Raw genomic sequence first — 54,721 nt, forward strand, 5'->3', positions numbered from 1 at the left:
CGCCCGACCTGATCCTGCTCGACGTGATGATGCCGGACATGGACGGCCACACCATGGCGCGCCTGCTGAAGTCCAGGCCCGCCACCTCCAGCATCCCGATCATCATGGTGACGGCGCTGGTCGATCGCGATTCGCGCCTGCGCAGCCTCGAGGCCGGGGCCGAGGACGTGCTGAGCCTGCCGGTGGACCGGGCCGAGCTGTGGCTGCGGGTGCGCAACCTGCTGCGCCTGAAGGCCCTGAGCGATTTCCAGCGCAACCACGGCGTCATCCTCGAGCAGGAGGTGCGCACGCGCACCGCCGACCTGCAGCGTTTTCGCACCGCGATGGACGCCACCGCCGACGGCATCTTCCTGATCGACCGCGCCACCCTGCGTTTCGTGGAGCTCAATGCCACCGCCTGCAGCCTGACCGGCTACAGCCGCGAGGAGCTGCTGCAGCGCGGACCGGCCGATCTCGGCGACGGCGAGGTCGACGCCGTGCGAACCATCGTGGAAGACGTCGTCGCCGGCCATGCGACGCACCGGCTGGCCGACATCCTGCTGCGCCGCAAGGACGGCGTGATGGTGCCGGTGGAGGTGACGCGGACCGCGCACCGCTTCGGCGACAGCTGGGCGGTCGTGGTGGTGGTGCGCGACATCACCGCGCGCAAGAAGGCCGAGCGCCGGCTGCACCAGATGGCGCACTACGACTCGCTCACCGGGCTGCCCAACCGGGCCCTGTTCTACGAGGTGCTGCGCCAGTCGATCGCGCAGGCCTCCGACGGCCGCGGGCAGGTGGCCGTGCTGTTCATCGACCTGGACCACTTCAAGAAGGTGAACGACACGCTGGGCCACCCCGTCGGCGACCAGCTGCTGGTGCAGTTCAGCGACCGGCTCTGGAACTGCCTGCAGCTGCGCGACGCGGTCGGGCGCCTGGGCGGCGACGAGTTCGCGGTGATCCTGGTGCGCGACGATCCGCAGGCCGGCGCGGTGGCCGTGGCGCATGCGCTGCATGAAGCCTTGCGCGAGCCCTTCGTGCTGGGCGGGCGCAGCGTGGTGTCGAGCGCCAGCGTCGGCATCAGCATCTATCCGGACGACGCGCCCAATGCCGAGCAGCTGATGCAGTACGCCGACACCGCGATGTACCAGGCCAAGCAGAGCGGGCGCAACACCAGCCGCTTCTTCACGCCGCAGATGAACGCCGATGCGCTGACGCGGCTGGAGCTCGAGATGGCGCTGCGCCATGCGCTCGATCACGACGAGTTCGAGTTGCACTACCAGCCCAAGGTGGAGGTCGCCAGCGGGCGCGTGGTCGGCGTCGAGGCGCTGCTGCGCTGGAACCGGCCCGGCCACGGCGTGGTCTCGCCGGCGGAATTCATCCCGGTGCTCGAGGACTGCGGCCTGATCGTGCGCGCCGGCGCCTGGGTCATCGCGGCGGTGTGCCGCCAGATCCGCCTGTGGCGCGCGTCCGCGGTGGGCGACCTGCAGGTGGCGGTGAACATCGCGCAGCGCCAGTTCGTCGAGGGCGACCTGGAGGCGACGATCGCCGGCCTGCTCGAGGTCAACGGCGTGCCGGCCCGGCTGCTGGAACTCGAACTCACCGAGAGCTCGCTGATGGCCAACACCGCGCACACGGTGGCGGTGCTGCAGGGGCTGCGCCGTCGCGGCCTGCAGATCTCGGTCGACGACTTCGGCACCGGCTATTCCAGCCTGGCCTACCTGCGGCGCTTTCCGATCGACAAGCTCAAGATCGACATCGACTTCATCCGCGACATCACGACCCGGCCCGACGACGCGGCCATCACGCTGGCCATCATCGGCCTGGCCCACAGCCTGAAACTCGAGGTGATCGCCGAGGGCGTGGAGACGGCGGCGCAGCTGGCCTTCCTGCGCCAGCACGGCTGCGACCAGGTGCAGGGCTACTATTTCAGCCGGCCGCTGCCGCTGGCGGCGCTCGAGGCCCTGCTGCACGACGGCCGGGGCCTGGAGCGGCTGGCCGTGGCCTGAGCCCCGCCTGTGCCATGCACGCCACAGGCTGGTGCCGTGCCCGCCGCGACGGCCCAAAACGTTTCTCGCATGGTAACGTTCGGGTGTCGGTCGCCGGTCCCCGGCGTCCCGCTACCCCTTCTCCCGTATTTCTTTGTCTGCCTCTCCAGGGAGGCGGCGGAACATCCTTTTGGCCCTCGTCCTGATCATCGAAGACAACCCGGCGACCATGAAGCTGGCCTCGTTGCTTCTGCACAACGCAGGCCATGCCACCTTGCGGGCCTCGGACGTCGAGCGGGGCCTGAGCCTGGCCTGCGCCGAGCAGCCCGACCTGATCCTCATGGACGTGCAGATGCCGGGCCTCGACGGGCTGACCGCGACCGCGCTGCTCAAGCGGACACCGGCCGCGGCCGGCATCCCGGTGATCGCGCTGGCACCGGTGAGCGAGCAGGAAGACACCGAGGCGGCCGGCTGCGATGCCTGCATCGTCAAGCCGATGCGCTATCCCGACCTCTACGCGACCATCGACGCGCTGCTGGCCCGCAAGCGCGCTGCCTTGCTGAGCGAAGCCTGAGCCGGCGGCCCGGCCGCGGCGGGGCCGGTTCCAGGCACGTCGATGCGATGGAAAAACTGTCTTTGAACAGCGAATCTATCGAAATATTCCCCGGATCTCCCGTGCTCAGCGGAAGCGCTTGGTGACTTCGCGCACCACGCCGATGATGCGGGCCGAGCCGAGCGGCCGGATCGGGTAGCGCGGGTTGAGCGGCTTGAGAAAGAGCTCGCCGCCGTCCTTGATCAGCTGCTTGAAGGTGGTCTCGTTGGCCTTGTTGAGCGCGATCACGTAGTCGCCGGGCAGGGCGGCCATCTCGGGCTCCACGATGATGATCGCGCCCTCGGGAAAGGAGTCGCGTGTCTCGCTGACCATGCTGTCGCCGTGCACGCGCAGCGCGTAGGTGTGGCGCTGCACCGGCACGCTCACCAGCACCATCTCGAAGTTGCTTCGGGGCTTGAAGTTGTCGATGACGGTGTAGTTGCCGGCCTCGACCTCCGACACCAGCGGGACCTCGATGCGCAGGTCCATGCCCTGGCGGATGTTGGAGCCGCCGGACATCAGTTCGGCCACGGAAATGCCCAGCAACGCGGCCACCCGCGGCTGGTTGCTGCGCTTGGGCGCGGTACCGCCCGGCTTCTCCCATTGCTGCACGGCACCGCGGCTGACGCCCACGGCTTCTGCGAATTGTTTCTCGCTCATGCCTAGACGCCGACGTCCTTCGCGGATCAGTCGATGGATTGTCATGGCTGGAGGCTAGGGCCTCGGAGAGATAGAAATTAACTCCAGGCGAGCCCTTCTATCAAGGGGGCAACACCTCCCCTCGCCGCGCTCAGGCGTCGAGCGCGACGCAGTAGGAGAGCAGGGCCTCGATCTCGGTCGATTTGTCGAACACCTCGTCGGCGCCCGCGGCTTGGCAGCGCTTGCGCATCTCGGGGGTGGCGTAGTTGCTCACGACGATCAGGCGCTGCGAGGGCTTGCGTTGCCGCAGCGCGCCCAGCACGCTGAGCCCGCTGCCCTCGCGCAGGAAGAGGTCGATCACGCCCAGGTTCCAGTCGTCCGGGTGGGCGAGCAGCCATTGCACGGCCTGCTGCGCGGTGTCGGCGTGGCCGACCACCTGAACGCCGGCCAGCTCCTGCAGCGTCTCCGTGAGGTTGGCCCGAATGACATCGCTGTCTTCGACCAGATAGGTTTTCACTGACACACGGGGTTCCCTGAACGGATGGCGGCTGCAAGGGCGTCGCCTGATGCGACGCGCCGGACCCAGTATTCCCTTCCGCTGCGGAATGACAGTCGGACAAGCGCCCGAACAGCGTTCGATAGGCAACTCTATCGTGTGATAGCTGGGCCGGTGCGACACGACGGCACGCCCTCGATGCCCAGCCGCCGCGCGCGCCAGGCGAAGAAGGCCTCGAGCGCCGGGCCCAGCACCGCCGTCTGGCTGCGCGCGCTGAAGGCCTCGAAGCCTTCCTGCGCGAGCCGCCGGCGCAACTGTGGCGCGCCCATGAGCAGCATGGCCATGTCGGCCAGGTCTTCGCAGCCCGCGCCCGCGATCGCCTGGCGCAGTTCCGGGTAGCAGAGTTCGCTGTCCGGATAGAGCTCGCACAGCACCGCCTTGCGCTGCCGGAAGAGCAGGGCGAGCCGCGCGATCTCGACGATGCGGGAGTCGTGGAAGAAGTGCATGTTGAGCACCAGCTTCGCGCGTCGGATCATCTCGTCGCGGTGTGCGCTTTCCCAGGGCGCATTGCCGTTGCAGACCACGTGCAGGCCTTTTTGCCGCATGGCGTCGACGACGCGCGCACGCCGGGAATTCAGCGAACCGACGAACAGCACATCGATGTCCTGCTTGGCCTCGGGCAGGACGTCTTCAGGGCGCAGGTCGTGCCCGGCCTCGGCTTCGTAGCCGAGCGGGACGTAGTCGCTGTGGGTGATGCCCAACTCGGCATGGCGGGCCAAATTGCGCTGGCTGTAGTCCCAGACGTAATGCGTTCGCAGCAGCGCGAGGTAGGACTCCCTCCAGGCCAGCGAACCGTCGACCAGGGGTTCGAAATTCAGCAGGATGCACTGGCCTTCCATGCCCTGCAGCGCTTCAGGCTTCACGCTGTGCCCGAAACAGACCACGTTGATGGCGTCGGGGCGCAGGGCCGCATGCGCGTGGCTGACCTCGTAGCCCAGCTTGCAGGCGGCGACGACGAAGGCATCGACGACGTTGCCGACCATGCGCGGGTCGGCCAGTGAGGTGAAATGCAGCGGCGGCGAAGGCGCCATGGCGGCGTGCTTCATCGACGGGTGTCGGCCTATTGCAGGCCCAGCACGTTGCGCTTGTGGTAGTAGTCGGCGAGCGCGGAGCGGAGTTCGGTGGCCTTCTGGACCGCCTCCGGGGCAGCCTCCTTGCCCAGGCCGAAGAAGTACAGGTCGTGGCTGCTGTGGTCCTGGCAGAAGAGCCAGACCGAGAACCAGGCGTCGCAGGGAAGGATCGCCTTGAAGTCGTCCTCGGTCAGGTTGCGGTAGTGGTTCTGCTGCTTCTGCATCGTCAGCGGCGAATCGGCTGGCGTGTACTCGGCCGTTCCGTGCTGCCGCCGCCCCGAGGAGGCGCAGGTCATCACGACCAGGCCCGAGGCCTTGGCCAGCCGGACCATGTTGAGCCAGGTCTTGCGCCAGCCGGGGTTGTGCTCCATGGCTTCGCAGGAGATCACCACGTCGAATGCGTCGGCCTCGCCGCCGAAGTCTTCGCCATAGCCGACGAGGTCCACCCCCTTGCCTTCGCCCACGTCCAGTCCGATGTACTCGCAGCCTTCGAACAGGCCGCGCACGGAGCCGTTGATGTCCAGGCTGCCGATCTCCAGCACCTTTTTCTGCTGGAAGAAATCGCCGAGGAACTGCTTGACGCCGCCGACGAAGAACAACTGCTGGGGATGTGACACGGGGGGCCTCCTGAGTGGAAAACTCTGTGGCGCCGCGACACCGACCGAGTCGGTCATCGGGCACTTTTTTTGGGAGGGATCTTACGATTCTTTACAAGCTTGTCCAGGCCCCGCGGACCGCGTCGGCGCTAGCGCGCGGCGAGGAAGGCGGTCTGCGCGCCGCGCCCGCCGAGGTGCAGCGTGGCCACCGCCGGCGCGGTCTCGGCCAGCAGCACGCCCTTGCGGTAGACCTTGAGCCGCGTCGCGCGCAGCCGGATGGCCTCGACCGGATCGCGCGCCTGCAGCAGCACGAAGCTCGCGTCGCAGCCGGCTTCGAGGCCGTAGCCCGGCAGGTGGAAGACCTTGGCGGCGTTGGTCGTCACGGCGTCGAAGCAGCGCCGGATGCCGGCCTGGCTGGTCATCTGCGCCACGTGCAGGCCCATGTGCGCCACCTCGAGCATGTCGCCCGAGCCCATGCCGTACCAGGGGTCCATCACGCAGTCGTGGCCGAAGGCGACGTTCACGCCCGCGGCCATGAGTTCGGGCACGCGCGTCATGCCGCGGCGCTTGGGGTAGGTGTCGTGGCGGCCCTGCAGCGTGATGTTGATCAGCGGGTTGGCGATCACGCTCACGCCGCTCTCGGCGATCAGCGGGATCAGCTTGCTCACGTAGTAGTTGTCCATGCTGTGCATGGAGGTGCAGTGCGAGCCGTTGACGCGGCCCTGCAGGCCCAAGCGCTGGGCTTCGAAGGCCAGCGTTTCGATGTGGCGCGACAGCGGGTCGTCGGACTCGTCGCAGTGCATGTCGACCAGCTTGCCGCGCTCGGCCGCGATCTCGCACAGCAGCTTCACGCTGGCCGCGCCGTCGGCCATGGTGCGCTCGAAATGCGGAATGCCGCCGACCACGTCGACGCCCTTGTCGAGTGCGCGCGCGAGGTTGTCGAGCCCGCCCGGGCTGCGCAGCACGCCGTCCTGCGGGAAGGCCACGAGCTGCAGGTCGATGTAGGGCGCGACGCGGCGCTTGACCTCGAGCAGCGCGTCGACGGCCAGCAGGCTCGGGTCGCTGGTGTCGACGTGCGTGCGGATCGCGAGCAGGCCCTTGGCCACCGCCCAGTCGCAGTAGGCCAGCGCGCGCTCGATCAGCGCTTCCTGCGTGAGCAGCGGCTTGAGCTCGCCCCACAGCGCGATGCCTTCGAGCAGCGTGCCGCTCTCGTTGACGCGCGGCAGGCCGTAGCTCAGCGTGGCGTCCATGTGGAAGTGCGGGTCGATGAAGTGCGGCGTGAGCAGCTGGCCTTCGGCGTCGAGCGTCTCGTGCGCCGGGGCTTCGAGCGCTGCCGTGACCTCGGCGATGCGGCCGTCCTGCACGGCGATCGACATGCCGGTGCGGCCGTCGGGAAGGGTGGCGTTGCGTACGAGCAGGTCGAGCATGGGCGGGGGTCTTTTGTGGGATTCGAGGGGAGGGCTCGATTATCGGACGGCCCCGCTCAGCGCAGCGCCAGCGACCCCAGCCGCGCCACGATCAGGTCGTGCAGGGTCTGCGCCGCCACCGACAGGCTGCCCTCGCGCCGCTGCACGATGTAGAGCGTGCGCTTCAAACCCGGCAGCGGCAGCGGCCGCGTGACCAGCGTGTCGCGCTGGAAGTGGAACAGCGTGAGCGCGGGCACCACGCTGATGCCCAGGCCGGCCTCGACCAGGCCCATGACCGTGGCCAGGTGCTCGACCTCGAAGGCGGTGTGCAGGCGCAGCGGATGCAGGGCCGCATCGAGCGACTGCCGCACGCTGCTGTGGCGCGCCATCTGGATGAAGGGCCAGGGCGCGAGCTTGCGGGCGCCCAGCTTGGGCTCGGTGGCCAGCGGATGGTCGGCGCGGCACACCAGGTGGAAGCCGTCGCTGCAGAGCTTGCGGCTGCGCAGGTCGCTGGCCGCCGCGCTGCCGGCGCCCGAGGCGGCCAGCGCGAAGTCGGCCTCGCCGCTGCGCACGCGCGCGATGCAGGCGTCGGACAGCGCGTCGTCCAGGCCCACCGTGATGCCGGGCCAGGCCGCCATGAACTCGGCGAACACCGCGGGCAGCCAGCCGGCCGCGAGCGAGGGGAGGGCGGCCACGCGCACCCGGCCGGTGCGGCGCTCCACGTGGTCGGCCAGGTCGGTGACCGCGTCGCGCATGTCGTCGAGCAGGCGCTGCGCCGCGGGCTCGAACAGCCGGCCCTCGGGCGTGAGCTGCACGCTGCGCGTGTCGCGGTCGAACAGGCGCGCGCCCAGCGCCTCCTCCAGCGTGCGGATCAGCGCGCTGAAGGCCGGCTGCGACAGGTGGCACAGCTGGGCCGCGCGCGTGAAGTTGCGCTGCGCCGCCAGCGCGGTGAAGGCGCGCAGCTGGCGCGAGGAGAGCTCGGGTGTCTTCATTTGAGTGATCCGGATTCCAGATGAATCGATCTGAATTTTCTATTTTACGGATGGCTGCCGCGGCCCTACATTGAACCCCAAGACGAGACAAGAGAAAGCGCCATGACGGTCCAGGCCACCTGCCCCCCACCTTTGCTGATCGGCTGCGCCGCCGGCTTCTCCGGCGACCGCACCGACGCGGCCGGCCCGGTGGTCGACACGCTGATCGCGCGGCTCGCCGAGGGCCCCGCGGGCCAGCGCGCCTTCCTGATCTTCGAGACCCTGGCCGAGCGCACGCTGGCGCTGGCCCAGCTGCGGCGCCGCGCCGACCCCGAGGCCGGCTACGAACCGCTGCTCGACGCGATGCTGCGCCCGGTGCTGGCGCGCTGCCTCGCGCACGGCATCCGGATTGTGAGCAACTTCGGCGCGGCGAATCCGCGCGCCGCCGCGCGCCACATCGCGCGCATGGCGCGCGAGCTGGGCCAGCCCGCGCCGCGCATCGCGGTGGTGGAGGGCGACGACCTCTCCTCGCCCGCGCACCAGGCGCTGCTGCGGGCCGAACTGGGCGCGGCGCTGGACGGGCTGCGCATCGTCAGCGCCAACGCCTACATCGGCGCCGAACCCATCGCCGCCGCGCTGGACGCCGGCGCGCAGATCGTGGTCTGTGGCCGCGTGGCCGACCCCTCGCTGACCGTGGGCCCGGCGATGTCGCACTTCGGCTGGGCCGCCGACGACTGGGAGGTGCTGGGCCGCGCCACCATGGCCGGCCACCTGCTGGAATGCGGCGCGCAGGTCTGCGGCGGCTACTTCGCCGACCCGGGCTTCAAGGACGTGCCGGGCCTGGCCGAGGTGGGCTTTCCGATCGCCGAGATCGCGGCCGACGGGCAGTGCACCGTCGGCAAGTCGGCCGGCACCGGCGGCTGCGTGAGCGAGGCCACGGTCAAGGAGCAGCTGCTCTACGAGGTGCACGACCCGGCGGCCTACCTCACGCCCGACGTGGTGGCCGACATCACCGAGGCCGAGGTGCAGGCCGTCGGCACCGACCGCGTGCGGCTCAGCGGCGTGCGCGGCCATGCGCGGCCCGGCCGCTACAAGGTCAACGTCTGCCACGAGGGCGGCTGGCTGGCCGAGGGCGAGATCTCCTATGCGGGCCCGCGGGCCGAGGCGCGGGCCCGGCTCGCGGCCGAGGTGCTGCGCCAGCGCCTGCAGGGGCTCGCGCTGCGGGTCGACCTGATCGGCGCGATCAGCATCCTGGCCGACGACGCCGGCCGCGCGCTCGCGGCCACGCCCGACGGCGGGGCGCGCGACGTGCGCCTGCGCGTGGCGGCCACGCACGCCGAGCGCGACCAGGCCGAGCGCCTGGGCCGCGAGGTGATGGCGCTCTACACCTGCGGTCCGGCCGGCGGTGGCGGCGTGCGCAGCACGCTCACGCCGCGGCTCAACACCCTGTCCTGCCTGCTGCCGCGCGACGCGGTGCCGGTGCGTTTCGAACTGCTGGAGTCCGCGGCATGAGCGCGATCACCGTCCCCCTCTACCGCGCCGCCCACGGCCGCACCGGCGACAAGGGCGACCGCTCGAACATCAGCGTGATCGCCTGGCATGCCGCGCTGTGGCCGCTGCTGGTCGAGCAGGTCACGCCCGAGGCCGTGGCCGCGCAGTTCCGCCACCGCGCGCCCAGCCATGTGCAGCGCTTCGTGCTGCCGAAGCTGCAGGCCATGAACTTCGTGCTCGACGCGGTGCTCGACGGCGGCGTGAACGACGCGCTGAACCTCGACACGCACGGCAAATCGCTTTCCTTCCTGCTGCTCGACCTGCCGATCGTGGTGCCGGCCGAACTGCAGCATCGACTCATCGGCCCGACCGAAGGCTGATCCCCTTTCCAAAAACCTCAGGAGACAACACGCATGAACCGCCGCATCCATTCGATCGCCTTCGCCATCGCCGCGCTGGCCCTGGCACCCGTCGCGAGCCAGGCCCAGGGCGCCTTCCCCGACAAGCCGATCACCTTCGTCGTGCCCTTCGCGGCCGGCACCGCCACCGACCAGATCGCGCGCGCGCTGGGCAACGGCATCACGGCCGAATCGAAGCAGGCCGTGGTGATCGACAACAAGGCCGGCGCCAGCGGCTTCATCGCTTCGCAGTTCGTGGCCAAGGCCGCGCCCGACGGCTACACCGTGCTGATCACCACCAACACCACGCACGCGGCCAACGAGCACCTGTACAAGAAGCTGCCCTACGACCCGGTGAAGGATTTCTCGCCCGTCGCCGCGCTGGGCAAGGGCGGCCAGATCATGGTCGTGAACCCGTCCTTCCCCGCCAAGACCGTGGCCGAGTTCGTCGCGCTGGCGAAGAAGGAGCCGGGCAAGTACAGCTTCGGCAGCGGCAGCTCGTCCAGCCGCATGGCCGGCGAACTGCTGCAGCAGATGGCCGACATCCAGCTGCTGCACGTGCCCTACAAGAGCAACACGCTGGCCGTGACCGACCTGCTGGGCGGACAGATCCACATGATGATCACCGACACCGCCACCGGCCTGCCGCAGATCAAGGCCGGCAAGCTGCGCGCGCTGGGCGCCTCGGGCGCCGCGCGCTCGCCGCTGGCACCGGACGTTCCCACCATCGCCGAGGCCGGCGTGAAGGGCTACGAGATGGGCTACTGGTTCGCGGCCTATGCGCCGGCGAAGACGCCGCCGGCGGTGGTCAAGCGCTTGAACGAGCTGCTGGTCAAGGCCGCGAAGAGCGAGGCCGCGAAGGCTGCGTTCTACGAGCCGACTGGCACCGAGGTGTTCACGAGCTCGCCGGAGGAACTGGCGAAATTCCAGGCCGGTGAATCGCAGAAGTGGGGTCGGATCGTGAAGGCCGCCGGAATCACTGCGGAGTAGTGGACCCACCCCCGATGCGCCTTCGGCGCTTCCCCCTCGAGGGGGCGATACCGGCGGCCCGGCAAAGCCGGTTCCGCGGTATCTCTGGAACGTGGGGAAGGGACGAGGGCGGGGCGGGGGAGAGAGCGGTAGGCGCGCGGCTGGCGCGCCCTGGCGCTCAATCGCGCTGCTGCTCGATCGCGCGGTTCAGGCCCAGCGCGCCCAGGGTGCAGGCGGCGCCGGACAGCAGGTAGACGCTGACGTAGCCCAGGCCGAAGTGGGCCGAGAGGCCGAGGGCCACCAGGGGGGCGAAGGCCGCGCCGACCAGCCAGGCCACGTCGGCCGTCAGGGCGGCGCCGGTGTAGCGGTACTTGGCCGGGAAGTTCGAAGTCACGGTGCCCTGGGCCTGGCCGTAGGACAGGCCCAGCAGCACGAAGCCGACCAGGATGAAGGTGTCCTGGCCGAAGGCGCCGCCGTCGAGCAGCGTGGGCGCGAAGCCGCTGAACACCGCGATCATCACGGCCAGCGAGCCCAGGGTCATGCGGCGGCCGATGCGGTCGGCGATCTTGCCGGAGGCCACCATCGAGGCTGCGGCCAGGCCCGCGCCGATGATCTGCACCACCAGGAACTGGCTGACCGACTGGTCTGAATACAGCGTGATCCACGACAGCGGGAAAATCGTGACGATGTGGAACAGCGCGTAGCTGGCCAGCGCGGCGAAGGCGCCGATCACGATGTTCACGCCCTGCGAGCGGCCCAGTTCGATCACGCCGGTGGGCGCCAGTTCGCGCTCGTCGAGCAGGCGCGAGTACTCGGTGGTCGCCACCAGCCGCAGCCGGGCGAACAGCGCCACCACGTTGATGGCGAAGGCCACGTAGAAGGGATAGCGCCAGCCCCAGGTGAGGAAGTCGTCCGAGGGCAGGCTGGACACCAGGTAGGCGAACAGCGCGCCGGCCACGATGAAGCCCACCGGAGCGCCCAATTGGCCCAGCATCGCGTACCAGCCACGGCGGTTGGCCGGGGCATTGAGCGCCAGCAGCGAGGGCAGGCCGTCCCAGGAGCCGCCCAATGCGATGCCCTGGGCGATGCGGAACAGCGACAGCAGCACGATCGCGGCCGGGCCGATGCTCGCGTAGCTCGGCAGGAAGGCGATGCCGGCGGTGGCGGTGCCCAGCAGGAAAAGGGCCGAGGTCAGCTTGGCCTCGCGGCCGTAACGGCGCTGGATGGCCATCGACAGCGCGGTGCCGAAGGGGCGCGCGATGAAGGCCAGCGCGAACACCGCAAAGGCGTAAAGTGTGCCCGTCAGGCGGTCCGCGAAGGGGAAGAAGATGGCCGGGAACACCAGCGCCGACGCGATGCCGTAGACGAAGAAGTCGAAATACTCGGACGCGCGCCCGATCACCACGCCGACGGCGATCTCGCCGGGGTGGACATGCGTATCGGCGCCAACCGCGCGGGCGATCTCGCCGTCGGGCGGTGATTCGCTGTTGTGTGTACCGATGGAGGTCGTCATCATGGGCTGTTCGCGGTTCTGTTCCGGGTGTCGTTGCGGCAACGCAGAGCGTCTCACTCTCCGGCGTTTGATGCCATAGGACAAAACGTCCAATGCCCATTTGCCGCCGATAGCCGTAGATTCGCAGGCTCCACGCGCAAGCACAAGCTCCAATTTCACGGCATGCCCTTTCTCAAGAACCCCCGAGCCTGGCTTTTGCTGCCCGCCTTCCTGTTGGCAGGCTGCAACACGGTGCTGCTCAGCCCGTCCGGCGACATCGCCGCCCAGCAAGGGCAACTGATCGTCATCTCCACCGTCCTGATGCTGCTGATCATCGTGCCGGTGATCGCACTGACCTTCTTCTTCGCCTGGAAATACCGCCAGTCGAACAAGGCGGCCGAGGCCGAATACGCGCCCGACTGGGACCATTCGACCCAGCTCGAGCTCGCCATCTGGGCCGCGCCGCTGCTGATCATCATCGCGCTGGGCGCGCTGACCTGGATCAGCACCCACACGCTGGACCCCTACCGCGCGTTGACCCGCATCGACGCCCACCGCCCGGTGCCCGAGGGCACCCAGCCGCTGGTGGTGGAGGTGGTGGCGCTCGACTGGAAGTGGCTGTTCCTCTATCCCGAGCAGGGCATCGCGACCGTGAATGAACTGGCAGCGCCGGTCGACCGGCCGATCCAGTTCAAGATCACCTCGTCGACGGTGATGAACTCCTTCTTCATCCCGGCGCTGGCCGGCCAGATCTACGCCATGGCGGGCATGGAAACCAAGCTGCACGCCGTGATCAACAAGCCCGGCGAGTACGAGGGCTTCTCGGCCAACTACAGCGGCGCGGGCTTCTCGGGCATGCGCTTCAAGTTCCACGGCCTGAGCGACGGCGATTTCGACAGCTGGGTGCAGAAGACCAAGGCCGACGGCAAGGAACTCAGCCGCGCCGCCTACCTGCAGCTCGAGCACCCGAGCGAGCGCGAGCCGGTGCGCCACTACGCGAGCGTGGCGCCGGGCCTCTACGACGCCATCCTCAACCGCTGCGTCGAGGCCAACCGCATGTGCATGAAGGACATGATGGCCATCGACGCCAGCGGCGGCCTCGGCATGCCGGGCGCCTTCAACGTGGCCTCGCTCGACAAGCCGACGCGTGCGCGCCTCGGCCTGGACGCCGGCGCCACGCTGGGCCCCGCGCGCAATTACGTCGGCGCGATGTGCTCGGTCAACGAAGCGCCCGACCTGTTCACCCCCGCGCCCACACCGTCGCTGTAACCCGTTTTCCGGATGTCCATGTTCGACTCACTCGACCTCACGAAGCTCGTCTTCGGCCGCCTGACCTGGGAGGCGATCCCGCTGCACGAGCCCATCCTGCTCGCCACCTTCCTGGGCGTGGTGCTCGGCGGCATCGGCCTGCTGGCCCTCATCACCTACCACAAGGCCTGGGGCTACCTCTGGCGCGAATGGTTCACCAGCATCGACCACAAGAAGATCGGGATCATGTACGTGATCCTGGGCCTGGTGATGTTGCTGCGCGGCTTTGCCGACGCGATCATGATGCGCCTGCACCAGGCCATCTCCTTCGGCGGCAACGAAGGCTTCCTGCCGCCGCACCACTACGACCAGATCTTCACCGCCCACGGCGTGATCATGATCTTCTTCGTGGCGATGCCGCTGGTCACGGGCCTGATGAACTACGTGGTGCCGCTGCAGATCGGCGCGCGCGACGTGGCCTTCCCCTTCCTCAACAACTTCAGCTTCTGGATGACCGCCAGCGGCGCCGTGCTGGTCATGGCCTCGCTGTTCGTGGGCGAGTTCGCGCGCACCGGCTGGCTGGCCTATCCGCCGCTGTCGGGCATCCTGCACAGCCCTGACGTGGGGGTCGACTACTACATCTGGTCGCTGCAGATCGCGGGGGTGGGCACGCTGCTCTCGGGCATCAACCTGCTGGCGACCATCGTGAAGATGCGCGCGCCGGGCATGGCCATGATGAAGATGCCGATCTTCACCTGGACCTCGCTGTGCACCAACGTGCTGATCGTGGCCGCGTTCCCGGTGCTGACCGCGGTGCTCGCGCTGCTGTCGCTGGACCGTTACGTCGGCACCAACTTCTTCACCAACGACTTCGGCGGCAACGCCATGATGTACGTGAACCTGATCTGGATCTGGGGCCACCCCGAGGTCTACATCCTGATCCTGCCGGCCTTCGGCATCTTCTCCGAGGTGGTGTCCACCTTCTCGGGCAAGCGCCTGTTCGGCTACGCCTCGATGGTCTACGCCACGGTGGTGATCACCATCCTGTCGTACCTGGTGTGGCTGCACCACTTCTTCACCATGGGCTCGGGCGCGAGCGTGAACTCCTTCTTCGGGATCACGACGATGATCATCTCGATCCCGACGGGCGCGAAGATCTTCAACTGGCTCTTCACCATGTACCGCGGCCGCATCCGCTTCGACGTGCCGATGCTCTGGACCATGGGCTTCATGGTCACCTTCGTGATCGGCGGCATGACGGGCGTGCTGCTGGCGGTGCCGCCGGCCGACTTCGTGCTGCACAACAGCCTGTTCCTGGTGGCGCACTTCCACAACGTGATCATCGGCGGCGTGCTGTTCGGCCTCATGGCCGGCATCACCTACTGGTTCCCCAAGGCCTTCGGCTACAAGCTCGACCCGTTCTGGGGCAAGTGCTCGTTCTGGTTCTGGCTGGTCGGCTTCTGGCTCGCCTTCATGCCGCTGTACGTGCTGGGCCTGATGGGCGTGACCCGCCGCATGAGCCACTTCCAGGACATGTCGCTGCAGATCTGGTTCCAGGTCGCCGCCTTCGGCGCCTGCCTGATCGCGCTGGGCATCCTGTCCTTCATCATCCAGCTGGTGGTGAGCTTCCGCCGCCGCGAGTCGCTGCGCGACGTGACCGGCGACCCCTGGGACGGCCGCACGCTGGAGTGGTCGACCTCGTCGCCGCCGCCGGCCTACAACTTCGCGTTCACGCCGATCATCCATGACAACGACGCCTGGTCGGACATGAAGCGCCGCGGCTACCAGCGCCCGACGACCGGCTTCCGCGCCATCCACATGCCCAAGAACACCTGGGCCGGCATCGTGATCGCCGGGCTCAGCACCGTGGTCGGCTTCGCGATGATCTGGCACATGTGGCCGCTGGCCGTGCTGTCGATGCTGACGCTGGTCGGCACCACGATCTTCCATACCTTCAACTACAAGCGCGACTATCACATCGGCGCGGACGAAGTCGTCCGCACCGAGGGATTGCGCACCCGTCTCCTGGCCAGCCATGTCTGATACCGCCATCCTGAACGCCGGCCACGCGAACGTGCCGGACAACCAGCGCTTCTACGTCGCGGGTGACCATCACCCGCAGAACGCCACCGGTCTGGGCTTCTGGCTCTACCTGATGAGCGACTGCCTGATCTTCGCCTGCCTGTTCGCGGTGCATGCGGTGGTGGGGCGCAGCTACGCGGCCGGCCCTTCGGGCGCCGACCTGTTCGACCTGCCGCTGGTGGCGCTCAACACCTCGATGCTGCTGCTGTCCTCGATCACCTACGGCTTCGCCATGATCGAGATGCAGAAGAAGCGCGTGAAGCCGGTGCTGGCCTGGCTGGCCGTGACCGGCCTGCTGGGCGCGGCCTTCATCGGGCTCGAGCTCTACGAATTCGCACACCTGATCCACGAAGGCGCGGTGCCGCAGCGCAGCGCCTTCCTGTCCTCCTTCTTCACGCTGGTCGGCACCCACGGCCTGCACGTCACCTTCGGCCTGATCTGGCTGGTCACGCTGATGGTGCAGGTCTCGCGCCACGGCCTGCTGCCGGAAAACCGCCGCCGCCTGATGTGCCTGTCGATGTTCTGGCACTTCCTGGACGTGATCTGGATCGGCGTCTTCACCTTCGTCTATCTGATGGGAGTCCTTCCATGAGCGCACATGACCTGGACCCCCACGGTCACGATTCCCACCACGGCCACGACGACCACCACGACGAGGGCGGTGCGGCGCACAGCACCGTCGGCGGCTACGTCACCGGCTTCATCCTGTCGGTCATCCTGACGGTCATCCCGTTCTGGCTGGTGATGGGCAAGGTGTTCGACAGCTCCAGCGTCACGGCCTTCGTGATCCTGGGCTTCGCCGCGGTGCAGATGGTGGTGCACATGGTGTACTTCCTGCACATGAACACCAAGGCCGAGGGCGGCTGGTCGATGCTGGCGCTGATCTTCACGCTGGTGCTGGTGGTCATCACGCTGGCCGGCTCGCTGTGGGTGATGTACCACCTCAACCACAACATGATGCCGTCGATGCACGACATGCAGAACATGCCTTGAACCCGGGGCAGCGCGAGCATGGCGAGGCGGCGCCCGAGCGGGGCCCGCGCTCCGCGGCCGTGCGGGCCGTGCTGGCGCTGTGCGCGCTGGGCCTGTTCATCGGCTTCATGGCGCTGGGCGTCTGGCAGGTCGAGCGCCGGGCCTGGAAGCTCGCGCTGATCCAGAGCGTCGACGAGCGCGTGCACGCGCCGCCCGTCGACGCGCCCGGCCCGGCCGACTGGCCCGGCTTCGATGCCACGGCCCAGGCCTACCGCCATGTGCGGCTCACCGGCCGCTTCGACCACGCGCACGAGACCCTGGTCCAGGCCAGCACCGAGCGCGGCACCGGTTTCTGGGTGCTCACGCCGCTGCGCCTGGCCGGCGGCGGCACCGTGCTGGTCAACCGCGGCTTCGTGCCGCCCGAACGGCGCGAGCCCGCGCGGCGCGACGCGGGGCCGAAGGACGAGGTCACGGTGGCCGGCCTGCTGCGCGCCAGCGAGCCGGGCGGCATGTTCCCGCGCCGCAACGACCCGGCCATCGACCGCTGGTTCTCGCGCGATGTGCCGGCCATCGCGGCCGCGCGCGGCCTGGGCGAGGTGGCGCCGTACTTCGTCGATGCCGATGCCGCGCCGGGCGGCGAGGGCGCGCCGGTCGGCGGCCTCACGGTGATCGCCTTCCCTAACAGCCACCTGGTCTATGCGCTGACCTGGTTCGGCCTGGCGCTGATGGTGGCGCTGGGCGCGGGCTACGTGGCGCGCGAGGAGCTGCGCCTGGGCCGCCGGCGCCGGCATGGCGACAATGGGTCTTCCCGCCCAGGAGACGACCCGGATGCCGACCCCCACCGCTGACACCCCGCCCCTGCGCGCGCCCGAGGCGCCGCGCATCCAGGATGCGAGCGGCCTGCAGAACCTGGAGCAGCTGATCCAGCTGCGCTGGATCGCGGTGGTCGGCCAGATCGTGACCATCGAGGTCGCGCACTACGGGCTGCAGATCCGGCTGCCGCTGGGCACCATGCTGGCCATCCTGGGCTGCCTGATCGTCTTCAACATCGCGAGCCTGCTGCGCTGGCGCACCGGCCGCGCCGTGACCAACGGCGAGCTGTTCGTCGCGCTGCTGGTCGACGTGGCGATGCTGAGCGCGCAGCTCTACCTGAGCGGCGGCACCACCAATCCCTTCGTCTTTCTCTACCTGCTGCAGGTGATCCTGGGCGCGGTGCTGCTCGAGGCCTGGTCGAGCCTGACCATGGTGGTGATCACCACGCTGTGCTTCGCCGGCCTCGCGCTGTTCTCGCGCCCGCTCGAACTGCCGCTGGACCACGACCGCGGCCTGGCCAGCCCCTATGTGCAGGGCATGCTGGTGTCCTTCGCGCTCAATGCCGCTCTGCTGCTGATCTTCGTCACCCGCATCAACCGCAACCTGCGCGAGCGCGATGCGCGGCTGGCCGCCCTGCGCCAGCGCGCGGCCGAGGAGGAGCACATCGTGCGCATGGGCCTGCTGGCCTCGGGCGCGGCCCATGAACTGGGCACGCCGCTGGCGACGCTGGCCGTGATCCTGGGCGACTGGCGGCGCATGCCCGAGTTCGCGGCCAATCCCGAACTGCAGCAGGAGATCGGCGAGATGCAGACCCAGCTGCAGCGCTGCAAGTCGATCGTGAGCGGCGTGCTGATGTCGGCCGGCGAGGCGCGCGGCGAGTCCTCGGTCGAGACCACGGTCGGCACCTTCCTCGACGACCTGGTGCAGGCCTGGCGCGAGACCCGGCCCGTGACCTCCTTCGTCTACGACAACCGCTTCGGGCAGGACCTGCCCATGGTCTCGGATTCGGCGCTGCAACAGATGATCTGCAACGTGCTCGACAATGCGCTCGAGGCCTCGCCCTACTGGGTGCGGCTCGAAGTCGACCGCGAGGGCGACAGGCTGCTGCTGACCGTGACCGACAACGGCCCGGGCTTCGCGCCCGCGATGCTGGCCGAGCTGGGCAAGCCCTACCGCTCGAGCAAGGGCCGCCCCGGCGGTGGCCTGGGATTGTTCCTGGTGGTCAACGTGGCGCGCACGCTGGGCGGCAGCGTGAGCGCCAAGAACCGCGAGGAGGGCGGCGCGGTGGTGGAACTGACGCTGCCGCTCTCGGCCATCGTCCTGGAAGAGGAGCCCGAAGGTGGAAACTGAACAAGAAGACCGCCTGCTGCTGGTGGTCGAGGACGACGCCGCCTTCGCGCGCACGCTGGGCCGCTCCTTCGAGCGCCGCGGCTACCGCGTGATCCTGGCCACCAACCTCGACGACGTGAGCCTGCTGCTGCAGCAGCATTCGCCCGGCTACGCGGTGGTCGACCTCAAGCTCAGCGGCGAGGCCTCGGGCCTGGCCTGCGTCCAGACGCTGCACGCGCACGACCCCGGCATGCTGATCGTGGTGCTCACCGGTTTCGCCAGCATCGCGACCGCGGTCGAGGCGATCAAGCTGGGCGCCTGCCACTACCTGGCCAAGCCATCGAACACCGACGACATCGAGGCCGCCTTCGGCCGCGCCGAGGGCACGACCGAAGTCGAGCTCACCAACCGCTCGACCTCGATCAAGACCCTCGAATGGGAGCGCATCCACGAGGTGCTGGCCGAGACCGGCTTCAACATCTCCGAGACAGCGCGCCGCCTGGGCATGCACCGCCGCACGCTGGCGCGCAAGCTGGGCAAGCAGCAGGTCAAGTGAGGCTGTCGTCGGTCCAGGCGGGGAAGGGGTCGGGCCAGGCCTGCCACTGCGCCGGGCCGGCCGCCATTTCGGCATCGCTCAGCAGGCAGGCATCGAGCCGGGCGCGCAGCGCGGCCTGGTCCATGCCGATGCCGATCAGCACCAGTTCCTGGCGCGCGTCGCCCACCGTGTCGCTCCATTTGGCCTCGATCGCGGCCAGCGATTCGGCGTCGGTCGGCCAGTGCTCGCGCGGCACCGCGGCCCACCAGTAGCCGGCCGCGCCGTAACGGCAGGCGCCGCCGGCCTGCGACCAGTTGCCCGCGAAACCGGGCCGGCTCGCGAGCCAGAAGAAACCCTTGGAGCGCACCACGCCGGGCCATTCGCTCTGCACCCATTGCCAGAAACGCTCGGGATGGAAGGGCCGGCGCGCGCGGTAGACGAAGCTGTCGATGCCGTATTCGAGCGTCTCGGGCTTGTGCTCGCCGCGCATCTCGCGCAGCCAGCCGGGCGCGTCGGCCGCCTGCTCGAAGTCGAACAGGCCGGTGTCGAGCACGCGGTCGAGCGGCACGCGGCCGAAGTGCGCGTATTCGATGCGCGCGCGCGGGTTCAGGTGGGCCAGGATGCCGGCCAGGCGCAGCCGGTCGGCCTCGCTCACCAGGTCGGCCTTGTTGACCACCAGCACGTCGCAGAACTCGACCTGTTCGATCAGCAGGTCGACCACGGTGCGGGTGTCGGCGTCGCCCAGCGACTGGCCGCGCGCGCCCAGGCTGTCGGCCGAGCCGTAGTCGCGCAGGAAGTTGAAGGCATCGACCACCGTCACCATGGTGTCGAGCCGCGCCACGCGCGACAGGCTCTTGCCGTCCTCGCCCTCGAAGGTGAAGGTCTCGGCCACGGGCAGCGGCTCGGAGATGCCGGTGGATTCGATCACCAGCTGGTCGAAACGCCCGGCCTTGGCCAGGCGCTCGACCTCGATCAGGAGGTCTTCGCGCAAGGTGCAGCAGATGCAGCCGTTGCTCATCTCGACCAGCTTCTCCTCGGTGCGCGACAGGTCGGCGCCGCCGTCGCGCACCAGCGCGGCGTCGATGTTGACCTCGCTCATGTCGTTGACGATGACCGCCACGCGCCGGCCCTCGCGGTTGTTCAGGATGTGGTTGAGCAGCGTGGTCTTGCCAGCGCCCAGGAAGCCGGAGAGCACGGTCACGGGAAGTCGATGCATCGCAGTCCTAATTGATATCGAATTATCAATTAGAACCGATTCGCCGCGCGCATGCACGCCGGCCCGGGCGGGGAGGTCAGCGCGGGGTGGCGGTCTTGCGGGGCGCGGGCGTGCTGCAGTCGGCGCAGGTGCCGTAGAGCGTGAGCTCGTGCGCATCGACGCGGAAGCCCTTGGGCGCGAGCGAGGCGAAGTCGCCTGGGCACTGGTGCACGTCGAACACGCGCGCGCACTGGCGGCACTGGAAATGGTGGTGGTGCGCATGGCGCGCGCTCTCGTAGCGCGGCGCTTCGCCCGGCAGCTCGACGATGCGGATCTCCTGCGCGTCGGCCAGCAGCTTGAGGTTGCGGTAGACGGTCGCGATGCCCATGGCCTCGACCTCGCGCTGCGCGTCCTCGAGGATCTCGGCGGGCAGCAGGGGGCGTGCCGAACGGTCGATCACGGCGCGGATCGCCGAGCGCTGGCGCGTGGCGCGCTGGCCGCCGACGACGGGGTCGGCGGGCCGTGCGTCGGCCGTGTGGGCGTGCGTGCCGGCGTGCGAGTGGCCGGCGTGGGAAGAGGCTTTGGTCAACGGGGGCTCATGCGGTGGGGTCGCGCCAGTTTAGCGGCGTCGCCCTCCGGGAGCGCCATGCCCGCCGCGAGGCGGGCAGGGGTGTTCAGGCGCGTGCCGTGTGCGCCGTGCAATCGGCGCACAGGCCGCGCAGGCTTTGCGCGCGGTCGATGCGAAAGTCCGCGGCCTGCGCTGCCGCGGTGGCCAGCGCCGCGAGCGCGTCGGCCTGCGGCAACGGGCTGCCGCGCTGGCAGCGCGAGCAGACCAGCAGCGTGCGCGCTTCGGGCCGGGGCCGCTGCCAGCGGTACACCGCGTTCACGCGGCCCAGGTGCTCGGCCCACTCGCGCACGACCAGGCCCTCGCCGGCCAGCGTCTTGAGCACGCGGTAGACCATGGTCAGCCGGGCCCGGACCTGCTGGCCGTCGAGGTGCAGGCACAGGTCCTTCGCGCTCCAGGCCCGGTCCGGCTGGCTCGCGAAGGCCTGGCGCACCGCGGCGTCGCATTGCCGGATGCGCACGCCGTCGGGCGGCGGCCGCTGCCGCGCCGGCAGGGCGGGCGAGGACAGCGTCGCGGCCTGCACCGGATCAGAACCTCGCGTTCATCGCCACACGGAAGGCACGCGGCGAGCCCGGCGTGATGTTCGTGTTGCTGTTGGCGTTGAGGAAGTACTTCTTGTCGAACAGGTTCTCGACGTTGAGCTGCATCTGCACGTTCTTGTTGATCGTCCAGAACAGCGCCGCGTCGACGCGGGTGTAGCCCGGCAGCACCACGTTCGGCGTGGTGGCCGCCGGCGTGGCGATCTGCTCGGTCGAGGCGAACATCTTGGTGCGATGGATCACGCCCAAGCCCGCACCCCAGGCCGGGGTGAAGTCGTAGCGGTTCCACAGCGCGATGGTGTGCTTGGGCACCTGGCCGATGGTGGCGCCGTCGCGCAGCGTGGCCGAGGTGTCGGCGCTGAGCTTGGCGTCGGTGTACGAATAGCCGCCCGCCACGCTCCAGGCCGCGGTGATGTTGCCGCTCAGGCCCAGCTCGAAGCCCTGGGTCTGCTGGCCGTCGCTCAGGATGGTGCGGGTGTTGGTGGGGTCGGTCGGGTCCAGCACCACGACGTTGGTGCGGTCCAGCCGGTACAGCGCGGCGGTGGCCGCGAGGTTGGGGCGCACGTCCCACTTGGCGCCGATCTCGTAGTTCTTGAACTTCTCGGGCTTGAGCGCGGCGTTGCTCAGGCTCAGCGAGGCCAGCTGGTCGCCGGCGCGCGGCTGGTAGGCGATGCTGTAGTTGGCGTACAGCGACAGCTGTTCCAGCGGCTTGTAGACCAGGCCCAGGCGCGGCGAGGTCAGGCCGTCGGAGGTCTTGAAGTTGTCGCCGTTGCGGTTGTTGCGGAAGTCGACCTTGAAGCGGTCGTAGCGCAGGCCGGCGATCAGCTGGAACTGCGGGCTCAGCTCGATCTGGTCCTGCACGTAGAGCGCGGCCACGTCGGCGGTGCCGGCGTTGTTGGCATCGGTGGCCGACTGGCGGTAGGTCACCGGCAGGTTGGTCGTCGGGTTCGACAGCGGCACGGTCACGCTGGTGGCCGTGTTGTTGAAGTAGCCGGTGTTGCGGAAGTTGTCGGTGTCCTGCGAGCCCAACTCGGCGCCGACCAGCAGCTTGTGCTTCACCGCGCCGGTGTTCAGCGAGAAGGTGACATCGGTCTGGTTGAAGATGCTCTTGCGGCTGGTGGCGTTGTTGTAGGCGCTGAGCGCCACGCCGGTGCCGGTCGCATTGACCGCGCCCGGGAACACGTTCTGGTAGAACTTGTCCTGCTCCGACCAGCGCGTGCGGTTGCGCAGCAGCACGCCGTTGCCGAACTCGTGCTCGATCGAGGCGGTGAAGGCGTCCAGCGTGGTGCCGGTCGGGCTGCCGGCCGCGTTGCCGAAGAAGGTCGAGGGATCGGTCACCACCGGCACGCCGCGGAAGGAGCTGATGCCGCGGTCGGCGGTGCGGTCGTCCTTGAAGTGCTCGTAGCCCAGCGTGACCAGCGTGCGCGCGCTCGGGCGCCAGCTCAGCGTGGGGTTGATGCCCGAGCGCTTGATCGACACGCCGTCGCGGTAGCTGTCGGAGTTCTCGTACATGCCGTTGAGGCGGAACGACAGCTCCTCGCTGATCGGCCGGTTCAGGTCGACGGTCGCGCGGCGGTTGTTGTCGGAGCCCAGCGTCAGCGAGCCGCCGAAGGAGGAGGTCCATTCGGGCTGCTTGCTCACGCGGTTGATCAGGCCGCCGGTCGCGCCGCGGCCGAAGATCATCGCGTTGGGGCCCTTGAACACTTCCACGCGCTCGATGTTGTAGAGGTCGCGGTAGTACTGCACGTCGTCGCGCACGCCGTCGATGAAGAAGTCGCCGGTGGTGCTGATGCCGCGGAAGATCGGCGTCTCGCGGTTGCCTTCGCCCTGCGCGAAGCCCACGCCCGGCACGTAGCGCGTGGCCTCGGCCAGGCTCTGGGCGGCCTGGTCGCGGATCTGGTCGCGCGTGACCACCGAGATCGACTGCGGCGTGTCGCGCAGCGGCGTGTCGGTCTTGGTCGCGGTGCTGCTGCGCGTGGCCGCGTAGCCCTGGTCGCCTTCACCCGTGACCGTGACGGCCGGCAGGGTGTTGCTGCCGGCGCCCTGCGCGAAGGCCGGTGCGCCGGCGATGACGAGCGTGGCGCCCGCGGCCACGAGTTGGACGGCCTTGGCGATGGCGCCGGGAGCGAAGCGGCGTTCTGCGCGCGCGCTCGACGAGAGGGATTTCTGGGTCATGGTGGATCAGGGAAGAAAGGAAGTCGGGCGCAGGCCCGGTCGCACATTGCGGGGGTGCTTTCCCGGCACATCCGTTGATGCGCAAAGAAATACGACTGATTCGCAATATGCGGTGAAATGTAAGGAGACGCGAGTAGTACTGTCAAGTGCTACTTGAATCCGTCGCGTGCACGCGAATGCCGACCGTGGCGCAGGCGGCCCCGGGAGGATGGCGTAGGTGTTGAGCGGCCACTGCAGTTGGCCGTTGGGTGCTCGGCTCGGATCAGGCAGAGCGGAGCAGGGCGCAGGCCTCTGCTCAGGGCGTGTCGGACGAGCCCTTGTCGACGCGCGCGCTGCGGATGCCGCCGATCTGGCCGCGCACGACCTTCCAGAAGTTCTTGGTGCCGTCCAGCAGCCGCCAGGCGTTGGAGCGGTGGGCCAGCACGCCGACCTCGGGCAGCACCTCGCGCAGGTTCTTCAGGCCCAGGATCTTGAGGTACTTGCGCACCGTGGTCGGGCTGTGGATCAGCAGGATCACGCGCCAGCCGTAGTGGCGGCCCAGCATCAGCATGCCGATCGCGCTCTCGAGGTCGTCCAGGTTGCCATCGAAGGTGTCGACGGCCTTGTCCACGATCCTCAGGATTTCTTGCTCGTTCATGCGCGATCGGTGTTGACGGGGCGGGTGGGCTTCCAGGGGCGGCGGCCGATGGAAGCGGTCGCCAGCCCAAAAGTGTCGCACGTTCGCCATGCGATACTCGGAAAATGCGAATGATTGTCATCGACATGGGCCGTGTGCCGGGCCGGACGCGCCATGTTTGACGCCTTCGCCATCGCCTTGCGCGAGTGCGCCGAGATGGCGCTGATCATCGGCGCGCTGTGCGTCTACCTGCGCCAGGCCGGCCGCACGCGGCTGTTGCCCGCCGTGGCCTGGGGCGCCCTGCTCGGGGCCGTGCCCGCGCTCGTCGCCACCCTCCACCTGATCGGCTCGGCGCTCGCGCCGCGCACCGAGGCCCTGCTCGAAACCGGCATGGCGCTGGGCGTGCTCGTGATGGCGACCGGCATGGTCGCCTCGGCCGGCGAGATCCGCGGCCGCGTGTCGCAACGCGTCGACGCCTGGTTGAACCGCGCGCCGCTGCTGGCGACGCTGGGCGTGATCGGCTTCGTCGCGCTGGTGGTGTTCCGCGAACTGCTCGAAGTGGGCGTGTTCGTGCAAGCGATCGCGAGCCGGGCCGGCGCCGACGATGCGTTGCTCGGCCTGGCGCTGGGCGCCGCGGCCGCCGCGCTGGTGGTGCCGCTGTGGCGATGGGTGCGCTGGCGCTCGGGCCTGCTGCTGGCTTTCCGCGCCTCGGCACTGCTGCTGTCGCTGTTCGCGGTGCGCCTGCTGCTGCACGGGATCAGCGAACTCGCCCGGTTGTCCTGGACCGGCGGGGAGGGCGCGTGGTCGTCGTTCGTGGAGCCCTTTCTGGAAGGCGGCGCGCACCACGCCTGGCCGAGCGCGCTGCTCATGGGCGCGGTGCTGCTGCATGCCGCGCGCAGCTGGTGGTTCCAGGCCCGGACCTCCTCGGCCTGAAGCCCGTCGACGGGGTTGAATAGAATGAGAGTAATTCTCATTCTGTTTGTCGCGTCCATGTCCTCCTCCGCTTCGGCCGATCCCGTCCATGCGCTGTACCGCGAGCACCGTGCCTGGCTGGAGACCTGGCTGCGCCGCCGGCTGGGCGACGGCCACACGGCCGCGGACCTGACGCAGGACACCTTCGTGCGCGTGATCACCGGCGGCCAGGCGCAGGCGATCGAGGAGCCGCGCGCCTACCTGACCACGCTGGCGCAGCGGGTGCTCTACAACTTCTGGCGCCGGCGCGAGCTGGAGCGGGCCTGGCTCGACGCGCTGGCGGCCCAGCCCGAAGAGCTGGCGCCCTCGCCCGAGACCTATGCGCTGGTGCGCGAAGCCGTCGAGACCCTCGACTGCTGGCTCGACGGCCTGCCGCCCAAGGTGCGCGAGGCCTTCCTGCTGCGCCGCCTCGAGGGCCTGGCCCATGCCGAGATCGCGCAGCGCATGGGCGTCTCGGTGCGCACGGTCGAGCGCCACATCAAGCAGGCCATCGTGCACCTCTACACCTGCCCCGCGCAGCCGGAGGCCGGATGACGGCGCATGGCAGCGCCTTGGCGCTCGACCCGGTGATCGAGCAGGCGATCGACTGGCTGGTGCGGCTGGACTCCGGCCACAGCGACGACAGCGAGCGCCGCGCCTTCGCGCGCTGGCTCGAGGCCGCGCCCGCGCATGCGGCGGCCTGGGCCTCGCTGCAGCAGCGGCTGGACCAGCGCATCGTGCCCGCGCTCACGCAGCTGCAGGCCGGCGGCCATGCGCCCTCGGGCGTGCGCGCGCTGAGCGCCGCGCCCGACCACCGGGCCCGCCGGCGCGCGCTGCTGGGCGGCGCCACGGTCGCGCTGCTCACGGCCGCGGGCGGCGGGCTCTGGGCCGAGCGGCGGGCGCCGCTCATGGCCTGGTCCTCCGACCTGCGCACCGGCACCGGCGAGCGCCGCCGCTTCGTGCTGGCCGACGGCAGCGACCTGCTGCTCAACGCGCGCTCGGCCGCCGACCTGGACTTCGGCGCCGACCAGCGGCGGGTGCACCTGCGCGCCGGCGCGTTGATCGTCAACGTGGCGACCGACAGGCAGCGGCCCTTCGTCGTGCAGAGCGCCCAGGGCGCGGTGCGCGCGCTGGGCACCCGCTTCATGGTGCAGCAGGAGGAGGGCCGCACGCTGGTGTCGGTGCTCGAACACAGCGTGCGCCTGCATCCGTTGAACGACGCCGCGCCGGTGGCGCTGCCGCAAGGCGCGAGCGCCTGGCTGCATGCCGACGGCATCGAGCCGGTGGCGGCGGCGCGCGTCGATCCCAGCGCCTGGTCCAGCGGCGTGCTCGAGGTGCACGACCAGCCGCTGGCCGAGGTGCTGGAGGCGCTGCGCCCGTACACGCCCGCGATCCTGCGCGCCAGCCCCGAGGCCGCGCGGGTGCGCGTCTACGGCGTCTATCCGCTGGACCGGCCGATGCAGGCCCTGCAGGCGCTGGTCGACACGCTGCCGCTGCGCGTGCGCCACTGGGGCGACTGGGTGGTCTACGTGGACGTGCGCGCGGCCTGAGATTTTTTTCGCGCATCGCTGTCGGGTTGGCCCGCCTCGCGGGACATACAGGGTTGAACGCTCCGATCCACCCGAACCGACCAGGATGTCCGACGTGACGCTGTCTCCCCTGTCTCCCCTGTCCCGCTCCCGCGCCCCGATGCGCAAGGCCTCGCTGGCGCTGGCCGCCGTGCTCGCCTGTGCCACCACCACGTCGTTTGCACAGACGACGCCCGCCGTGCCACCCGGCGCCGTCGCCGACGGCGCGATGGACTGGAACCTGCCGGCCGACGAACTCGGCGTGGTGCTCGCGCGCATCGCACGCCAGGGCGGCCGCAGCATCAGCGCCGCACCGGCACTCGTGGCCGGGCGCCGCGCCCATGCGGTGCAGGGGCGCCTCACCGTCGCACAGGCCGCGCAGCAGGCGCTCGCGGGCAGCGGGCTCGCACTGGCGCAGACGCCCGGCGGCACGCTGACCGTGGTGGCCTCGGAACGCAACGCGCCCGCGGCCGAGGCTGCATCGGGCACCACGCTGGCCGAGGTGCGCGTCACGGCCGAGGCCGACCGCTCCGGCACCACCGAAGGCACCGGCGTCTACACCGCGCGCGGCCCGACGGGCGTGGCCAGCGGCCTGAACCTGAGCCTCAAGGACACGCCGCAATCGGTCAGCGTGATGACCCAGCAGCGCATGGAAGACCAGAACCTGACCAGCATCGGCGAGGTGCTCGCCCGCACGCCGGGCATCTCGACGGCCGTGCTCGGCACCGAGCGCATCAACGCCAACGCGCGCGGCTATCCGATCAGCAACTACCAGCTCGACGGGGTCAACACCCACACCGAGTTCCTGGGCCTGGATGCGCTGCCGTCGCAGAGCATCGCCGACATGGCGCTGTACGACCGTATCGAGGTGCTGCGCGGCGCCTCGGGCCTGAGCACCGGCGCGGGCGACCCGTCGGGCATTGTGAACATGGTGCGCAAGAAGCCCACCTCCGCCTTCCAGGGCGTGGCCGAGGCCAGCATCGGCACCTGGGGCAACAGGCGCGGCATGCTGGACCTCTCGAGCCCGCTCAACGCCTCGGGCAGCGTGCGCGGCCGGCTGGTCGCGGTGCACGAGGAGGGCGACAGCTACATCGACTACTACAGCAAGAAGAAGGATGTGTTCTACGGTGTGGTCGAGGCCGACCTCACGAACGCGCTCAAGCTCACGGCCGGCATCGACCACCAGGAGAACCGCTCGCGCGGCTCGCTGTCGTACCTGGGCTTCCCGCTGTTCAACAGCGACGGCGAGCAGACCGACTTCAAGACGTCCTTCAACGCCGCGAGCCGCCACAACCGCTTCAACACCGACTCCACCAGCGCCTTCGTGACGCTGGAACAGCGCTTCGACAACGACTGGAAGCTCAAGCTCTCGGCCAACGACCTCTACTCGAAGCAGCGCGAGGACTCGGTCTACATGGCGGTCAACAGCAGCCTGTTCGACAAGGTCACCGGCGACGGCCTGCTGCTCAACGCCGAGCGCCGCGACTACCGGCTGAAGAACAAGACGGTGGACCTGAAGCTGGGCGGGCCCTTCAGCCTGTTCGGCCGCGAGCACGAGGCGCTGGTCGGCGTCGAGTACAACGACTTCCAGAGCCTGACCTACGGCAGCTTCGACATCACCGGGCTGCGCGACCTGCCGGTCAACGTCTACCGCTGGGACAACAGCGGCGCGCCGGTGTACGGCGAACGCTTCGTGACCTTCGACAGCACGCGCCGCCAGACCAGCGTCTACGGCGCAGGCCGCTTCCAGCTGGCCGATGCGCTCAAGCTCATCGTCGGCGCCAAGGTGCTGAACTACGACAGCGACTACGTCACGAAAACGACTGACGGCTACTACAGCACCTCGCCCTCGTCCGAGCGCCGCGTGTTCACGCCCTACGGCGGCCTGGTGTACGACCTGAGCGCGCAGCACACGCTGTATGCGAGCTTCGCCACCATCTACAACCCGCAGAGCTCGCTCGACCGCAACGGCCAGCTGCTCGACCCGCAGGAAGGCAACACCTACGAGGCCGGCCTCAAGAGCAGCTTCCTCGACGGCCGTGTGACGACCAGCGCCGCGCTCTACCAGATCCGCCAGGACAACGTGGCCGAGGCCGACCCGGGCCAGTTCATTCCGGGCACCACCAACACCGCCTCGCGCGCGGTCAAGGGCGTGAAGACGCAGGGCATCGACCTCGAGTTCAACGGCACGCTGGCCCCGGGCTGGAACCTGAGCGCCTCGTACAACTTCAGCAGCTCGGAAGACGCGACCGGACGCCGCGTCAACACCACCTTCCCGCGCCAGATGGCCCGGGTCTGGACCACCTACCGGCTGCCCGGCGACTGGCGCCGTCTCACCGTGGGTGGCGGCGTGGACTGGAACAGCGGCATCAGCTACACCGGCGAGGCCTGGCAGATCGAACGCACCGTCACCGCCCGCCAGGGCGCCTATGCCGTGGCCGGCCTGATGGCGCGCTACGACGTCAACGAACGGCTGTCGGTGTCGCTCAACGTGCAGAACCTGTTCGACCGCAAGTACATCGCCTCGATGTCGGGCTGGTGGTACTCGGGCACCTACGGCGCGCCGCGCAGCGCGCAGTTGACGGCGCGGTACAAGTTCTAGGCGGGCTGCCGTCGGCAGCGGACCCTCCGGCCCCGCTTTCCGCCGACGCCGCAAGCCTGGCGGCCTCGCCCTGATTCCTTCGTGCACTGTCTCCTGGGGCCGTGCCTCCCTGCATCCGGGGGGCCGTGAAATCGCCAGTGCGGGGTGTGGCGCAGCGTCGACTCATCGCCGCGCCGCGTTGCCGCGACGCGAATGGATCGTCCAGCCCTGGAGCGCGAAGCCCACGACGAAGATCACGGCCCATGCGAGCAGCGTGGAACGGACCAGTGGAGACGCCGGCCCGTCGGCCAATGGATGCGCGGCCGGCAATCGGGTCAGGGTTTCGGCGATGCCGGGAACCAGCAGCAGAAAGAAGCTGAAGCTCAGCCCGAGCGTCGCCAGGTACGGCCGCAATCGCCCCAGCACGGCAAGGCGCGGCACGAGCAGGCTGCCGAAGGCCGCGAGCAGGGCCAGGATGCCCAGCGCGTGTCCGGGATTGAAGCCGCCCGTGCTGGACAGGCCGAAGGCCGTGAGCACCGACAGCGCCAGGCCGACGAGGTAGACCCTGCCGGAACGGGTCGCCGGATCGATCGCGCGGTAGCGCGCGAAGCCGTAGAGGCCGGCAGCGACCGGGACCAGGCTGAGGGCGGTGTGGACCACGCCGATGAATGAGAGAGCGGTCGTCATGTGAGATGTCTATCTATTAGTTGGTAGATGGGTTGGACAAGTGAAGGAGCCAAGGTGCGGGGGGTGAGAGGGCGATCTGCCGATCGGTCAGGCCGACGTGAGCCGGCGCATGAGCGGCTGCACGGTTGCTGCGAAGACTTCCGGATCTCCATAGGCGCGGGCGGACAGCATCGCGCCGTGCACCGTTGCCATGAAGGCCATCGCCTCGCCTTCGGGGCTCGTCTGCAGAAAGAACACCCCCTGTGCCGCCCCCGCCGCCAGCACGGAGGCGAGCCATGCGGCCAGGTCCAGGAAATGGCCTCGGACCTCGTCCGCGACCTCGCGCGGGAGGGTGGGCAGTTCGGCCGCCAGCATGGCGCAGATGCAGAAGGACGAACTGGCGTCGCGCATGCACGTCGCCCAGTAGCCCGTGTAAGCCTCGAGTTGCGCGAGCGGCTCCGGAATGTGCTGCACCAGGGCTGCCAGGCCGGTGCGCGCTTCCTCGCGGTACCGCAGCAGCACCGTGCGCACCAGTTCGGCCTTGCTCGGGAAGTGGTGGTGGATGCTGGCCTTGCTGATCTGCACCGACGCCGAGATGTCGGCGTAGCTGAAGCTGTTGTAGCCACCGCCGACCAGAAGCGCACGTGCGCGGGCCGCGATCTCGAGGGCTCTGGGGGTGAGTTCGGTGTCCATGTGGTTAGTCTATCAACTAGTAGATAGATGTCAACAGCGCGCTTCCGCTCGAGGCGTGCGCCCTCTGGGGCAGAGCTGACCCGATCCCCCGGCCATGCCGCGCCGTCAGTCGTCGGCCGAGCGCGTTCCGCTTTCCCGTCCTCGGGCTTTCATGGCCCCGTGTCTACAGCTGCTAGTGCGCCGGAAAGGCCAGCAGGTACTCGTAGCTGAGGCTGGTGGTGCGCGGGTCGCCCTGCACCGGCAGGCGGCGGATGGCGAGCAGCTGGTTCGGGCCGGCCACGGGAACCACGGTGGCCGTGCCGTCGGCGGCCGTGGTCACGGGCGTGCCGCTTTCGCCCAGCGACAGGCGGATGCCGCCGATCGGCCGGCCATCGAACAGCACCTGCACCCTCATCGGCTCGCCCGCATGCGGCGTGTCGGCCGTGAGTGCGACGATCTCGAAGGACTGGCCCAGCGCCTTCTTCGCGATCGCGCCCCACTGGATGATGGTCTTGTGGTACTTCATCGCATGCACGCCGCTGGTGGCGCCGGGGTTCTCGGTCATGGGCTTCTCGACCATCGGCCCGGTGTCGGTCTTGCTGAAGAAACCGTTGTCGAAATGCGCGGTCAGCAGCGCCGCCTGCCGCTCGGGCCGCACGCGCATGCCGTCGGCCTGGGGCGTGAGCGTGACCTCGATGCGGCGGCCGCGGCGGTCGAAGGCTTCGACGCGCTTGAGCTTGTCCGCGGGATAGCGCTCGAGCCGGCCCTCGTGGCCGCCGAACTGCACCAGGTAGCCGCCGCCCGCATCGGATTCGAGCCAGACGTTGTGGGCCTGGGCCGTGCCCAGCGCCAGGGTGGCGAAGACGGCCAGGGTCGTGTTGCGAAGATGGTGTGGCATGGGTGTCGTTGGCTGTGGATCAGAACTGCAGCTGCGCGCCGACCTTGAGGCTGCGCGGCGCGCCGGGCGCAAAGACCTGCGTGCCGCCGATCACCGCGGCCGAGGTGGCGTAGGCCTTGTCGCCGACATTCGCCACCGTGGCGTAGAGGCGGTAGCGGCTGGCCGCGGGCGGCACATAGCTCACACCGAGGTCCACGGTGGCGTAGCCGGCGTAGTTCACGCTGTTGTCGGCGGTCACGGCGTAGGCGCCCACGCGGCGCCAGGTCAGCGTGCCGGTCCAGGCCGCGACCGGTGTCCAGCTGATGGCGGCCGTGGCGGTGTAGCGCGGCACGCCCGCCACCGACTTGCCCAGCAGCGCGGCGCTCGCGTTCTCGGTGATGCGCGAGCGTGCGCTGCCGTAGACCAGCGAGACGTCGAGGTCGGGGCGGATGGACCACAGCGCGCTGGCCTCGACGCCGCGGCGCAAGGTCGCGCCGTAGTTCTCGTAGACGCCCGGCGCCACGGTGCGGATCTCGTCGGAAGAGCGCAGCCGGTAGGCCGCGATGTCCAGCAGCAGCCCCTGGGCCGGCTTGAACTGCGCGCCGACCTCGGTCTGGCGGAACACGTTGGGGTCGAGCTGCGAGGCGCCGAGCGCGTACTTGGCAAAGGTGTTGGGCAACGCGAAGCCCTCGGCCCAGCTGGCGCGCAGGCGCACGCCCGGCGCGACGTCGGAGCGCACGCCGAGCTTGGGGCTCGCATGGCTCAGGCGGGCCAGCGGGCCGCAGGGGTCGCTGCCCGTCTCCGCGCCGTCGAGGCTGCAGCCGCCGCTGAAGCGGTCCCAGCGCAGGCCCAGCGAGGGCTGGAACAGCGCATGGATCGGCGCATCGACTTCGGCAAAGGCCGAGAGGCTGTCGAGCCTGGACGTGCGGTCGTCGATGGCGGGCGAGAGGCGCATGCGCTGGTCCAGGCCGTCGTCGTACTGGTAGGCCGTCGATTCGCGGAAGGTCTCCACGCCCGCCACCCAGTTCAGCGCGCTCCAGCGCGTCTGCGTGCGGCCGTTGAGGCTGGTGCCGGCGCCGAAGACGGTGCGGTCGTAGGTTTCCTCGCGCTGGCGCCAGGCCGCGGGACTCACCGGCCGGCTGAACCAGCGCGTGAAGTCCTGCCGCGTGCCGTAGGCGAAGCTCAGCAGCCGGATGTCGGGCGTGAGCGCGTAGTTGAGGTCGGCGCGCAGCGTGGCGAAGTGCTTGGTGGCGCCGTCGTTCATCGCGCGCGGGTCCTTGCCGTAGGGGTCGGCCGCGAACTGCGCGGCGGTGAGGTAGGAGGGCGAGTCGCCCTCGGCCTCGTGCAGCCGGCCTGACAGCGCGATCTCCAGGTCCGGCGTCAGGGCCCGGCTCCAGCGGCCCGCCAACGTGCTGCGCTCGGCCCTGGACTGCGCGCGAAAGCCGTCGCTGCGGTCGTGCTGGGCCGCGAGGTTGAGCTGGCCGCCGTCCTGCAGCGGCAGGCCCAGCGCCGCCTGCGCATCGAGGCTGCGGTGCGAGCCCAGGCTCAGGTCGAGCTCACGGTAGGCATCGCGCTTGCGGGTCTCGACCGCCACCAGGCCGGCGCGGTTGAAGTTGCCGTACAGCGCCGACACCGGCCCCTTGAACACCGTGAGCCGATCGATCTCCAGCGGCACGATCACGTTGAAGTCGACGTAGCCGTCGGCATGCGACATCGCCTCGTTGAGCGGGATGCCGTCGAGCACCACGCCCAGGTCGCCACCGTGCCCGCCGCCGCCGAAACCGCGCAGCACGAGGGTGTCGGCCACGCCCGAGAGCTGGTAGTTCTGCACGTTCATGCCGGGCACGTGGCGGAACAGCTCCTGCGCCTGGCTCACATGCAGCGGCTGGATGTCCTGGCTGTCGAAGACGGTGGTCGAGTAGGAGGCCGCGGCACCGCGCAGGGTCTGGCCCTTGACCTCGACGGCGGGAAGCTCCCGCTCGGCGGTGTCCGGGGCGGGTTCGGCCAGTGCGATGCCGGTGTTCAGCAGCAGGCAGCCGAGGGCCAGGCTCAGAGGGCGCGGGGGCCGCGGGATCGGGAGGTTCATCGGGGTCGGGAAGAAGAAAGAAGGGCGCGCGCGTGGCCGGGCGCAGCGCGTCGGACAAGGCCCGGCGGGGTCAGTGCGTGTGCGCTGCGGCGGCCGAGGCCATCACCAGGTTGAGCTGACCGTGGTGCACGCCGCGCTCGGCCATGAGCTTGTCGGCGAAGCGGCGCACCGCCTCGGCCGGGCCCCGGAGCAGCACGGTCTCGATGCAGTGCTCGGCATCGAGGTGCGCATGCGTGGAGGCGATGGTCAGGTCGTGCTGCGCATGCTGGTGGTGGGCCAGCCGCTCCGACAGTTCGCGCTCGTGGTGGTTGTAGACATAGGACAGGTTGGCCACGCAGGGGCCGTGGCGGTCATGGGTCTCGCGCTGCCGGGCCAGATGGCCGCGCAGGATGTCGCGCACGGCCTCGGAGCGGTTGCCGTAGCCGCGCTCGGCGATCAGGTGGTCGAAGTCGTGGGCCAGTTCGTCGTCGAGGGAGATCGTGAAGCGTTCCAAGGCGGTGGTCCGGCAAATGAAGGAAGTGCCGCCAGTATGAAAAAACGAAGAATCTTCTTAAATACGCCGTGTGGCGTACACGGGGCGCCGGATCAGCCCACCGGGCGCCAGTGGCCGGAAGCCGGGCAGACCTCGGCCGGTGCGCCGCGGCTGTGCACCTGCTCCTCGTCGAGCCGCGCCGCGGTGGCCGGATCGGTGTCGAAGACGATGCCCAGTGCGCGCGCGACATCGGGATGCGCGATGGGCAGTTCCCAGGTCAGGAAGACCTGGGTCAGGTCGCGCGCCGGCGCGAAGTGGGCCGCATCGAAGCCGGCGGCGCCGCGCCGGATCACCGCATGGGGCTGGGCCGTGTCGAACAGCAGCACGGTGCCCCGGACCAGCGGGATGCGCTGGCCGGTGCCGGGGAAATGCACGTCGAGGTCACGGTCTTCGCTGAGGAAGAGGTTGCAGAAGGCGGCGCTGCCGTACTGGAGGGCATCGTGGTGGTAGCGCGCGCCGCGGCAGGCCATCAATGCCACGTCGCTGCTGCCCGTCAGGTCCGGCAGTCCGCGTTCGCGCATCCAGTCGGCCACCGCCTGCACGCAGCGCCGGTAGTCGGGCCAGCGCATGCGCGCGCGCGGCAGGGGCAGGGTGTCGACGTCGCCAGGCGCAAGCGAGGACGCGGTCTCGCGCGCCCAGTCGGCAGCGAGCCGGGCCGGCGGCGCGGGCACCTCGACCACGCCCGACAGCAGCCGCGTGGCCACGCCGCGGCTGCGGAGGGTCTCGCCGCTGAAGAAGTAGGCGCTGAGGACAGCGTCCTGCGGGGACGGCGGTGACAGGGGCGGAGGCATGCAAGCCAGTGTAGGCCGTGCGCTCCGGCGACAATCCGCCCATGGCCCAAGGCAAACGAATCTCTGCAGACATCGGCGGCGACGCCCTTCAATCCATCAAGGACCTCGGCGCGGCCGCCAAGCGCGCCCGCCTCGAGGCCGGCGAGGGCCAGGCGGTCGCCGCCGCGCGGCTGGGCGTGCATGTGCAGACCATCGCGCGCATCGAATCCGGCGAGCCGGGCGTGGCCATCGGCCACATGGCCGGGCTGCTCGCGCTCTACGGGATCGGCCTGGGGCTGGTCGCCAAGAGCGACTGAGCGCGGCCCGGCGCGCTGCGGTTCAGCGCAGCACCAGCACCGGCAGGCTCGAATGTGTGAGCACATGCTGGGTCTCGCTGCCCAGCAGCAGGCGCTTGACGCCCTTGCGGCCGTGCGAGGCCATCACGATCAGGTCGCAGGACTGCTTCTGGGCGGCGGCGATGATGGCCTCGGCCACGCGGTCCGAACGCACCGTCACGGTCTTGACCTTGACGCCGCTGCGCTGGGCGCGCGCCTCGACGGCGGCCAGCATCTCCTGGGCGGCATCGGTCCACTGCTTCTCGATGCGCGCGATGTCCTCGGGCGTGAACACCATCGCGCCCTCGAAGTAGTTCATCGGATAGCGCGGTACCACCGTCAGCGCGACCAGTTCCGCGCCGTGCGTGGCGGCCAGCGAGATGCCGCTGGCCACGGCCTTGCGCGAGAGGGCGGAGCCGTCGGTGGCGATCAGGATGCGTTTGAACATGGATTTCCTCCGGAATGAAGCCTGAAGGCTAGGGCCGCGCGGCGGCCCCGGCTTGATCCAGATCAAGGGCTTGTCTCGCATCGGCCCCTAGGCTCGGGGGCATGGACGCTGTGCTCTCTCTTCCACCCTCCGCGGCCCTGCCCGACGACGGCGTGGCGCTGGACGATCCGGCCGAATGGCCGGCCTTCGGCCATGCGCTCGACGGCGGCCGCTGGGAGTCGCAGGTGGTGGTCGAGGGCATGCATTGCGTGGCCTGCGCCTTCACCGTCGAGGCCGCGCTGTGCGCCGTGCCCGGCGTGCTGCGGGCCGACGTGAACGCCGCGAGCCGGCGCGCGCGCGTGCTGTGGTCGGCCGATGCGGTGCGGCCTTCGCGCTGGTTCGCGGCCTCGGCCGCCGCGGGCTACCGGCTGGTGCCGGCCGGCGACCTGCAGGCGCGGGCCCGCCGCGCGCGCGAGGGCCGCGCCGCGCTGTGGCGCTGGCTGGTGGCGGGCTTCTGCATGATGCAGGTGATGATGTACGCCTACCCCGCGTACATCGCGCAGCCCGGCGAGATGACGGCCGACGCGGTGCAGCTGATGCGCTGGGCCTCGTGGGTGCTCACGCTGCCCGTGGTGCTGTTCTCCTGCGGCCCCTTCTTCCGCAGCGCCTGGCGCGACCTGCGGCAGCGGCGCATCGGCATGGACCTGCCGGTGGCGCTGGGCATGGCGATCGTGTTCGTCGTCAGCACCGCCGGCACCTTCGACCCCGAGGGGCCGCTGGGGCACGAAGTCTATTTCGACTCGCTCACCATGTTCGTGTTCTTCCTGCTTACCGGCCGCTGGCTCGAGACGCGGCTGCGCGGCCGCACGGCCGGCGCGCTCGAAGCGCTGATGAACCGGGTGCCCGACAGCATCGAGCGCCTGTCCGCCGACGGCAGCTTCCAGCGCGTCGCGGTGCGACGCCTGGCCGTGGGCGACGTGATCCGCGTGCGGCCGGGCGAGGCCTTTCCCGCCGACGGCCTGTTGATCGACGGTCACACCACCGCCGATGAAGCGTTGCTCACCGGCGAGTCGCGGCCCGTGCCGCGCGGCCGCGGCGAGCGCGTGCTGGCCGGCAGCCACAACCTCTCGGCCGTGGTGCAGTTGCGCATCGAATCGGTGGGGCAGGGCACGCGCTTCGCGCAGATCGTTGCGCTGATGGAAAGCGCTTCGACGGGCAAGCCGCGGCTGGCCCGGCTGGCCGACCGCGTGGCCAAGCCCTTCCTGCTCGGCGTGCTGGCCGCGGCCGCGCTGGCGGCCGTGCTCTGGTGGCCTGCCGGCCCGGGCCAGGCGCTGATGGTGGCGGTCGCGGTGCTGATCGTGACCTGTCCCTGCGCGCTCTCGCTGGCCACGCCGGCCGCGATGCTCGCGAGCGCGGGCGCATTGGCGCGTGGCGGGGTGCTGGTGCACGACCTGCAGGCGCTCGAGGCGCTGGCCAGGGTCGACACCGTGGTCTTCGACAAGACCGGCACGCTCACGCGCGACACGCCGCGTCTCGACCGTGTCTACTGCCGCGAGGGCCTGCGGCCGGGCGATGCGGTGGAACTCGCCGCGGCGCTGGGTGCGCAGTCGCTGCATCCCGTGGCCCGGGCGCTGGTGCGTGCCTGGGAACAAGAACACCGCACGCCGCCCGACTGGCTGGCGCTGGACCTGCGCGAGCAGGCAGGGCAGGGGCTCGAAGGGCAGCTGCAGCGCCGCGGATCGAACGCGATGCCGCTGCGCGTGCGCCTGGGTTCGGCCGCGCATTGCGGGGTCGAGGCCTTGCCCATCGATGCGCCGCAGCTGCACTTGTCCGACGGCCATGGCTGGGTCGCGAGCTTCGTGCTGGCCGAGGAGCTGCGCGCGGACGCCGCTGCGGCCGTCGCCGCGTTGAAGGCGCAGGGCGTCGCGGTGCAGCTGCTGTCGGGCGACCGCAGCGAGGCCGCGCAGGAGGTGGCGACGCGCGTGGGCATCGCGCAGGTGCAGGGCGACTGCACGCCCGAGGACAAGCTGCGCACGCTGCAGCACCTGCAGGCCGAAGGCCGGCGCGTCGCGATGGTCGGCGATGGCCTCAACGACGGGCCGGTGCTGGCCGCGGCCCATGCGTCCTTCGCGCTCGGCAACGCGGTGCCGCTGGCGCAGGCCCGCGCCGACTTCATCGTGATGGGCAGTGCGCTGTCGGCGGTGCCCGAGGCGATCGCGCAGGCGCGCCGCACGCTGAAGATCGTGCGCCAGAACCTGGCCTGGGCCGCGGGCTACAACGCGCTGTGCGTGCCGCTGGCGCTGGCCGGCTGGCTGCCGGCCTGGCTGGCCGGCATCGGCATGGCGGCGAGCTCGTTACTGGTGGTGCTCAACGCGGCGCGGCTCGCGCGCGCTGCCGGGGCGGCCGCCTGATGGACATCCTGTTCCTGCTCGTGCCCTTCTCGGTGGTGCTGGTGCTGGTCATCCTCGGCGGCCTGTGGTGGGCCGTCGACCGCGGCCAGTTCGAGGACGTGGATCGCGAAGGCGAGCGCATTCTGAACAACGATTGATCTAGCGCAAGGCGCCACGCGCACCGCGCTCGGACACTGGCCGGGTCCATTGAAAAAGGCCCGACGATGCAAGCTTCCCACCCTCCCGCGGCGGTCTACGCCGACACCGCCGTCCGGCAGTTCGCCCTCATGTCCGTCGTCTGGGGCGTGGTGGGCATGCTGGTCGGCGTGATCATCGCGTCGCAACTGGCCTGGCCCGAGCTCAACCTGGGCATCTCCTGGCTCAGCTACGGCCGGCTGCGCCCGCTGCACACCAACGCCGTGATCTTCGCCTTCGGCGGCTGCGCGCTGATGGCCACCAGCTTCCACGTGGTGCAGCGCACCTGCCAGGTCCGGCTGTTCGCACCGGCACTGGCGTCGTTCGTGTTCTGGGGCTGGCAGCTGGTCATCGTGGCCGCGGCCATCAGCCTGCCGATGGGCTACACCAGCGGCAAGGAGTACGCCGAGCTCGAGTGGCCGATCGACATCCTGATCACGCTGGTCTGGGTGGCCTATGCGATCGTGTTCTTCGGCACCATCGCGATGCGCAAGGTGCGCCACATCTACGTGGCCAACTGGTTCTACGGCGCCTTCATCATCGCGGTGGCGCTGCTGCACATCGTCAACAGCGCGGCCATTCCCGCGGGCTGGATGAAGAGCTACTCGGCCTATGCGGGCGTGCAGGACGCGATGGTCCAGTGGTGGTACGGCCACAACGCGGTCGGCTTCTTCCTCACCGCGGGCTTCCTCGGGATGATGTACTACTACATCCCCAAGCAGGCGGGCCGCCCGGTGTACTCGTACCGGCTGTCGATCGTGCACTTCTGGGCGCTGATCTTCACCTACATGTGGGCGGGTCCGCACCACCTGCACTACACCGCGCTGCCCGACTGGACGCAGTCCATCGGCATGGTGTTCTCGCTGATCCTGCTGGCGCCCAGCTGGGGCGGGATGATCAACGGCGTGATGACGCTGTCGGGCGCCTGGCACAAGCTGCGCACCGACCCGATCCTGCGCTTCCTGATCGTCGCGCTGTCCTTCTACGGCATGGCGACCTTCGAGGGTCCGATGATGTCGATCAAGACCGTCAACGCGCTCTCGCACTACACCGACTGGACCGTGGGCCACGTGCACGCCGGCGCGCTGGGCTGGGTCGGGCTGATCACCATGGGCTCGCTGTACTACCTGATCCCGCGCCTGTGGGGTCGCACCGAGATGCACAGCACCAAGGCCATCGAGCTGCACTTCTGGATGTCGACCGTGGGCATCGTGCTCTACATCGCCGCCATGTGGATCGCCGGCGTGATGCAGGGCCTGATGTGGCGCGCGGTCAATGCCGACGGCACGCTGACCTACACCTTCGTCGAGAGCGTGAAGGCCACCTACCCCTACTACGTGGTGCGCCTGCTCGGCGGCCTCCTGTACCTGGGCGGCATGCTGGTCATGGCCTGGAACGTCTGCATGACGGTGATCGCGGGCCGCTCGGTGCGCGCCGCCATCCCGCCCCTGGCTGCCGCCGCCCACGCCTGAAGAGAACGACACCATGAGTTCCAACGCCCCCAAGACCGGCTTCTCGCACGAGAAGATCGAGACCAACAACTTCCTGATGATCGTGCTGATCCTGCTGGTGATCGCCGTCGGCGGCCTGGTGGAGATCGTGCCGCTGTTCTTCCAGAAGTCGACCACCGAGGCCGTGACCGGCGTCCGGCCGCTCGAGCCGCTGCAGCTGGTGGGCCGCGACATCTACGTGCGCGAGGGTTGCTACAACTGCCACTCGCAGATGATCCGGCCCTTCCGCGCCGAGACGCTGCGCTACGGCCACTACTCGGTGGCGGGCGAGTTCGTCTACGACCACCCCTTCCAGTGGGGCAGCAAGCGCACCGGGCCCGACCTGCACCGCGTGGGCGGCAAGTACAGCGACGAGTGGCACCGCATCCACCTGAACAACCCGCGCGATCTGGTGCCCGAGTCGAACATGCCGGCCTACGCCTGGCTCGAGAAGACGCCGGCCGACGCGGCCAGCATCGGCACCCACATGACCGCGCTGCGCCGCGTGGGCGTGCCCTACACCGACGAACAGATCGCGGGTGCGAAGGAGGCGGTGAGCGGCAGGACCGAGATGGACGCCATCGTGGCCTACCTGCAGTCGCTGGGCCTCGCGCTCAAGTGAGCCAGGACAAGAGGAGAGAAGAGATGGACATCACCACCCTGCGCATCGCGGCCACGCTGGCCTCCTTCGTGACCTTCATCGGCATCCTGGCCTGGGCCTTCTCGCGCCGTCGCCGCCAGGGCTTCGACGAAGCCGCGAACCTGCCTTTCGAGCAGGACTGAGGAAACGAACACCATGAGCGATTTCATCGGCGGCTTCTGGTCGCACTACGTCACCTACCTCTCGCTGGCCAGCATCGCGGCCTGCGCCCTGCTGCTGTGGATCACCAACCGGGCCCGGGTGCCCGGCGGCGGCGACAACACCACCGGCCACGTCTGGGACGAGGACCTGCGCGAGATGAACAACCCGCTGCCGCGCTGGTGGGTGGGCCTGTTCATCCTGACCATCGTGTTCGCGCTGGGCTACCTGGTGGCCTATCCGGGCCTGGGCAGCCTGCAGGGCCAGCTGGGCTGGAGCACGCAGGGCGAGTACGCAAAGGAGATCGCCAAGGCCAACGCCGAGCTGGCGCCGGTGTATGCGAAGTACACGGCCATGCCGCACGAGGCGGTGGCCGGCGACCCGCAGGCCATGGCCATCGGCGAACGGCTGTTCCTCAACAACTGCGCGCAGTGCCACGGCTCCGACGCGCGCGGCAGCAAGGGCTTCCCGAACCTGACCGACAAGGACTGGCTCTACGGCGGCGCGCCCGAGCGCATCCAGGAGACCATCACCCAGGGCCGCACCGGCGTGATGCCGCCCATGGCCGCGGCCGTGGGCTCGCCCGAGGACGTGAAGAACGTGGCGAACTACGTGCTGAGCCTGTCGGGCAGCCCGCACGACTCGGTGCGCGCCGGCCTGGGCAAGAGCAAGTTCAGCGCCTGCGCGGCCTGCCACGGCGTGGGCGGCACGGGCAACCCCGCGCTGGGCGCGCCCAACCTGGCCGACCGCGTGTGGCTGCACGGCTACGGGCAGGACGCGATCGTCTCGATCATCAACACCGGCAAGACCAACGTCATGCCGGCCCAGCAGGGCCGGCTGACCGAGGCCCAGATCCATGTGCTGGCCTCCTACGTCTGGGGCCTGTCGAACCGCGCCGCCGCGCCCTGAGCTCCGTTCGCCGATGTCCGCTTCCCCCCGACCCGCGCCGCGCAAGCTGATCCCCATCGTCCCGGTGGAGAGCGCGTCCGTGGGCCTCTACGAGGCGCACAGGAAGATCTATGCGCGCAGCATCCATGGCGTGTTCGCGCGCTGGCGCTGGGCCATGGTCTTCCTCACGCAGATCGTGTTCTACGGCCTGCCGTGGCTCGAGTGGGGCCAGCGCCAGATGGTGCTGTTCGACCTGGCCGCGCGGCGCTTCTACCTGTTCGGGCTGGTGCTCTACCCGCAGGACCTGATCTACCTCACGGGCCTGCTGGTGGTCTCGGCCCTGCTGCTGTTCCTGTTCACCGCGGTGGCGGGGCGGCTGTGGTGCGGCTATGCCTGCCCGCAGACCGTCTACACCCAGATGTTCATGTGGGTGGAGGAGAAGATCGAAGGCCCGCGCAGCGCGCGCATGCGCCTGGACAAGGGCGCGCTCTCGATGGAGAAGGGCGTCAAGAAGAGCTTCAAGCACCTCGTGTGGCTGGGCATCGCGCTGTGGACCGGCTTCACCTTCGTGGGCTACTTCACGCCGATCCGCGAACTCGGGATGGCCTTCCTGCAGACGCGCATGGGCTCGTGGGAAGTGTTCTGGGCCTTCTTCTACGGCTTCGCGACCTATGGCAATGCAGGTTTCATGCGCGAGCAGGTCTGCAAGTACATGTGCCCCTACGCGCGTTTCCAGGGCGCGATGTTCGACCGCGACACGCTGATCGTGAGCTACGACGCGGCGCGCGGCGAGGCCCGCGGCGCGCGCGGCAAGCAGCACGACCGCGCCGGACTGGGCGACTGCATCGACTGCACCCTGTGCGTGCAGGTGTGCCCGACCGGCATCGACATCCGCGAGGGACTGCAGTACGAGTGCATCGGCTGCGGCCTGTGCGTGGACGCCTGCAACACGGTGATGGCCAAGATGGACTACCCGCCGGGCCTGATCCGCTACGCGACCCAGAACGGCATGGCCGGGCGCTGGTCGGCGCGCCAGGTGCTGCGCCGCGTGCTGCGGCCGCGGGTGCTGGTCTACAGCGCCTTGCTGGGCGCCCTGTGCCTGGGCCTGCTGGCCAGCCTGGTGGTGCGCACGCCGCTCAAGGTCGACGTGGTGCGCGACCGCGCCTCGCTGGCGCGCATCGCCGAGGGCGGCATGCTGGAGAACGTGTATCGGCTGCAGCTGATGAACGCCACCGAGCGACCGCAGCGCTATGCCATCGCCGTGCGCGGCCTCGAGGGCCTGAGCGTGGCCGCGGGTGCCTCGCTCGAGGTGCAGCCGGCCGAATCGCGCTGGGTCGCGGTGCGGCTGCAGCTGCCCTACGGCAGCGCGGCGCCGGGCTCGCACACCGTGCATTTCGACGTGCGCTCCGAGGACGGCGCGTCGCATGTCTCGGAAAAAGCCATCTTCCTGGTCCCGCGCTAGCGTGGACCGCCATGTTCAACAGAAAGAGATCGTCATGAATGTCCCCGGCCTGCTGCCCACCGTCGTCGAACCCTGGTGGAAGTTTCCCTATGTCTGGATGGTGATCGCCGGCCCGGCCATCGTCGTGGTGGCGGGCTTCACCACGCTGTGGATCGCGGTCCGCACGCCCGACCCGGTGGTGGCCGAGGACTACTACCGCCAGGGCGTGGAGATCAACAAGACGCTGGCCGACAAGAAGCTGATGCCGGCCCAGTCGGGCCGCAACCACGCCGCCACGCCCAGCGACGACGTGCCGCTGCCGAAGCACTGACGGCCATGAAGCAGCGCATCCGTCGCCTGGCCTGGATCCTCTGGCCCTCGTTCCTGCTGGCCTGCGTGGTGGAAATGCTCGTGTTCGCGCTGGTCGACCCGGGCGACCTGCACTGGCGCGGCGAACCGCTGCCGCTCTCGCGGCAGGGCATCTACACGCTGGGTTTCTTCGTCTTCTGGGCGCTGGGCATGGGCTCGAGCGCGCTCACGGCGCTGCTCGGCATGTCCAGGCGCGAGATCAACAGGCCGGAGGATTGACGATGCGCTTGAGCTTCTCGGCGTCGACGATGCGCACATGGCGCTGCTGCACGGCCACGATGCCGTCCTCGACGAACTTCGACAGCGTGCGGCTCACGGTCTCGAGCTTGAGGCCGAGGTAGCTGCCGATCTCCTCGCGGGTCATGCGCAGCACCAGCTCCGACTGCGAGAAGCCGCGCGCATGCAGCCGCTGCACCAGGTTCAGCAGGAAGGCCGCGAGCCGCTCCTCGGCGCGCATGCTGCCCAGCAGCAGCATCACGCCGTGCTCGCGCACGATCTCGCGGCTCATGATCTTGTGCACATGGCGCTGCAGGGCCGTGACCTCGCGCGACAGCTCCTCGATGCGGTCGAAGGGCATCACGCAGACCTCGGAGTCCTCGAGCGCCACCGCGTCGCAGGTGTGGTGCTCGCTCACGATGCCGTCCAGCCCGATGATCTCGCCCGCCATCTGGAAACCCGTGACCTGGTCGCGACCGTCCTCGGCCGTGATGCAGGTCTTGAACACGCCGGTGCGGATCGCGTAGAGCGAGGTGAAGCGCTCGCCGTTGTGGAACAGCGCCTCGCGCCGCTTGACCTTGCGCCGCGTCGCGACGATCTCGTCGATGCGCTCCAGCTCCGCGGGCTGCAGGCCCACGGGCATGCACAGCTCGCGCAGGTTGCAGTTGGAGCAGGCGACTTTGATGGTGTCAGGTGTCATGGCGGTTCGGTGCCGCCCGGGGAAGGGACGGCCACGCTTCAAGTTGGTGCCCCGATTGTCGTCGCCTCGCCGCGCACGGGACTTGATGCAGGTCAAGGAAGTCCGGCCCGGTCGTCGGCACAGTCAGGGAGCCCCGTGTGCCACATCACCATGCCAACCACCCTGTCCCCCGTCCTCGCCGCCCCCGTGGCACCCGCCGCGCCTGCTTCCGCCGCGCCCGTCATGACGGCCGCGATGCTCCAGCGCTTCGACGTGCAGGGGCCGCGCTACACCTCCTACCCGACCGCCGACCGCTTTGTCGAGGCCTTCGGCAGCGAGGACTACGCACAGGCGCTGCGCCAGCGCGCGCTGAACACCGGCGCCCGGGCGCTGCCGCTGTCGGTCTACGTGCACCTGCCCTTCTGCGCCTCGCTGTGCTATTTCTGCGCCTGCAACAAGATCGTGACCGGCCACCCCGAGCGCGCCGAGGCCTACCTGGACTATCTCGAGCGCGAGATCGCCCTGCAGGTGGCGCAGCTCGGGCGCGGCGCGGCCGTGAGCCAGCTGCACCTGGGCGGCGGCACCCCGACCTTCCTCGACGACGCGGCGCTCGCGCGGCTGATGGCGATGCTGCGCGGCGCCTTCACCTTGGCGCCCGAGGGCGAGTACGCGATCGAGATCGACCCGCGCACCATCGACGAGGCCCGGCTGGAACGGATCGCGGCGCTGGGCTTCAACCGGCTGAGCTTCGGCGTGCAGGACTTCGATGCGGCGGTGCAGAAGGCGGTGCACCGCATCCAGCCGGCCGAGCAGGTGTTCGACCTGGTGGCCTCGGCGCGGCGGCTGGGCTTCGGCTCCATCAACGTCGACCTGATCTACGGCCTGCCCCGGCAGACCGCGGCCTCCTTCGACCGCACGCTCGAAAAGATCTGCGCCCTGCGGCCCGAGCGCATCGCGCTCTATGCCTATGCCCACCTGCCCGAGCGCTTCAAGCCCCAGCGCCGCATCGACCCGGCCGAGCTGCCCGATGCCGCCGCCAAGCTCGACATGCTCTCGCGCTCGATCGCGGCGCTGACCGCGGCCGGCTATGTCTACATCGGCATGGACCACTTCGCGCTGCCCACCGACCCGCTGGCCATCGCGCGGCGCCAGGGCCGGCTGCACCGCAACTTCCAGGGCTACAGCACCCAGCCCGAATGCGACCTGGTGGCGCTGGGCGTGTCGGCCATCGGCCGGGTCGGCGCCACCTACAGCCAGAACGCCAAGACGCTGGAGGAGTACTACGACCTGCTCGACCAGGGCCGGCTGCCGGTGGTGCGCGGCCTCGCGCTGTCGCGCGACGACGTGCTGCGGCGCGCGGTGATCATGGCGCTGATGTGCCAGGGGCAGCTGAGCTTCGAGTCCATCGGCCTGGCGCACCTGGTCGACTTCCGCCAGCACTTCGCGGCCGAGCTCGAGGCGCTGCAGCCGCTGGTGGCGCAGGGCCTGGTCACGGTCGACGACCACGAGATCGAGGTCACGCCCATCGGCTGGTTCTTCGTGCGCGCCATCGCGATGGTGTTCGACCGCTACCTGCAGGCCGACCGCAACCGCTCGCGCTTCTCGCGGATCATCTGATGCAGACGGCGCTCATCGGCAGCGCGTTGTTGATGGGCCTGGCCGGCGGCCCGCACTGCGTGGCCATGTGCGGAGCGGCCTGCGCGGGCGTGATCCGCTTCGCGCGCGCGCCCGCGGGCGGCGGCGTGGCGGTGCGGCCCGCGCCGGCGGTGCCGGCCGCGGTCCTGTTCCATGCGGCGCGCCTGGCCAGCTACGCGGCCGGGGGCGCGCTCGCGGCGAGCGCCGTGCAGGGCCTGGCCTTCGCGAGCGAACAGGTCGCGCTGCTGCGGCCGCTCTGGCTGCTGCTGCATGTGGCGGTGTTCGCCTGGGGCCTGCTGCTGGCCGTGGCCGGACGCCAGCCCCTGTGGGCGCACAGCCTGGGGCGCTTGCTGGCGAAGCGGCTTCGACCCGCGGAGGGCTCGCGCTGGCGCGTGCTCGCGACCGGCGCGCTGTGGGTCTCGATGCCCTGCGGGCTGCTCTATTCGGCGCTGATGCTCGCCGCCTTGGGCAACGACGCGGGGCAGGGCGCGGTCGTGATGGCGGCCTTCGCCGCCGGCAGCGGCATCGCGCTGCTGGTCGCGCCCTGGCTCTGGCGGCGCCTGCACGGCGTGTTCGGCGCGTCCCGGCGCGAATGGGGCACCCGGCTCGCGGGCGCGGTGCTGGCGGTGGTCGCGCTGCAGGCCGTGTGGCACGACCTGGGCCGGCAGATCGCGGTCTGGTGCCAATAGCACCGGGACCCGCCTGCCGTCCTTACTTCACCAGCTTCAGCGTGCCCTTCATGAGCGCGGAGTGGCCGGGGAAGGAGCAGAAGTAGCTGTAGCTGCCGGCCGCGTCCAGCTTGGCGACCGCGAAGCTCGCGCTGTCGCTCTCGCCGCCGCCGACGATCCGGGTGTGGGCCAGCACGCGCGCGTCGCCGGCCTTCACGTAGTTCTGCGCCGCGCCGGCCGCGATGCCGTCGGTGGCGACCGCCTGCACGTCGGCCGTCCTGCTCAGCACCCAGTTGTGGCCCATGGCCTGCTTCGGCAGCTTGCCGCTGTGCTTGAGCTTCACGGTGAATTCCTTGCAGCTCCTGCTGACCTCGATCACCGGCTTGTTGAACTGCATGGCGTCGTTGCCCTCGATCTCGACCGTGCAGTCGGCGGCGAAGGCGGGCGCGGCGGCCAAGGCGAGCAGGGCAAGGGCGAAGCGGGAGGCGAGCATGGGACGGGTTTCCTGATGATGATGAAGAAGGCGGCGGGTCGAGGTGCCCGCCGCATCAGGGCATTGTGCGAAGCCGCGCCGTGCCTTCGTCTGACCTGCATCAAGGGCCGCGCATTCACTCGCCCCCGCGGGCGCCGGCTTTCCTGCCGGCCACCGCCTGCAGGCTGCTGCGCAGGGCCAGCTTGCGCACGATGGCCGAGAAGGCGCGCGTGGGGGCCGCGCCGCGCGCCACCGGCGACCACAGCATGCCGGGGGTGCGCACGGGCGTGGGGCTCTCGAGCCGGACCACCACCAGCTCCGAGGCGGCCGTCACCACCTTGGCCGCCACGATGGACGCGAGCTGGGTCTTGCCGACCAGGTCCATCATCGGCGCCAGCGTGTTGATCTCCGCCACCACATGCGGCTGCGCGCCGCAGGAGCGGAAGCACTCGTCGAGCATCTGGCGGGTGGCGAAGCTGGCCGGCAGCAGCACCATGGGCATGCGGTGCAGCTCCACCATGCGCACCCGCTTGCGCCGTGCCAGCGGGTGGCCCCTGGCCACCACCAGCACCATCTCCTCGTTGTAGAGCGGCTCGAACTGCAGCGGCCCGGGCGCGCTGGGGCGGTAGGCGATGCCCAGGTCCAGCGTGCCCTGCTGAAGGCGCGCGGCGATCTGGTCGGCCGACAGTTCCTCGACCACCACCTTCACATGCGGGTGGCGCCCGTGGAAGCTCGCGATGCAATCGGGAATGAAGCCGAGGTTGAAGGTGTGGGTCGAGCCCACGTGCAGTTCGCCCGTGACTTCCGAGCCGTTCTGGCGCAGCGCGCCCAGGCCCAGGTCGATCTCGTGCAGCGCCTTCACGCAGTGGTGCAGGAACTCGTCGCCGGCCTCGGTCAGGTCCACGCGCTTGCCGACGCGGTCGAACAGCGCGACGCCGATCTCCTCCTCGAGCTGCTTGATCTGGTGCGACAGCGTCGACTGCGTCACATGCAGGCGCTCGGCCGCGCGGGTGAAGTTCAGCGAGCCCGAGAGGGCGATGAAGTAACGCAGGTGCCGCAGCTCCATGGCTTTCCTTGAGGGCAATGATCGATGGCATCGATGCTAATCATGGAAAACAATCATTTCCAGGATTTTCGGGCCGCCCCTACATTTCCTGCCAGCCCGTTCCACCGGGGTCCTCGGGGCCCGGCGGGCCCCACGAACACAGGAGACCTCGCGGTGCAAAAAGTCCTCAGCGGCATCAAGGTGCTGGAACAAGGCACGTTCATCACCGGGCCGGCGGCGGGCATGTTCCTCGCCGACCTGGGCGCCGAGGTGGTGAAGGTCGAGCAGCCCGGCGCGGGCGATCCCTTCCGTGCCTTCCGCGGCGGCCTCTACAGCCCGCATTTCCAGACCTACAACCGCAACAAGCGCAGCGTCACCCTCAATCCCAAGCGGCCCGAGGACGCGGCCGTGTTCGACGAGCTGGTCAAGGACGCCGACGTCTACATCCAGAACTTCCGCCCCGGCGCGGCCGACCGGCTGGGCGCGGGCGAGGCGCGGCTGCGCGGGCTCAACCCGCGGCTGGTCTATTGCGCGATCAGCGGCTTCGGCCAGACCGGCCCGGCCGCCGGCCGCCCGGCCTACGACACCGTGGCCCAGGCGGCCAGCGCCTTCCTCAAGCTCCTGGTGAACCCGTCGAACCCGCGCGTGGTGGGGCCCGCGCTGGCCGACGCCATGACCGGCTTCTACGCGGCCTATGGCGTGCTGGGCGCGCTGGTCGAGCGCGGCCGCACCGGCCAGGGACGCAAGGTCGAGGTGTCGATGCTGGAGGCCATGTGCCACTTCAACCTGGACGCCTTCACGCACTACTTCTCCGAAGGCGAGGTGATGGGGCCGTTCAGCCGGCCCAGCGTGTCGCAGTCGTACGTGCTGGAGTGCGCCGACGGCCTGTGGATCGCGCTGCACATGTCCTCGCCCGAGAAGTTCTGGCAGGGCCTGGCCAACGCCATCCAGCGGCCGCAGCTGTTCGCCGACCCGCGCTTCGCCTCCCGCGAGGCGCGCATCGCTCACCAGGAGGACCTGATCGCGCTGCTGGGCGGCCTGTTCCGGCAGCAGACGCGCGCCGACTGGTGCGCGCGCCTCGAGGCCGAGGACGTGCCGCATGCGCCGATGTACGACACCCGCGAGGCGATGGAGGACCCGCAGGCCCGGCACCTGCAGCTGCGGGTCAGCGCGCCGCACCCCGAGGGGGGCGAGTGGCACACCATCCGTTCGCCGGTGAGCTTCGACGGCGAGCGCGCGCTGGAGGTCACGGCCCCGCCCACGCTGGGCGCCGACAACGCGGCGATCCTCGGCCCCATCCGGCAACGCCTGGGCCAGGCGCCGGCCGACGGGCCCTGAGGACCCGCGGCATTCCATGAGACACGACAGGAGACAAAGAACATGAACGCATCGAACGAAGACGAACTGACCCGGGCGGTGCTGCAGCGCCTGGAGGGCGCGGGCGATGCCCGCTTCGCGCAGGTCATGCAGTCGCTCATCACCCACCTGCATGCCTTCGTGCGCGAAGTGGACCTGAAGCCCGGCGAATGGATGCAGGGCATCGAGTTCCTGACCGCGGTCGGCCAGACCTGCAACGAGCGGCGGCAGGAATTCATCCTGCTGTCGGACACGCTGGGCGCCTCGATGATGGTGGTGATCCTCGACCAGCTGCGCGCCGCTGCGGGCCGGCGCGGCACGGCCACCGAAGCCACCGACGCGACCGTGCAGGGCCCGTTCTACTGGGAGGGCGCGCCCGAGCTGCCGCTGGGCGCCGACGTGGCGCAGGGCGCGCGCGGCGAGCCCACCTTCTACAGCGGCCGCGTCACCGACACCCGCGGCCAGCCCCTGGCCGGCGCGCTGCTGGACATCTGGTCGGGCGACGGGGAGGGCGTGTACGACATGCAGGTCGAAGGCGCGGGCATGGCCGCGCGCGGCCGGGTCCGCACCGACGGCGAGGGCCGCTACTGGTTCTGGTCGATCCGCCCCAGCTTCTATCCGATCCCGGTCGACGGCCCGGTGGGCCGCATGCTGAACGCCATGGGCCGCCACCCCAACCGTCCGGGCCACATCCACATGATGGTCTCGGCCGCGGGCCATGTGCCGGTCACCACCCACCTGTTCGTCGCGAACAGCCCCTACATCGAATCCGATGCCGTGTTCGGCGTGCGGCCCAGCCTGATCGTGGACTTCGAGCCGCATCCCGCGGGCCGGGCGCCCGACGGCCGGTCGCTCGACACGCCGTACTGGTCCGCCCACTACGACTTCCGCCTCGAACCCCAAGCCGCCTGAAAGACCCCCATGAAGATCGGAAAGTCCACCGTCCCGCGCACCGCCATCTGCACCTCGGACGAACACACCATCGTCGTGCGCGGCCAGGACCTGTGCCAGGAACTGATCGGCCACCTGTCCTTCGCCGACTACTTCTTCCTGCTGCTGACCGGCCGCCGGCCCGATGCCGCCTGCAGCGCGGTGCTCAACGCCACGCTGGTGGCGATCGCCGAACACGGCCTGGTGCCCAGCGTGCAGGCCAGCCGCATGACCTTCGCCGCGGCGCCCGATGCGCTGCAGGGCGCGGTGGCGGCCGGCATCCTGGGCTGCGGCTCGGTGATCCTCGGCGCCTCGGAAACGGCCGGCCGCCTGTTCGTGGACGTGGCGCAGCGCGTCGATGCGGGCGCCACGCTGCACGAGGCCGCGACCGCGGTCATCACCGAACTGAAGGCGGCGCGCGCGGCCATCCCGGGCTACGGCCATCCGCTGCACAAGGCGCGCGACCCGCGCGTCGACCGGCTGATCGAGGTCGCGACCGAGGCCGGCGCCGACCTGCGCTACGTGCGGATCGCGCAGGCGCTGGAAGAGGTGATCCCCGGCATCGTGGGCAAGGCGCTGCGGCTCAACGTCTCGGCCGCGATCCCGGCGGTGCTGCTGGGCGTGGGCTTCCCCGTGGCCTCGCTGCGCGGCGTGCCGATCCTCGCGCGCACCGCCGGGCTGATCGCCCACCTGGCCGAGGAGGCCGAGAACCCCAGCGGCTTCGCGCTGTCCTACCAGGCCACGCGCGAGCTGCAGTACGAAGGCAGCGTGCCCGCGGGCTTCGGAGGCGCGGCGTGAGGCGCCGGCGCACCGTGCTGGCCGGCATCGGCCTGGCCGTCGCGCTGCTGGCGCAGGGCGGCGCGCTGGCCCAGGCCGGCGGCACGCGCCCGATCAAGCTGATCGTGCCCTTCGCCGCGGGCACCTCGACCGACATCGTGGGGCGGGTGCTGGCCGAGGCGCTGGGCCGGCAGCTCGCGCAGTCGGTGATCGTCGACAACAAGCCCGGCGCGGGCGGCGCCATCGGCAGCGAGCTCGCGGCCCGTTCGGGGCCCGAGGGCCAGACGCTGCTCCTGGGCACCGTGGGCACGCACGCGATCAACGCCTCGCTCTACAAGCGGCTGTCGTACCAGCCGCAGCGCGACTTCGTGCCGCTGGGCTTCCTCGGCGCCACGCCCACGCTGCTGGTCGTGCCGGCCGGCGCACCGTGGAAGAGCGCGGCCGACCTGCGCCAGGCCGATGCCAAGGCCGTGAGCTTCGCCTCGGCCGGCAACGGCACCTCGGGCCACCTGGCGGGCGAGACCCTCAACCTGCGGCTGGGCAAGAGCTTCGTGCACGTGCCCTACCGCGACGGAGCCCAGGCCATGACCGAGCTCATGGCCGGCAACGTGCAGTTCATGTTCTATCACCCGGCCGCGGTGCTGCCGCAGATCCGCGCCGGCAAGCTGCGCGCGCTGGGCGCGTCGAGCGCGCGCCGCAGCATGGCCGCGCCCGAGGTGCCGACGCTGGCCGAGCAGGGCATCCCGGACTTCGACCTGGTCGCCTGGTTCATGCTCTACGCGCCCGCCGACATGCCGGCCGCGCAGCGCGAGCGCCTGTACCAGGCGACGCAGGCGGTGCTGGCCCAGCCCGAGGTGCGCGACAAGCTGGCGGCCCAGGGCATCGAGCCCGCGGCCATGGACGCCGCCGAGATGGCGCGCTTCGGCAAGGCCGAGATCGCGAAGTGGGGCGAGGCCGTGCGCCGCTCGGGCGCGCAGGTCGACTGAGATGCGCGCCCCGACGATCGAAAGGAGGCTGGCCATCGTTGATCCACAGGCTGCCGAACGGCAGTGAGCCCCCGATGCATGCGGTGGCGTCGACGCGAGCCGGCCGGCCGCGCCCGACGCGAATGAAGACGACCTGACGACAAGGCGAAACTGGATTCGCCGAAGGAGACAACAATGCTTTCTGCCATCAAGACGATGCTCGGCCTGGCGCTCGGCCTCGCGAGCGCACTGGCCACGGTGCCGGCGGCTGCCCAGCCCGCGGAATGGCCCACCAAGCCGATCCGGATCGTGGTGGGCTTCGCGCCCGGCACCCCGCCCGACATCTTCGCTCGCCTCTACGGCGAATACGCGAGCCGCAAGCTCGGCGTGCCCGTGCTGATCGACAACAAGCCCGGCACGGCCGGCAACCTGGCGTCCGACACGGTGGCCAAGTCGCCCGCGGACGGCTACACCGTGCTCTACAACCTCTCGACGGCGTTCACGATCAACCCGTACATCTACAGCAAGCTGCCCTTCGACCCGGACAAGGACCTGGTGCCGGTGGGCACCACCATGCGCCAGGGGCTGGTGCTGATCGCGAACAACAAGTTTCCCGCCCGCAGCCTGAAGGAGCTCGTGGCCGCGGCCAAGCAGAAGCCGGGCGCCTACTCGCACGCCTCGTACGGCGCCGGCAGCCCCTCGCAGCTGATCGTCGAGTCGCTCAAGGACGAGGTGGGCATCAGCATGCTGCACGTGCCCTACCGCGCCAGCCCGATCGCCGACCTGATCGGCGGCCAGGTCGACACGCTGATGGAGCCCATCGCCACCGGCTACCCGCTGATCAGCGCCGGCCGGGTGCAGGCCCTGGCCTATTCGGGCCCGACGCGCCACCCGGCCTTGCCGGACGTGCCCACGCTGTCGGAGGTGATGCCGGGCTTCTCGATGATGTCGTGGCACGGCATCTGGGCGCCGGCGGCCACGCCGCCCGCGGTGCTGACCCGGCTCAACGCGGTGCTGGTCGAAGCCAGCCAGGACCCCGACCTGGCCCGGCGCATCCAGGAGCTCCACAGCGAGCCGCTGGGCGTGACGCGGGCCGAGATGAGCGCGATGGTGCGCCGCGACGCCGAGATCTACAGCCGGGTGGTGAAGGCGCGCAACATCCGCGTCGACTGAAGCAGCCGGCAGCGCGGGCGCTCAGGGCTCGATCCCGTGCGAGCGCAGCAGCGCCTTGGCGCGCCGCAGCTCGTGCTGCAGGTCGAGGATCAGCGCCGCCGCATCGAGGTCGACGCCGAAATCGCGCTCCAGCCGGCGCGCGGCCAGGGCCTGCTGCAGGTCGGCGCTCTGGAAATGCCAGTCGTCGGGCGGCAGTGCGCGCGAAGGCACCGAGACGATGCCGACCTCGACCAGCTGCACGACCCATTCGATGCCGGCGCCGCAGGCGTGCGCCAGTTCCCGCGCGGCCAGCGGATGGGCCGTGCTCAACGTGGTGGTGGTGGTGGTGGTGACGGAAACATGGGCCATGGTGCTCACACTCCCAGGTGGCGGCGCGGGTTGAAGCCGCTGCTGGCCGCGGCCAGCTGTTCGTAGGCCTGCCGGGCCGCGTCGCTGTCGGCCGGCGGCAGCGCGATCTCCAGCAGCAGGTAGAGGTCGCCGGGCGGCGTGCCCGCGAAGCCGCGGCCCTTGAGCCGCAGCTTGAGGCCGTTGCGCGCCTTGGCCGGCACGCCGAGTTCGACCGTGCCGCCGGTGGGCACGGGCACCTCGATCGAGGCGCCCAGCGCGGCCTCGCTGGGCGTCACCGGCAGCGTCATGTAGAGGTCGCGGCCCTCGATGCGGTAGCGCGCATGCGGCGCGATGCGCACCTCGAGATACAGGTCGCCGGCCGGCTCGCCGCCGTGGCCCGGCATGCCTTGCTTCGCGAGCCGGATGTACTGGCCCGGATGGACGCCGGCCGGGATCTTCACGCTCAGCGTGCGGGTCTTGAGCTCGGGCTGCCCGTCGGGGCCGGTCTCGATACCGCGCAGCGAGATCTCGCGCTCGGCGCCCTGCAGCGCTTCTTCCAGCGTGATCTCGATCGCGGCATGGTGGTCCTCACCGCGTGCGCGGTAGTTCTGCCGCGCCGCGCTGCGGCGCTCCGAGGCGCCGAACAGCGAGGAGAAGAACTCGCTGAACTCGGCCTGGTCGGCCGGGCCGTGGGCACCGGTCGGCGGGCCGCGGTGGAATTCGAAGCCTTCGTCCCAGCCGGGCGGCGGCTGGAAGTCGCCGCCGGGGCTGCCGCCGCGCGCGACCCGGTCGGCCAGCGTGTCGTAGGCCGCGCGCTTCTCCTTGTCGGCCAGCACGTCCTTGGCCTCGTTGATGTCGCGCATCCTGTGCTCGGCATCGGCTTCCTTGCTGACGTCGGGGTGGTACTTGCGCGCCAGCCGGCGGTAGGCCTTGCGCACCTCGTCGTCGGAGGCACCGCGCTCGACCCCGAGCACCTTGTAGTAGTCCTTGAAGTCCATGGCGGTGTCCGGCGAGGTGATCAGGCCAGGGCGGCGGCGTCGCCGGTGCGCGCCAGCAGGGGCTTGACCTGCCAGCGGCCGTCGACGCGCTCGAAGCGCAGCGGCTGCGCATTGCCCAGGATGGCCGGCTCGATCGCCACGCCCAGCAGCGCGGCCAGCACGTACAGCGT

Annotated in this window: 58 protein-coding genes (2 of these 58 only partly in view); 33 read left to right on the forward strand and 25 right to left on the reverse strand. The window is 70.0% G+C overall.

Going from position 1 to position 54,721, the window contains the following annotated elements:
* Both QTI20_RS04365 and QTI20_RS04370 read left to right on the forward strand, forming a co-directional pair.
* A protein-coding gene (locus tag QTI20_RS04365) for an EAL domain-containing response regulator (protein WP_286549891.1) crosses the window boundary here: on the forward strand, window positions 1-1,985 show its 3' portion. 145 nt of this gene lie to the left of the window's left edge; 1,985 of the gene's 2,130 nt are visible here — the last part of the coding sequence; its start codon lies beyond the left edge, outside the window; its stop codon occupies window positions 1,983-1,985.
* Window positions 1,986-2,154: 169 nt separating this feature from the next.
* Entirely contained in the window at window positions 2,155-2,538 is a 384-nt protein-coding gene (locus QTI20_RS04370; RefSeq protein ID WP_286549889.1) for a response regulator, read from the forward strand.
* Window positions 2,539-2,643: 105 nt separating this feature from the next.
* Here QTI20_RS04370 and QTI20_RS04375 read toward each other — a convergent pair whose 3' ends face one another.
* From QTI20_RS04375 to QTI20_RS04400, 6 genes are all read right to left on the reverse strand, one after another.
* Complete coding sequence (locus QTI20_RS04375; RefSeq protein WP_286549887.1) at window positions 2,644-3,261, reverse strand: LexA family protein; 618 nt, start codon at window positions 3,259-3,261, stop codon at window positions 2,644-2,646.
* A gap of 85 nt (window positions 3,262-3,346) precedes the next feature.
* Window positions 3,347-3,712 (reverse strand): response regulator, encoded by a 366-nt coding sequence (locus QTI20_RS04380; RefSeq protein ID WP_353507265.1) that lies wholly within the window; start codon window positions 3,710-3,712, stop codon window positions 3,347-3,349.
* A gap of 131 nt (window positions 3,713-3,843) precedes the next feature.
* Window positions 3,844-4,797 (reverse strand): CgeB family protein, encoded by a 954-nt coding sequence (locus tag QTI20_RS04385; protein ID WP_286549883.1) that lies wholly within the window; start codon window positions 4,795-4,797, stop codon window positions 3,844-3,846.
* 14 nt (window positions 4,798-4,811) lie between these two features.
* Window positions 4,812-5,438: a class I SAM-dependent methyltransferase gene (locus QTI20_RS04390; RefSeq protein WP_286549880.1), complete on the reverse strand. Its 627-nt coding sequence runs from the start codon at window positions 5,436-5,438 to the stop codon at window positions 4,812-4,814.
* Window positions 5,439-5,566: 128 nt separating this feature from the next.
* Window positions 5,567-6,844 carry an amidohydrolase family protein gene (locus QTI20_RS04395; RefSeq protein WP_286549879.1) on the reverse strand — a complete coding sequence of 426 codons (1,278 nt, stop codon included), beginning with the start codon at window positions 6,842-6,844 and terminating at the stop codon, window positions 5,567-5,569.
* Between the two features lie 56 nt (window positions 6,845-6,900).
* Window positions 6,901-7,815, reverse strand: a complete 915-nt coding sequence (locus tag QTI20_RS04400; RefSeq protein ID WP_286549877.1) for a LysR family transcriptional regulator — start codon at window positions 7,813-7,815, stop codon at window positions 6,901-6,903.
* 102 nt (window positions 7,816-7,917) lie between these two features.
* On the opposite strand from QTI20_RS04400, the gene QTI20_RS04405 reads away from it, so the two are divergent.
* The 3 genes from QTI20_RS04405 to QTI20_RS04415 are packed head-to-tail and all read left to right on the forward strand — an operon-like array spanning window position 7,918 to window position 10,673.
* A complete protein-coding gene (locus tag QTI20_RS04405; protein ID WP_286549874.1) occupies window positions 7,918-9,306 on the forward strand; it encodes an acyclic terpene utilization AtuA family protein in 1,389 nt (462 codons plus the stop codon).
* Window positions 9,303-9,665, forward strand: a complete 363-nt coding sequence (locus tag QTI20_RS04410; RefSeq protein WP_286549872.1) for an AtuA-related protein — start codon at window positions 9,303-9,305, stop codon at window positions 9,663-9,665. Before QTI20_RS04405 ends, QTI20_RS04410 begins: the two co-directional genes overlap by 4 nt.
* 33 nt (window positions 9,666-9,698) lie before the next feature.
* Complete coding sequence (locus QTI20_RS04415) at window positions 9,699-10,673, forward strand: Bug family tripartite tricarboxylate transporter substrate binding protein (protein WP_286549871.1); 975 nt, start codon at window positions 9,699-9,701, stop codon at window positions 10,671-10,673.
* Between the two features lie 157 nt (window positions 10,674-10,830).
* On the opposite strand, the gene QTI20_RS04420 is transcribed toward QTI20_RS04415, so the two are convergent.
* Window positions 10,831-12,165, reverse strand: coding sequence for an MFS transporter (locus tag QTI20_RS04420; RefSeq protein WP_503011385.1), 1,335 nt, complete (start codon window positions 12,163-12,165; stop codon window positions 10,831-10,833).
* Window positions 12,166-12,327: 162 nt separating this feature from the next.
* Between QTI20_RS04420 and cyoA the strand changes: the two genes are divergently transcribed.
* The 7 genes from cyoA to QTI20_RS04455 are packed head-to-tail and all read left to right on the forward strand — an operon-like array spanning window position 12,328 to window position 19,144.
* Complete coding sequence (gene cyoA / locus QTI20_RS04425; RefSeq protein WP_286549866.1) at window positions 12,328-13,413, forward strand: ubiquinol oxidase subunit II; 1,086 nt, start codon at window positions 12,328-12,330, stop codon at window positions 13,411-13,413.
* 18 nt (window positions 13,414-13,431) lie between these two features.
* Window positions 13,432-15,435: a cytochrome o ubiquinol oxidase subunit I gene (cyoB, locus tag QTI20_RS04430; RefSeq protein ID WP_286549864.1), complete on the forward strand. Its 2,004-nt coding sequence runs from the start codon at window positions 13,432-13,434 to the stop codon at window positions 15,433-15,435.
* Complete coding sequence (gene cyoC / locus QTI20_RS04435) at window positions 15,428-16,066, forward strand: cytochrome o ubiquinol oxidase subunit III (protein WP_286549863.1); 639 nt, start codon at window positions 15,428-15,430, stop codon at window positions 16,064-16,066. Before cyoB ends, cyoC begins: the two co-directional genes overlap by 8 nt.
* Complete coding sequence (gene cyoD, locus QTI20_RS04440; RefSeq protein WP_286549862.1) at window positions 16,063-16,467, forward strand: cytochrome o ubiquinol oxidase subunit IV; 405 nt, start codon at window positions 16,063-16,065, stop codon at window positions 16,465-16,467. The genes cyoC and cyoD overlap by 4 nt, the downstream gene beginning before the upstream one ends.
* The gene (locus QTI20_RS04445; protein ID WP_286549861.1) at window positions 16,464-17,294 is read left to right on the forward strand and encodes an SURF1 family protein; all 831 of its coding nucleotides are present in this window, start codon (window positions 16,464-16,466) and stop codon (window positions 17,292-17,294) included. Before cyoD ends, QTI20_RS04445 begins: the two co-directional genes overlap by 4 nt.
* Window positions 17,275-18,609: an ATP-binding protein gene (locus tag QTI20_RS04450; protein WP_286549858.1), complete on the forward strand. Its 1,335-nt coding sequence runs from the start codon at window positions 17,275-17,277 to the stop codon at window positions 18,607-18,609. The genes QTI20_RS04445 and QTI20_RS04450 overlap by 20 nt, the downstream gene beginning before the upstream one ends.
* Window positions 18,599-19,144 (forward strand): response regulator transcription factor, encoded by a 546-nt coding sequence (locus tag QTI20_RS04455; protein ID WP_286549856.1) that lies wholly within the window; start codon window positions 18,599-18,601, stop codon window positions 19,142-19,144. The genes QTI20_RS04450 and QTI20_RS04455 overlap by 11 nt, the downstream gene beginning before the upstream one ends.
* On the opposite strand, the gene zigA is transcribed toward QTI20_RS04455, so the two are convergent.
* The 5 genes from zigA to QTI20_RS04480 form a co-directional block, all read right to left on the reverse strand.
* Complete coding sequence (gene zigA, locus QTI20_RS04460; RefSeq protein ID WP_286549855.1) at window positions 19,137-20,339, reverse strand: zinc metallochaperone GTPase ZigA; 1,203 nt, start codon at window positions 20,337-20,339, stop codon at window positions 19,137-19,139. The genes QTI20_RS04455 and zigA overlap by 8 nt on opposite strands.
* Window positions 20,340-20,415: 76 nt before the next feature.
* Window positions 20,416-20,907, reverse strand: coding sequence for a Fur family transcriptional regulator (locus QTI20_RS04465; RefSeq protein WP_503011364.1), 492 nt, complete (start codon window positions 20,905-20,907; stop codon window positions 20,416-20,418).
* 85 nt (window positions 20,908-20,992) lie between these two features.
* On the reverse strand, window positions 20,993-21,466 hold the full coding sequence (locus QTI20_RS04470) for a hypothetical protein (protein ID WP_286549852.1): 474 nt from the start codon (window positions 21,464-21,466) through the stop codon (window positions 20,993-20,995).
* 4 nt (window positions 21,467-21,470) lie between these two features.
* Window positions 21,471-23,657, reverse strand: a complete 2,187-nt coding sequence (locus tag QTI20_RS04475; RefSeq protein ID WP_286549850.1) for a TonB-dependent receptor — start codon at window positions 23,655-23,657, stop codon at window positions 21,471-21,473.
* A gap of 295 nt (window positions 23,658-23,952) precedes the next feature.
* A complete protein-coding gene (locus tag QTI20_RS04480) occupies window positions 23,953-24,294 on the reverse strand; it encodes a hypothetical protein (RefSeq protein WP_286549847.1) in 342 nt (113 codons plus the stop codon).
* A 153-nt stretch (window positions 24,295-24,447) separates the two neighbouring features.
* Between QTI20_RS04480 and QTI20_RS04485 the strand changes: the two genes are divergently transcribed.
* From QTI20_RS04485 to QTI20_RS04500, 4 genes are all read left to right on the forward strand, one after another.
* Window positions 24,448-25,206 carry an FTR1 family protein gene (locus QTI20_RS04485; protein ID WP_286549845.1) on the forward strand — a complete coding sequence of 253 codons (759 nt, stop codon included), beginning with the start codon at window positions 24,448-24,450 and terminating at the stop codon, window positions 25,204-25,206.
* Between the two features lie 57 nt (window positions 25,207-25,263).
* Window positions 25,264-25,779, forward strand: coding sequence for a sigma-70 family RNA polymerase sigma factor (locus QTI20_RS04490; protein ID WP_286549843.1), 516 nt, complete (start codon window positions 25,264-25,266; stop codon window positions 25,777-25,779).
* A complete protein-coding gene (locus QTI20_RS04495; protein WP_286549840.1) occupies window positions 25,776-26,774 on the forward strand; it encodes a FecR family protein in 999 nt (332 codons plus the stop codon). The genes QTI20_RS04490 and QTI20_RS04495 overlap by 4 nt, the downstream gene beginning before the upstream one ends.
* Window positions 26,775-26,868: 94 nt before the next feature.
* Window positions 26,869-29,394, forward strand: a complete 2,526-nt coding sequence (locus QTI20_RS04500; RefSeq protein ID WP_286549839.1) for a TonB-dependent siderophore receptor — start codon at window positions 26,869-26,871, stop codon at window positions 29,392-29,394.
* Window positions 29,395-29,556: 162 nt separating this feature from the next.
* On the opposite strand, the gene QTI20_RS04505 is transcribed toward QTI20_RS04500, so the two are convergent.
* From QTI20_RS04505 to QTI20_RS04530, 6 genes are all read right to left on the reverse strand, one after another.
* Window positions 29,557-30,060: a hypothetical protein gene (locus QTI20_RS04505; RefSeq protein ID WP_286549836.1), complete on the reverse strand. Its 504-nt coding sequence runs from the start codon at window positions 30,058-30,060 to the stop codon at window positions 29,557-29,559.
* A gap of 87 nt (window positions 30,061-30,147) precedes the next feature.
* Window positions 30,148-30,732, reverse strand: coding sequence for a TetR/AcrR family transcriptional regulator (locus QTI20_RS04510; RefSeq protein ID WP_286549835.1), 585 nt, complete (start codon window positions 30,730-30,732; stop codon window positions 30,148-30,150).
* Between the two features lie 172 nt (window positions 30,733-30,904).
* Window positions 30,905-31,609 carry a DUF4198 domain-containing protein gene (locus tag QTI20_RS04515; protein ID WP_286549833.1) on the reverse strand — a complete coding sequence of 235 codons (705 nt, stop codon included), beginning with the start codon at window positions 31,607-31,609 and terminating at the stop codon, window positions 30,905-30,907.
* Between the two features lie 19 nt (window positions 31,610-31,628).
* Window positions 31,629-33,674, reverse strand: a complete 2,046-nt coding sequence (locus tag QTI20_RS04520) for a TonB-dependent receptor (RefSeq protein WP_286549832.1) — start codon at window positions 33,672-33,674, stop codon at window positions 31,629-31,631.
* A gap of 70 nt (window positions 33,675-33,744) precedes the next feature.
* Window positions 33,745-34,167 carry a nickel-responsive transcriptional regulator NikR gene (gene nikR / locus QTI20_RS04525; RefSeq protein WP_183027808.1) on the reverse strand — a complete coding sequence of 141 codons (423 nt, stop codon included), beginning with the start codon at window positions 34,165-34,167 and terminating at the stop codon, window positions 33,745-33,747.
* Between the two features lie 92 nt (window positions 34,168-34,259).
* A complete protein-coding gene (locus QTI20_RS04530) occupies window positions 34,260-34,997 on the reverse strand; it encodes a hypothetical protein (RefSeq protein ID WP_286549831.1) in 738 nt (245 codons plus the stop codon).
* Between the two features lie 41 nt (window positions 34,998-35,038).
* Here QTI20_RS04530 and QTI20_RS04535 point away from each other — a divergent pair, with 41 nt between their 5' ends.
* Window positions 35,039-35,293 (forward strand): helix-turn-helix domain-containing protein, encoded by a 255-nt coding sequence (locus QTI20_RS04535; protein ID WP_286549829.1) that lies wholly within the window; start codon window positions 35,039-35,041, stop codon window positions 35,291-35,293.
* Window positions 35,294-35,315: 22 nt separating this feature from the next.
* Here the strand turns inward: QTI20_RS04535 and QTI20_RS04540 are convergent, their stop codons facing one another.
* Window positions 35,316-35,759 carry a universal stress protein gene (locus QTI20_RS04540; protein ID WP_286549828.1) on the reverse strand — a complete coding sequence of 148 codons (444 nt, stop codon included), beginning with the start codon at window positions 35,757-35,759 and terminating at the stop codon, window positions 35,316-35,318.
* A 101-nt stretch (window positions 35,760-35,860) separates the two neighbouring features.
* On the opposite strand from QTI20_RS04540, the gene QTI20_RS04545 reads away from it, so the two are divergent.
* The 9 genes from QTI20_RS04545 (at window position 35,861) to QTI20_RS04585 (ending at window position 43,529) form a co-directional block, all read left to right on the forward strand.
* Complete coding sequence (locus tag QTI20_RS04545) at window positions 35,861-38,149, forward strand: heavy metal translocating P-type ATPase (RefSeq protein ID WP_286549827.1); 2,289 nt, start codon at window positions 35,861-35,863, stop codon at window positions 38,147-38,149.
* On the forward strand, window positions 38,149-38,286 hold the full coding sequence (gene ccoS, locus QTI20_RS04550; RefSeq protein ID WP_183027803.1) for a cbb3-type cytochrome oxidase assembly protein CcoS: 138 nt from the start codon (window positions 38,149-38,151) through the stop codon (window positions 38,284-38,286). The genes QTI20_RS04545 and ccoS overlap by 1 nt, the downstream gene beginning before the upstream one ends.
* 66 nt (window positions 38,287-38,352) lie before the next feature.
* A complete protein-coding gene (ccoN, locus tag QTI20_RS04555) occupies window positions 38,353-39,795 on the forward strand; it encodes a cytochrome-c oxidase, cbb3-type subunit I (protein ID WP_286549826.1) in 1,443 nt (480 codons plus the stop codon).
* 13 nt (window positions 39,796-39,808) lie between these two features.
* Window positions 39,809-40,435 carry a cytochrome-c oxidase, cbb3-type subunit II gene (ccoO, locus tag QTI20_RS04560; RefSeq protein WP_183027801.1) on the forward strand — a complete coding sequence of 209 codons (627 nt, stop codon included), beginning with the start codon at window positions 39,809-39,811 and terminating at the stop codon, window positions 40,433-40,435.
* Window positions 40,436-40,458: 23 nt separating this feature from the next.
* Entirely contained in the window at window positions 40,459-40,596 is a 138-nt protein-coding gene (locus QTI20_RS04565; protein WP_183027800.1) for a cbb3-type cytochrome oxidase subunit 3, read from the forward strand.
* Between the two features lie 13 nt (window positions 40,597-40,609).
* Window positions 40,610-41,521: a cytochrome-c oxidase, cbb3-type subunit III gene (gene ccoP, locus QTI20_RS04570; RefSeq protein WP_286549822.1), complete on the forward strand. Its 912-nt coding sequence runs from the start codon at window positions 40,610-40,612 to the stop codon at window positions 41,519-41,521.
* Between the two features lie 13 nt (window positions 41,522-41,534).
* Window positions 41,535-42,962 (forward strand): cytochrome c oxidase accessory protein CcoG, encoded by a 1,428-nt coding sequence (ccoG, locus tag QTI20_RS04575; protein WP_286549821.1) that lies wholly within the window; start codon window positions 41,535-41,537, stop codon window positions 42,960-42,962.
* A 34-nt stretch (window positions 42,963-42,996) separates the two neighbouring features.
* Window positions 42,997-43,272: a FixH family protein gene (locus QTI20_RS04580; protein ID WP_286549819.1), complete on the forward strand. Its 276-nt coding sequence runs from the start codon at window positions 42,997-42,999 to the stop codon at window positions 43,270-43,272.
* A gap of 5 nt (window positions 43,273-43,277) precedes the next feature.
* Window positions 43,278-43,529 carry a hypothetical protein gene (locus QTI20_RS04585; RefSeq protein WP_183027796.1) on the forward strand — a complete coding sequence of 84 codons (252 nt, stop codon included), beginning with the start codon at window positions 43,278-43,280 and terminating at the stop codon, window positions 43,527-43,529.
* On the opposite strand, the gene fnr is transcribed toward QTI20_RS04585, so the two are convergent.
* Window positions 43,510-44,226, reverse strand: coding sequence for a fumarate/nitrate reduction transcriptional regulator Fnr (gene fnr / locus QTI20_RS04590; RefSeq protein WP_286549816.1), 717 nt, complete (start codon window positions 44,224-44,226; stop codon window positions 43,510-43,512). The genes QTI20_RS04585 and fnr overlap by 20 nt on opposite strands.
* 222 nt (window positions 44,227-44,448) lie before the next feature.
* On the opposite strand from fnr, the gene hemN reads away from it, so the two are divergent.
* Window positions 44,449-45,822 (forward strand): oxygen-independent coproporphyrinogen III oxidase, encoded by a 1,374-nt coding sequence (gene hemN / locus QTI20_RS04595; RefSeq protein ID WP_286550991.1) that lies wholly within the window; start codon window positions 44,449-44,451, stop codon window positions 45,820-45,822.
* Entirely contained in the window at window positions 45,822-46,529 is a 708-nt protein-coding gene (locus QTI20_RS04600) for a sulfite exporter TauE/SafE family protein (protein ID WP_286549814.1), read from the forward strand. Before hemN ends, QTI20_RS04600 begins: the two co-directional genes overlap by 1 nt.
* Before the next feature lie 22 nt (window positions 46,530-46,551).
* Here QTI20_RS04600 and azu read toward each other — a convergent pair whose 3' ends face one another.
* Window positions 46,552-47,001 carry an azurin gene (azu, locus tag QTI20_RS04605; protein WP_286549811.1) on the reverse strand — a complete coding sequence of 150 codons (450 nt, stop codon included), beginning with the start codon at window positions 46,999-47,001 and terminating at the stop codon, window positions 46,552-46,554.
* A 115-nt stretch (window positions 47,002-47,116) separates the two neighbouring features.
* Window positions 47,117-48,046, reverse strand: coding sequence for a LysR substrate-binding domain-containing protein (locus QTI20_RS04610; protein ID WP_286549809.1), 930 nt, complete (start codon window positions 48,044-48,046; stop codon window positions 47,117-47,119).
* A 153-nt stretch (window positions 48,047-48,199) separates the two neighbouring features.
* Between QTI20_RS04610 and QTI20_RS04615 the strand changes: the two genes are divergently transcribed.
* The 5 genes from QTI20_RS04615 to QTI20_RS04635 all read left to right on the forward strand — a co-directional run bounded on the left by QTI20_RS04615 (window position 48,200) and on the right by QTI20_RS04635 (window position 53,226).
* Window positions 48,200-49,363 carry a CaiB/BaiF CoA transferase family protein gene (locus QTI20_RS04615; protein ID WP_286549807.1) on the forward strand — a complete coding sequence of 388 codons (1,164 nt, stop codon included), beginning with the start codon at window positions 48,200-48,202 and terminating at the stop codon, window positions 49,361-49,363.
* A gap of 42 nt (window positions 49,364-49,405) precedes the next feature.
* Window positions 49,406-50,293: a dioxygenase family protein gene (locus QTI20_RS04620; RefSeq protein ID WP_286549806.1), complete on the forward strand. Its 888-nt coding sequence runs from the start codon at window positions 49,406-49,408 to the stop codon at window positions 50,291-50,293.
* Window positions 50,294-50,302: 9 nt separating this feature from the next.
* Window positions 50,303-51,109 (forward strand): citryl-CoA lyase, encoded by an 807-nt coding sequence (locus QTI20_RS04625; RefSeq protein ID WP_286549804.1) that lies wholly within the window; start codon window positions 50,303-50,305, stop codon window positions 51,107-51,109.
* Window positions 51,106-52,074, forward strand: a complete 969-nt coding sequence (locus QTI20_RS04630; RefSeq protein WP_286549802.1) for a Bug family tripartite tricarboxylate transporter substrate binding protein — start codon at window positions 51,106-51,108, stop codon at window positions 52,072-52,074. The genes QTI20_RS04625 and QTI20_RS04630 overlap by 4 nt, the downstream gene beginning before the upstream one ends.
* Before the next feature lie 174 nt (window positions 52,075-52,248).
* Window positions 52,249-53,226: a Bug family tripartite tricarboxylate transporter substrate binding protein gene (locus QTI20_RS04635; RefSeq protein WP_286549800.1), complete on the forward strand. Its 978-nt coding sequence runs from the start codon at window positions 52,249-52,251 to the stop codon at window positions 53,224-53,226.
* Window positions 53,227-53,247: 21 nt separating this feature from the next.
* On the opposite strand, the gene QTI20_RS04640 is transcribed toward QTI20_RS04635, so the two are convergent.
* The 3 genes in view from QTI20_RS04640 to QTI20_RS04650 are tightly spaced (at most 20 nt apart) and all read right to left on the reverse strand, a layout consistent with a single transcriptional unit that may run on beyond the window.
* Window positions 53,248-53,574, reverse strand: a complete 327-nt coding sequence (locus QTI20_RS04640; protein ID WP_286549799.1) for a chaperone modulator CbpM — start codon at window positions 53,572-53,574, stop codon at window positions 53,248-53,250.
* Between the two features lie 5 nt (window positions 53,575-53,579).
* Window positions 53,580-54,551, reverse strand: a complete 972-nt coding sequence (locus QTI20_RS04645) for a DnaJ C-terminal domain-containing protein (protein ID WP_286549798.1) — start codon at window positions 54,549-54,551, stop codon at window positions 53,580-53,582.
* 20 nt (window positions 54,552-54,571) lie between these two features.
* On the reverse strand, window positions 54,572-54,721 hold the end of the coding sequence (locus QTI20_RS04650; protein ID WP_286549795.1) for a histidine phosphatase family protein. Its footprint extends 498 nt past the window's final position; the window shows 150 of its 648 coding nt (coding positions 499-648); its start codon lies off the right edge, out of view; the stop codon is at window positions 54,572-54,574.

The sequence above is a fragment of the Variovorax sp. J2P1-31 genome (genome assembly GCF_030317215.1).
Lineage (GTDB): Bacteria > Pseudomonadota > Gammaproteobacteria > Burkholderiales > Burkholderiaceae_C > Variovorax.

Bases quoted from the DNA above. Each gene is read 5' to 3' on its own strand.
- zigA (WP_286549855.1), bottom strand. From the start codon at position 20,339: ATGCATCGACTTCCCGTGACCGTGCTCTCCGGCTTCCTGGGCGCTGGC.
- ccoP (WP_286549822.1), top strand. From the start codon at position 40,610: ATGAGCGATTTCATCGGCGGCTTCTGGTCGCACTACGTCACCTACCTC.
- QTI20_RS04400 (WP_286549877.1), bottom strand. From the start codon at position 7,815: ATGAAGACACCCGAGCTCTCCTCGCGCCAGCTGCGCGCCTTCACCGCG.
- QTI20_RS04415 (WP_286549871.1), top strand. From the start codon at position 9,699: ATGAACCGCCGCATCCATTCGATCGCCTTCGCCATCGCCGCGCTGGCC.
- QTI20_RS04580 (WP_286549819.1), top strand. From the start codon at position 42,997: ATGAATGTCCCCGGCCTGCTGCCCACCGTCGTCGAACCCTGGTGGAAG.
- QTI20_RS04395 (WP_286549879.1), bottom strand. From the start codon at position 6,844: ATGCTCGACCTGCTCGTACGCAACGCCACCCTTCCCGACGGCCGCACC.
- QTI20_RS04565 (WP_183027800.1), top strand. From the start codon at position 40,459: ATGGACATCACCACCCTGCGCATCGCGGCCACGCTGGCCTCCTTCGTG.
- QTI20_RS04540 (WP_286549828.1), bottom strand. From the start codon at position 35,759: ATGTTCAAACGCATCCTGATCGCCACCGACGGCTCCGCCCTCTCGCGC.
- QTI20_RS04645 (WP_286549798.1), bottom strand. From the start codon at position 54,551: ATGGACTTCAAGGACTACTACAAGGTGCTCGGGGTCGAGCGCGGTGCC.
- cyoD (WP_286549862.1), top strand. From the start codon at position 16,063: ATGAGCGCACATGACCTGGACCCCCACGGTCACGATTCCCACCACGGC.
- QTI20_RS04545 (WP_286549827.1), top strand. From the start codon at position 35,861: ATGGACGCTGTGCTCTCTCTTCCACCCTCCGCGGCCCTGCCCGACGAC.
- ccoO (WP_183027801.1), top strand. From the start codon at position 39,809: ATGAGTTCCAACGCCCCCAAGACCGGCTTCTCGCACGAGAAGATCGAG.
- QTI20_RS04515 (WP_286549833.1), bottom strand. From the start codon at position 31,609: ATGCCACACCATCTTCGCAACACGACCCTGGCCGTCTTCGCCACCCTG.
- fnr (WP_286549816.1), bottom strand. From the start codon at position 44,226: ATGACACCTGACACCATCAAAGTCGCCTGCTCCAACTGCAACCTGCGC.
- ccoS (WP_183027803.1), top strand. From the start codon at position 38,149: ATGGACATCCTGTTCCTGCTCGTGCCCTTCTCGGTGGTGCTGGTGCTG.
- QTI20_RS04410 (WP_286549872.1), top strand. From the start codon at position 9,303: ATGAGCGCGATCACCGTCCCCCTCTACCGCGCCGCCCACGGCCGCACC.
- QTI20_RS04485 (WP_286549845.1), top strand. From the start codon at position 24,448: ATGTTTGACGCCTTCGCCATCGCCTTGCGCGAGTGCGCCGAGATGGCG.
- cyoA (WP_286549866.1), top strand. From the start codon at position 12,328: ATGCCCTTTCTCAAGAACCCCCGAGCCTGGCTTTTGCTGCCCGCCTTC.
- QTI20_RS04375 (WP_286549887.1), bottom strand. From the start codon at position 3,261: ATGACAATCCATCGACTGATCCGCGAAGGACGTCGGCGTCTAGGCATG.
- QTI20_RS04475 (WP_286549850.1), bottom strand. From the start codon at position 23,657: ATGACCCAGAAATCCCTCTCGTCGAGCGCGCGCGCAGAACGCCGCTTC.
- QTI20_RS04625 (WP_286549804.1), top strand. From the start codon at position 50,303: ATGAAGATCGGAAAGTCCACCGTCCCGCGCACCGCCATCTGCACCTCG.
- azu (WP_286549811.1), bottom strand. From the start codon at position 47,001: ATGCTCGCCTCCCGCTTCGCCCTTGCCCTGCTCGCCTTGGCCGCCGCG.
- QTI20_RS04640 (WP_286549799.1), bottom strand. From the start codon at position 53,574: ATGGCCCATGTTTCCGTCACCACCACCACCACCACCACGTTGAGCACG.
- ccoG (WP_286549821.1), top strand. From the start codon at position 41,535: ATGTCCGCTTCCCCCCGACCCGCGCCGCGCAAGCTGATCCCCATCGTC.
- ccoN (WP_286549826.1), top strand. From the start codon at position 38,353: ATGCAAGCTTCCCACCCTCCCGCGGCGGTCTACGCCGACACCGCCGTC.
- QTI20_RS04530 (WP_286549831.1), bottom strand. From the start codon at position 34,997: ATGCCTCCGCCCCTGTCACCGCCGTCCCCGCAGGACGCTGTCCTCAGC.
- QTI20_RS04450 (WP_286549858.1), top strand. From the start codon at position 17,275: ATGCCGACCCCCACCGCTGACACCCCGCCCCTGCGCGCGCCCGAGGCG.
- QTI20_RS04420 (WP_503011385.1), bottom strand. From the start codon at position 12,165: ATGACGACCTCCATCGGTACACACAACAGCGAATCACCGCCCGACGGC.
- QTI20_RS04610 (WP_286549809.1), bottom strand. From the start codon at position 48,046: ATGGAGCTGCGGCACCTGCGTTACTTCATCGCCCTCTCGGGCTCGCTG.
- QTI20_RS04490 (WP_286549843.1), top strand. From the start codon at position 25,264: ATGTCCTCCTCCGCTTCGGCCGATCCCGTCCATGCGCTGTACCGCGAG.
- QTI20_RS04600 (WP_286549814.1), top strand. From the start codon at position 45,822: ATGCAGACGGCGCTCATCGGCAGCGCGTTGTTGATGGGCCTGGCCGGC.
- QTI20_RS04520 (WP_286549832.1), bottom strand. From the start codon at position 33,674: ATGAACCTCCCGATCCCGCGGCCCCCGCGCCCTCTGAGCCTGGCCCTC.
- QTI20_RS04405 (WP_286549874.1), top strand. From the start codon at position 7,918: ATGACGGTCCAGGCCACCTGCCCCCCACCTTTGCTGATCGGCTGCGCC.
- QTI20_RS04535 (WP_286549829.1), top strand. From the start codon at position 35,039: ATGGCCCAAGGCAAACGAATCTCTGCAGACATCGGCGGCGACGCCCTT.
- QTI20_RS04510 (WP_286549835.1), bottom strand. From the start codon at position 30,732: ATGGACACCGAACTCACCCCCAGAGCCCTCGAGATCGCGGCCCGCGCA.
- cyoB (WP_286549864.1), top strand. From the start codon at position 13,432: ATGTTCGACTCACTCGACCTCACGAAGCTCGTCTTCGGCCGCCTGACC.
- QTI20_RS04505 (WP_286549836.1), bottom strand. From the start codon at position 30,060: ATGACGACCGCTCTCTCATTCATCGGCGTGGTCCACACCGCCCTCAGC.
- QTI20_RS04385 (WP_286549883.1), bottom strand. From the start codon at position 4,797: ATGAAGCACGCCGCCATGGCGCCTTCGCCGCCGCTGCATTTCACCTCA.
- cyoC (WP_286549863.1), top strand. From the start codon at position 15,428: ATGTCTGATACCGCCATCCTGAACGCCGGCCACGCGAACGTGCCGGAC.
- QTI20_RS04620 (WP_286549806.1), top strand. From the start codon at position 49,406: ATGAACGCATCGAACGAAGACGAACTGACCCGGGCGGTGCTGCAGCGC.
- QTI20_RS04480 (WP_286549847.1), bottom strand. From the start codon at position 24,294: ATGAACGAGCAAGAAATCCTGAGGATCGTGGACAAGGCCGTCGACACC.
- QTI20_RS04635 (WP_286549800.1), top strand. From the start codon at position 52,249: ATGCTTTCTGCCATCAAGACGATGCTCGGCCTGGCGCTCGGCCTCGCG.
- hemN (WP_286550991.1), top strand. From the start codon at position 44,449: ATGACGGCCGCGATGCTCCAGCGCTTCGACGTGCAGGGGCCGCGCTAC.
- QTI20_RS04495 (WP_286549840.1), top strand. From the start codon at position 25,776: ATGACGGCGCATGGCAGCGCCTTGGCGCTCGACCCGGTGATCGAGCAG.
- QTI20_RS04585 (WP_183027796.1), top strand. From the start codon at position 43,278: ATGAAGCAGCGCATCCGTCGCCTGGCCTGGATCCTCTGGCCCTCGTTC.